General features: G+C 43.1%; 48 protein-coding genes, 2 tRNA genes, 1 pseudogene and 2 riboswitches. Of the genes and pseudogenes, 16 read left to right on the top strand and 35 right to left on the bottom strand.

Features of this window, described 5'->3' with window-relative positions:
• Window positions 1–20 precede the first annotated feature (20 nt).
• The 3 genes from G400_RS0107225 to G400_RS0107215 form a co-directional block, all read right to left on the bottom strand.
• The gene (locus G400_RS0107225) at window positions 21–869 is read right to left on the bottom strand and encodes an SDR family oxidoreductase (protein WP_225351482.1); all 849 of its coding nucleotides are present in this window, start codon (window positions 867–869) and stop codon (window positions 21–23) included.
• Between the two features lie 41 nt (window positions 870–910).
• A complete protein-coding gene (locus G400_RS0107220; protein WP_017260886.1) occupies window positions 911–2,011 on the bottom strand; it encodes an NAD(P)-dependent alcohol dehydrogenase in 1,101 nt (366 codons plus the stop codon).
• A 297-nt stretch (window positions 2,012–2,308) separates the two neighbouring features.
• The gene (locus G400_RS0107215) at window positions 2,309–2,524 is read right to left on the bottom strand and encodes a hypothetical protein (RefSeq protein ID WP_017260885.1); all 216 of its coding nucleotides are present in this window, start codon (window positions 2,522–2,524) and stop codon (window positions 2,309–2,311) included.
• 190 nt (window positions 2,525–2,714) lie between these two features.
• Here G400_RS0107215 and G400_RS0107210 point away from each other — a divergent pair, with 190 nt between their 5' ends.
• Together G400_RS0107210 and G400_RS0107205 are read left to right on the top strand one after the other, a co-directional pair.
• Window positions 2,715–4,292, top strand: a complete 1,578-nt coding sequence (locus tag G400_RS0107210; RefSeq protein WP_017260884.1) for a helix-turn-helix domain-containing protein — start codon at window positions 2,715–2,717, stop codon at window positions 4,290–4,292.
• Window positions 4,293–4,452: 160 nt separating this feature from the next.
• Window positions 4,453–5,907 carry an Ig-like domain-containing protein gene (locus G400_RS0107205; RefSeq protein ID WP_017260883.1) on the top strand — a complete coding sequence of 485 codons (1,455 nt, stop codon included), beginning with the start codon at window positions 4,453–4,455 and terminating at the stop codon, window positions 5,905–5,907.
• A gap of 292 nt (window positions 5,908–6,199) precedes the next feature.
• Here G400_RS0107205 and G400_RS0107200 read toward each other — a convergent pair whose 3' ends face one another.
• Window positions 6,200–7,378, bottom strand: a complete 1,179-nt coding sequence (locus tag G400_RS0107200; protein ID WP_017260882.1) for a thiolase family protein — start codon at window positions 7,376–7,378, stop codon at window positions 6,200–6,202.
• Between the two features lie 319 nt (window positions 7,379–7,697).
• Here G400_RS0107200 and gndA point away from each other — a divergent pair, with 319 nt between their 5' ends.
• Window positions 7,698–9,140: an NADP-dependent phosphogluconate dehydrogenase gene (gene gndA / locus G400_RS0107195; protein ID WP_017260881.1), complete on the top strand. Its 1,443-nt coding sequence runs from the start codon at window positions 7,698–7,700 to the stop codon at window positions 9,138–9,140.
• 129 nt (window positions 9,141–9,269) lie between these two features.
• Here gndA and G400_RS0107190 read toward each other — a convergent pair whose 3' ends face one another.
• The gene (locus G400_RS0107190; RefSeq protein ID WP_017260880.1) at window positions 9,270–10,748 is read right to left on the bottom strand and encodes an FAD-dependent oxidoreductase; all 1,479 of its coding nucleotides are present in this window, start codon (window positions 10,746–10,748) and stop codon (window positions 9,270–9,272) included.
• Window positions 10,749–10,925: 177 nt separating this feature from the next.
• Here G400_RS0107190 and G400_RS0107185 point away from each other — a divergent pair, with 177 nt between their 5' ends.
• Window positions 10,926–11,819, top strand: a complete 894-nt coding sequence (locus G400_RS0107185) for a LysR family transcriptional regulator (RefSeq protein ID WP_017260879.1) — start codon at window positions 10,926–10,928, stop codon at window positions 11,817–11,819.
• Between the two features lie 211 nt (window positions 11,820–12,030).
• Here the strand turns inward: G400_RS0107185 and G400_RS16275 are convergent, their stop codons facing one another.
• The 8 genes from G400_RS16275 to G400_RS0107145 form a co-directional block, all read right to left on the bottom strand.
• Entirely contained in the window at window positions 12,031–12,129 is a 99-nt protein-coding gene (locus tag G400_RS16275; protein ID WP_017260878.1) for a type I toxin-antitoxin system Fst family toxin, read from the bottom strand.
• Window positions 12,130–12,268: 139 nt separating this feature from the next.
• Window positions 12,269–12,703 carry a GNAT family N-acetyltransferase gene (locus tag G400_RS0107175; protein ID WP_017260877.1) on the bottom strand — a complete coding sequence of 145 codons (435 nt, stop codon included), beginning with the start codon at window positions 12,701–12,703 and terminating at the stop codon, window positions 12,269–12,271.
• A gap of 108 nt (window positions 12,704–12,811) precedes the next feature.
• Window positions 12,812–14,065 (bottom strand): peptidoglycan bridge formation glycyltransferase FemA/FemB family protein, encoded by a 1,254-nt coding sequence (locus G400_RS16090; protein WP_035143729.1) that lies wholly within the window; start codon window positions 14,063–14,065, stop codon window positions 12,812–12,814.
• 57 nt (window positions 14,066–14,122) lie between these two features.
• Window positions 14,123–14,208, bottom strand: a tRNA-OTHER gene (locus tag G400_RS0107165).
• A 78-nt stretch (window positions 14,209–14,286) separates the two neighbouring features.
• Window positions 14,287–14,372 (bottom strand) — tRNA-OTHER (locus G400_RS0107160).
• A 264-nt stretch (window positions 14,373–14,636) separates the two neighbouring features.
• Complete coding sequence (locus G400_RS0107155) at window positions 14,637–15,317, bottom strand: CatB-related O-acetyltransferase (protein ID WP_017260875.1); 681 nt, start codon at window positions 15,315–15,317, stop codon at window positions 14,637–14,639.
• Between the two features lie 9 nt (window positions 15,318–15,326).
• Window positions 15,327–16,574, bottom strand: coding sequence for a peptidoglycan bridge formation glycyltransferase FemA/FemB family protein (locus tag G400_RS0107150; RefSeq protein ID WP_017260874.1), 1,248 nt, complete (start codon window positions 16,572–16,574; stop codon window positions 15,327–15,329).
• 26 nt (window positions 16,575–16,600) lie between these two features.
• Entirely contained in the window at window positions 16,601–16,795 is a 195-nt protein-coding gene (locus tag G400_RS0107145) for a helix-turn-helix domain-containing protein (RefSeq protein WP_017260873.1), read from the bottom strand.
• A gap of 157 nt (window positions 16,796–16,952) precedes the next feature.
• Between G400_RS0107145 and G400_RS0107140 the strand changes: the two genes are divergently transcribed.
• Window positions 16,953–17,207: a hypothetical protein gene (locus tag G400_RS0107140; RefSeq protein WP_152323472.1), complete on the top strand. Its 255-nt coding sequence runs from the start codon at window positions 16,953–16,955 to the stop codon at window positions 17,205–17,207.
• A 117-nt stretch (window positions 17,208–17,324) separates the two neighbouring features.
• Window positions 17,325–18,275, top strand: a complete 951-nt coding sequence (locus G400_RS0107135; RefSeq protein WP_017260871.1) for an FAD:protein FMN transferase — start codon at window positions 17,325–17,327, stop codon at window positions 18,273–18,275.
• Between the two features lie 70 nt (window positions 18,276–18,345).
• Here G400_RS0107135 and G400_RS0107130 read toward each other — a convergent pair whose 3' ends face one another.
• Window positions 18,346–18,825: an HIT family protein gene (locus G400_RS0107130; protein ID WP_017260870.1), complete on the bottom strand. Its 480-nt coding sequence runs from the start codon at window positions 18,823–18,825 to the stop codon at window positions 18,346–18,348.
• Between the two features lie 249 nt (window positions 18,826–19,074).
• Between G400_RS0107130 and G400_RS0107125 the strand changes: the two genes are divergently transcribed.
• Window positions 19,075–19,935 carry a DegV family protein gene (locus tag G400_RS0107125; protein ID WP_017260869.1) on the top strand — a complete coding sequence of 287 codons (861 nt, stop codon included), beginning with the start codon at window positions 19,075–19,077 and terminating at the stop codon, window positions 19,933–19,935.
• Window positions 19,936–19,959: 24 nt separating this feature from the next.
• On the top strand, window positions 19,960–20,481 hold the full coding sequence (locus tag G400_RS0107120; RefSeq protein WP_017260868.1) for a DUF1836 domain-containing protein: 522 nt from the start codon (window positions 19,960–19,962) through the stop codon (window positions 20,479–20,481).
• 67 nt (window positions 20,482–20,548) lie between these two features.
• Here G400_RS0107120 and addA read toward each other — a convergent pair whose 3' ends face one another.
• From addA to G400_RS15720, 4 genes are all read right to left on the bottom strand, one after another.
• Complete coding sequence (addA, locus tag G400_RS0107115) at window positions 20,549–24,394, bottom strand: helicase-exonuclease AddAB subunit AddA (RefSeq protein WP_017260867.1); 3,846 nt, start codon at window positions 24,392–24,394, stop codon at window positions 20,549–20,551.
• Complete coding sequence (locus G400_RS0107110; protein WP_017260866.1) at window positions 24,381–27,989, bottom strand: PD-(D/E)XK nuclease family protein; 3,609 nt, start codon at window positions 27,987–27,989, stop codon at window positions 24,381–24,383. The genes addA and G400_RS0107110 overlap by 14 nt, the downstream gene beginning before the upstream one ends.
• Before the next feature lie 638 nt (window positions 27,990–28,627).
• Window positions 28,628–28,834 carry a DUF3923 family protein gene (locus tag G400_RS0107100; RefSeq protein WP_081495795.1) on the bottom strand — a complete coding sequence of 69 codons (207 nt, stop codon included), beginning with the start codon at window positions 28,832–28,834 and terminating at the stop codon, window positions 28,628–28,630.
• Window positions 28,835–28,852: 18 nt separating this feature from the next.
• Entirely contained in the window at window positions 28,853–29,416 is a 564-nt protein-coding gene (locus tag G400_RS15720) for a helix-turn-helix domain-containing protein (RefSeq protein WP_081495794.1), read from the bottom strand.
• Window positions 29,417–29,755: 339 nt separating this feature from the next.
• Between G400_RS15720 and G400_RS0107090 the strand changes: the two genes are divergently transcribed.
• Together G400_RS0107090 and G400_RS0107085 are read left to right on the top strand one after the other, a co-directional pair.
• Window positions 29,756–30,112 carry a PadR family transcriptional regulator gene (locus G400_RS0107090; RefSeq protein WP_026017039.1) on the top strand — a complete coding sequence of 119 codons (357 nt, stop codon included), beginning with the start codon at window positions 29,756–29,758 and terminating at the stop codon, window positions 30,110–30,112.
• Window positions 30,099–31,586 carry a DUF4097 family beta strand repeat-containing protein gene (locus G400_RS0107085; protein ID WP_017260861.1) on the top strand — a complete coding sequence of 496 codons (1,488 nt, stop codon included), beginning with the start codon at window positions 30,099–30,101 and terminating at the stop codon, window positions 31,584–31,586. The genes G400_RS0107090 and G400_RS0107085 overlap by 14 nt, the downstream gene beginning before the upstream one ends.
• 98 nt (window positions 31,587–31,684) lie before the next feature.
• Here the strand turns inward: G400_RS0107085 and G400_RS0107080 are convergent, their stop codons facing one another.
• The 7 genes from G400_RS0107080 to lysA form a co-directional block, all read right to left on the bottom strand.
• Complete coding sequence (locus tag G400_RS0107080) at window positions 31,685–32,752, bottom strand: aspartate-semialdehyde dehydrogenase (RefSeq protein ID WP_017260860.1); 1,068 nt, start codon at window positions 32,750–32,752, stop codon at window positions 31,685–31,687.
• A gap of 42 nt (window positions 32,753–32,794) precedes the next feature.
• Window positions 32,795–33,994: an aminotransferase class I/II-fold pyridoxal phosphate-dependent enzyme gene (locus tag G400_RS0107075; protein ID WP_017260859.1), complete on the bottom strand. Its 1,200-nt coding sequence runs from the start codon at window positions 33,992–33,994 to the stop codon at window positions 32,795–32,797.
• Window positions 33,995–34,033: 39 nt separating this feature from the next.
• Window positions 34,034–34,822, bottom strand: coding sequence for a 4-hydroxy-tetrahydrodipicolinate reductase (gene dapB, locus G400_RS0107070; RefSeq protein WP_017260858.1), 789 nt, complete (start codon window positions 34,820–34,822; stop codon window positions 34,034–34,036).
• A 3-nt stretch (window positions 34,823–34,825) separates the two neighbouring features.
• Window positions 34,826–35,740: a 4-hydroxy-tetrahydrodipicolinate synthase gene (gene dapA / locus G400_RS0107065; RefSeq protein ID WP_017260857.1), complete on the bottom strand. Its 915-nt coding sequence runs from the start codon at window positions 35,738–35,740 to the stop codon at window positions 34,826–34,828.
• Between the two features lie 53 nt (window positions 35,741–35,793).
• Window positions 35,794–36,942, bottom strand: coding sequence for an N-acetyldiaminopimelate deacetylase (locus tag G400_RS0107060; protein ID WP_017260856.1), 1,149 nt, complete (start codon window positions 36,940–36,942; stop codon window positions 35,794–35,796).
• Window positions 36,943–36,972: 30 nt separating this feature from the next.
• Window positions 36,973–37,686: a 2,3,4,5-tetrahydropyridine-2,6-dicarboxylate N-acetyltransferase gene (dapD, locus tag G400_RS0107055; protein ID WP_017260855.1), complete on the bottom strand. Its 714-nt coding sequence runs from the start codon at window positions 37,684–37,686 to the stop codon at window positions 36,973–36,975.
• Between the two features lie 207 nt (window positions 37,687–37,893).
• On the bottom strand, window positions 37,894–39,210 hold the full coding sequence (gene lysA / locus G400_RS0107050) for a diaminopimelate decarboxylase (protein WP_017260854.1): 1,317 nt from the start codon (window positions 39,208–39,210) through the stop codon (window positions 37,894–37,896).
• A gap of 202 nt (window positions 39,211–39,412) precedes the next feature.
• A riboswitch (Lysine riboswitch) is annotated at window positions 39,413–39,590 on the bottom strand.
• A 147-nt stretch (window positions 39,591–39,737) separates the two neighbouring features.
• Window positions 39,738–39,921: riboswitch (Lysine riboswitch) on the top strand.
• Between the two features lie 191 nt (window positions 39,922–40,112).
• Between lysA and G400_RS0107040 the strand changes: the two genes are divergently transcribed.
• Window positions 40,113–41,522, top strand: a complete 1,410-nt coding sequence (locus G400_RS0107040; protein WP_017260852.1) for an aspartate kinase — start codon at window positions 40,113–40,115, stop codon at window positions 41,520–41,522.
• On the top strand, window positions 41,515–42,546 hold the full coding sequence (dapF, locus tag G400_RS0107035) for a diaminopimelate epimerase (protein WP_017260851.1): 1,032 nt from the start codon (window positions 41,515–41,517) through the stop codon (window positions 42,544–42,546). The genes G400_RS0107040 and dapF overlap by 8 nt, the downstream gene beginning before the upstream one ends.
• A gap of 63 nt (window positions 42,547–42,609) precedes the next feature.
• Here dapF and cls read toward each other — a convergent pair whose 3' ends face one another.
• The gene (gene cls / locus G400_RS0107030) at window positions 42,610–44,055 is read right to left on the bottom strand and encodes a cardiolipin synthase (RefSeq protein ID WP_017260850.1); all 1,446 of its coding nucleotides are present in this window, start codon (window positions 44,053–44,055) and stop codon (window positions 42,610–42,612) included.
• A 167-nt stretch (window positions 44,056–44,222) separates the two neighbouring features.
• On the opposite strand from cls, the gene G400_RS16270 reads away from it, so the two are divergent.
• The 3 genes from G400_RS16270 to G400_RS0107015 all read left to right on the top strand — a co-directional run bounded on the left by G400_RS16270 (window position 44,223) and on the right by G400_RS0107015 (window position 48,394).
• Window positions 44,223–44,372, top strand: coding sequence for a hypothetical protein (locus tag G400_RS16270; RefSeq protein ID WP_017260849.1), 150 nt, complete (start codon window positions 44,223–44,225; stop codon window positions 44,370–44,372).
• Window positions 44,373–44,906: 534 nt separating this feature from the next.
• Window positions 44,907–46,625 (top strand): ABC transporter ATP-binding protein, encoded by a 1,719-nt coding sequence (locus G400_RS0107020; protein ID WP_017260848.1) that lies wholly within the window; start codon window positions 44,907–44,909, stop codon window positions 46,623–46,625.
• A complete protein-coding gene (locus G400_RS0107015; protein WP_017260847.1) occupies window positions 46,625–48,394 on the top strand; it encodes an ABC transporter ATP-binding protein in 1,770 nt (589 codons plus the stop codon). The genes G400_RS0107020 and G400_RS0107015 overlap by 1 nt, the downstream gene beginning before the upstream one ends.
• Before the next feature lie 390 nt (window positions 48,395–48,784).
• Here G400_RS0107015 and G400_RS16640 read toward each other — a convergent pair.
• The 8 genes and pseudogenes from G400_RS16640 to G400_RS0106980 form a co-directional block, all read right to left on the bottom strand.
• Window positions 48,785–48,903, bottom strand: a pseudogene (locus G400_RS16640) (IS200/IS605 family transposase); the annotation flags it as partial.
• 506 nt (window positions 48,904–49,409) lie between these two features.
• Window positions 49,410–50,390, bottom strand: a complete 981-nt coding sequence (locus G400_RS0107010) for a hypothetical protein (RefSeq protein WP_017260846.1) — start codon at window positions 50,388–50,390, stop codon at window positions 49,410–49,412.
• Window positions 50,391–50,492: 102 nt separating this feature from the next.
• On the bottom strand, window positions 50,493–51,644 hold the full coding sequence (locus G400_RS0107005) for a hypothetical protein (RefSeq protein WP_017260845.1): 1,152 nt from the start codon (window positions 51,642–51,644) through the stop codon (window positions 50,493–50,495).
• Between the two features lie 140 nt (window positions 51,645–51,784).
• Window positions 51,785–52,768, bottom strand: coding sequence for a hypothetical protein (locus G400_RS0107000; RefSeq protein WP_026017038.1), 984 nt, complete (start codon window positions 52,766–52,768; stop codon window positions 51,785–51,787).
• A 76-nt stretch (window positions 52,769–52,844) separates the two neighbouring features.
• A complete protein-coding gene (locus tag G400_RS0106995) occupies window positions 52,845–54,149 on the bottom strand; it encodes a hypothetical protein (protein WP_017260843.1) in 1,305 nt (434 codons plus the stop codon).
• Window positions 54,150–54,155: 6 nt separating this feature from the next.
• The gene (locus G400_RS0106990; RefSeq protein WP_017260842.1) at window positions 54,156–55,355 is read right to left on the bottom strand and encodes a hypothetical protein; all 1,200 of its coding nucleotides are present in this window, start codon (window positions 55,353–55,355) and stop codon (window positions 54,156–54,158) included.
• Window positions 55,356–55,367: 12 nt separating this feature from the next.
• A complete protein-coding gene (locus G400_RS0106985; RefSeq protein ID WP_017260841.1) occupies window positions 55,368–56,672 on the bottom strand; it encodes a hypothetical protein in 1,305 nt (434 codons plus the stop codon).
• A 53-nt stretch (window positions 56,673–56,725) separates the two neighbouring features.
• The gene (locus G400_RS0106980) at window positions 56,726–56,917 is read right to left on the bottom strand and encodes a helix-turn-helix domain-containing protein (protein WP_017260840.1); all 192 of its coding nucleotides are present in this window, start codon (window positions 56,915–56,917) and stop codon (window positions 56,726–56,728) included.
• Between the two features lie 139 nt (window positions 56,918–57,056).
• Between G400_RS0106980 and G400_RS14725 the strand changes: the two genes are divergently transcribed.
• A complete protein-coding gene (locus G400_RS14725) occupies window positions 57,057–57,287 on the top strand; it encodes a helix-turn-helix domain-containing protein (protein WP_017260839.1) in 231 nt (76 codons plus the stop codon).
• A gap of 75 nt (window positions 57,288–57,362) precedes the next feature.
• Here G400_RS14725 and G400_RS0106970 read toward each other — a convergent pair.
• On the bottom strand, window positions 57,363–57,671 hold a 309-nt coding region (locus tag G400_RS0106970; protein WP_027827216.1), incomplete at its 5' end, for an integrase core domain-containing protein.

Genomic DNA, 57,671 nt, shown 5'->3' with positions numbered 1-57,671 from the left:
CGCGCTCTCTGTTTGCATATTTAAAATTTAATCTGCTGCTTCATATAATCTTCATAACTTGTTGGTTTGCGTCCAAGTAACAAGCGTAGGACATTCGAGTTGCCATCGAGTCCCCACTTACTATACGTATCTGCTAGGTGGCGAAAGGCATCTCGTGAATAAACATTTTGAATGCCTGCCTGATTAAGAAACTCTGTCATATCGACACGCTCGGCAACGGCATGCTCGCCTGTTAACCGATTATACAATGCTACTAGATCTACCGGTGAAGCGTAATCCGTACCTACCAGTTCATACGTGGCTTTATTATGCTTCTCGGGATTTTGAGCAACTGCTACGACCACATCGCCAACATCTTCCGGTGCCACATAGGAAAGTTTGGTATTGATATCATAAAAGATATTATAGGCACCAGTTTCGTGAACCACGTTTGGATTGAAATTATGCATATAGTGCATCGGTTGCAAAATCGTGTATTGATAATCCTTAACCATCCCGGTATAAATCATGTGCTCTTCCACATCACGTTTCATCAAATGCTGACGTAACGTAGATAGAATTGGATGAGTAACCGAAATAAAGATAAATTGCTTGTGGGCAGCCGCCAACTGGTCCGTCAAATATCGGCCAATATCCGCCTCTTCCGCGACAAACAAGGGGGGAATTTCCACGACACTGTCGACATCCGCAATCAACTTATCAATTTCATCTGCACGGGTTAAATCTGCAACGACCCCTTCACGAATACCCGGCAAATCTTTCACGGCTGGATTAATGTCCGTCGCTTTTACGTCGAATCCAGCGGCCACTAGTTTGTCCACAATCACGCGACCAGTGTGACCAGCTGCTGAGGTTACTAAAATCATCATGCTTACCTCCTAATGAACTTTATCGATGTCATTTTTCCTAATTAAGGCATCCGCAAAATGGCCTTCACTGTGGTTCCGTTTAATGAGTCTTCAAAGGCTTGGTTAACATCTTTTAGGTCGTAAAACTTAACTAGTTTATCAAACGGAAAGTCACCTTGTTGATACAACTGAATTAGTTGGGGAATAAACAACTTAGGCAATGAGAATCCTTGTAACACACCCGTGACTTGACGCGCCGGTACCAGAATGTCATTCATCATGCTCAAGTCCGCATGCGCTGCGCCGCCAATAATTGCAGTGTGCCCGAGAATACCTGTGCTACGGATGGCTTGTTCTGGTAGCCCATTAGCAGGAGCGGAAACAACAGCATAATCTACACCACCATCAGTCATTTCTTGAATCATCGCTGGCACATCATCAACTGTCTTGCTGTTGATGATATCTGTTGCCCCAAGCGCTTTGGCTTCTGCCAGCCGCGTATCAAAGATATCAACAGCGATGATTTTGGCAACGTGCATCGCCTTAGCCGCCATAATGGCTGCATCGCCGACCGTTCCAGTACCGAACACTGCCATTGAACTGCCAACTTCGGGTTTAAGAATATGCATAACGGTACCAGCCCCCGTTTGTAAGCCACATCCCAATGGTCCAAGCAGGCTAACATCAACGTCCTTGGTTACTTTAACAGCGTTTCGTTCCTGAACCTTCGCATAGGTACCAAACGATGATTGCTGGAAAAAAGACGTTACTGGCTGACCGTTCAAGGTAAAACGGCTACCACCGTAGTAATCAACGCCGCCAAAATTCAATTCATCTGAGCGTTCACACGCATACGGACGACCGGCCAGACACTGGCGACAGTGACCACAGCTAGCATACGAAATCGCCACATGATCACCAACTTCAAATTCACGTACATCTTCACCGACCTGCTCGACAATGCCGGCACCTTCATGTCCCAAAACAATCGGAAATTCACTGCGTCCCATACCGGTTTTGGCACGCATAATATCTGCGCCACAAACGCCGACCGCAACGATTTTAACTAATAATTGATCACCATGTAACGTGTCATCTAATTCAACGGGTTCAACAACTAAGGATTCACCTTTAGCTGGCGCAACAGCTGCTGTAATTTGCATGATTTGTACTCCTTATCTTTGCTGTGTACACAAATTGACCATCAAATGCTTTGTAAGTTATCTCACATGAGTATCGTAACAATTTTGAGGCAATCTTCGCTAGAATCCGTTTTCATTTTGATTATTTATTTGCTCGTGCAAACATTTTAGTTCGGCAAGCCAGCTTACTAACACTCAACAGGTTCGCAAATTGATCATTTCACCAACAATTCGTTGTTCCTATCGCGCAAAAAAACACCAGTAACAAAAGCAACTGATGCCATCAACAATCATTTATTCAATTACTAACAATCTTAACTACTCGATTTCAATAACTCGTTCTTGATCACCAAGCGTGGTTAGAAACGTGCCATCATTACGACGCGATTCGACAATTCTTCCCTGATAAATCAAACTATCAATGTCGAACTGAAAAAAGCCACTCCCCAATTCCAACGCTGTCATTTTATAATCGCCAAGTTGGTCATCATGATACTGTTTCTTGTTTGTTAATGAAGCCTTTAATTTCTCCACGACTGCTATTTGCCTCCTAAGCACAAAAATGTCTTAACAAAATCATTTCCGTTATTCTAAAGATACAAATTGAAGATTAAAACTGCCTTGCAATAATTCAAAAATTATCGAAAAATTTGAGAACCACACGTTTAGTTTAGTGGGTAAATTAATTAATGGCAACAGTTATTTACGACACTGAGGTGGAATAATGAACAAAGAAGATCTTTTAGAGCCGTTTGAACGGCGACAGATTAGGATTTTGCAGTATCTATACCGTAATAATGGTGAGGCCAAAATTTCTGAAATTGCGAGCGCGTTACCTTTTTCAAGCCGAAATTTATTAATGGACGACCTGCAAGCCATCCAAATGGTGCTGAGACCTTCACTAACTCAATATGATATTTCCTTTAAATGGAATGACGAAAAAGTTCACTTGCATATCAACGGTCAAATGAGTCTGAAAACGCTCATTTTTTCGTACTATCGCCAGACACCCAAAATTAGTATTATCGAAAATATCGTTCTCAATCCCAATCTAACAAGCATTCAGTTAGCTACGAAACTCAACTTCAGTGTGGCCACTCTTTATCGTAAGATTGCCGAACTCAATGATCTTTTAGCGCCCTTTCACGTCAAAATCAATCAACTGCAACTCACTGGCCCAGATCTCGCTATCCAACATTTAATGTATGAACTGCTGTGGAATGTCTGTCCAAAAGACCAGTACGTTTACCGTCGTTACTTGCAACGCAACAGTCCTTTAGCGGAAACAATGCATCGTTTATTAATCGATGGGTCTAATAAATATCTCGCAGCCGACGGGCCTCGCAAACTGTACACTTGGCTACTGATTATTCGGCTACGTAATCGCCATGCCAACACGACAATGACCTTATCGCCCCTCGCTCGCCAAGTCTATAAGACCATGGTGGGTGCGCCTCATTTTCAACAGTTGTGGCGGCAACTACAGGATTCGATGCCGACGTTTATGCAGCGAATCGAGAAGACAGAACTGGAGCAAAGTTTATTGATTTTTTGTGTTGCTCATGAAGTTTTCCCCATTGACGACGCCTTTTGGCAACCCGCTGTGGATATGGTGAATCCCACCGATTCCTTAGCTAGTACGGCGCAAACCATCCACCAAGAACATGTTCAGCCAATGCTTAATTTAGACACGCCAACCATTACGCGATACAGTGTCGCTACTCTCTATCGTACATTGGTCAACCTGACCGTTTGTGCTGGTCATATCAACGTTATGCGTCCAGATACAACAACGCGTTACTACAAACGCCTTCATAATGAATTAATCATTCGTCAGGCCCACGAACTCACTCGCGTTATCGTTTCATCCATGGCAGACAAATTTCAACTTTCTGTCGATCCAGGATATGTGCAACAGCTTATGGTGCTACTGCGTTTAACGTTGAGACAGCGATTTGCACCGACCTACCAAATTGGCGTCGACCCGGAAATTGGTGAGATGTGGCTTGAACCCTTTATTCAAATTTGCCAAAACTACTTTAATCAGACACTTAGAACAACAGTTGAGGTCTTTGACCCAAATAAACAATATGACCTCTATTTATCTGACCATTGTCCCGATCAGCCTGTCATTCAAGCTACACAAACGTACATTTTGACGGACTTAGGATCCGAAGATGATTTGAATAAAATAACTGAATTACTCCAAACCACCCCAAATAATCGAGGCCTAACTGGGCATCCCCGCGAGCTATCGGCAACAACTCCACCATGCCATCGAACACCCAAGAACGTACTTTAATCGGCACAGAATATCATAAATTCATCATTTTTCTAGGTATATCAATTTTTCGCCAATCGGATTTCTCGTAAAAATCGAACTGACCGTGAAGTTTGAGATATTATCCTCTCATTTCTCTCGTACGCTATTTTCAGGAGTAATTTGGGAGGAAGATAGAATTATGAAACGTTCTCGATTAATAAACTGGCTACTTATTGTGTTCACCGTGATGATCGGCTTCATTTTCAACACTCAGACCGCACAAGCCGCCACATACGGCAATGAATTCATCACTAGTGGAGCAATTACAAATGGGCCCAATTTTAGTTATGCCAGTAACGTCAATGTACGCTACGACTGGGCAGTGCCAAGCGATGTTCACATCGCTGCTAACGATCAAATGAAAATTCAATTACCTGACGCCCTTCGTGTCTCAAAAGAATCAACTTTCCCGCTACTTGCAGATGATGGCACGGAGCTGGGAACTGTCGACGTAAAGACCGATGGCACAATGGTGGTTACGTTTAATGAAACTGCAGCAACCCTGACTAACCTTCATGGCACCATTACCTTCTCGACCAAACTCAATGCGGCGACAGTCGGATTAGGTGAACAAAACGTGCCATTTGAGACTAACAATGGCACGTTAACAAGTCCAGTGATTGTCAGTCCATCCACAAATAACTTGTCTAAAAAAGGCAGCTTCACGACTGACAGTAACGGCAATCCAGCAATCAAATGGACTATTTTAGTTAACCGTAACGAATTACCGATGGAAAATGTAAAAGTTTCAGATATCATCACTGATGCCGGTCAACAATTGGTTCCTGACAGCATTACTGTGTCTAATGGACATTGGACAGACCCCACCACACAAGCAAGCTATAAGCGTGATGAAACCCTGACTGCTGGAACAGATTACACAGTATCAGTGACTGGCGACAGTTTTGAAACAACGTTTGCTAAACTCGACTCACAGATGGTTGTCATTGATTACCTAACAACGTTTAAGGATCCGGCAGTTGCCTCAGATGGCAGTTCTATCTTTAAAAACACGGCCACAATGACCTGGGGCGGCAGCAACGGTAACGGCGCCAATTCTGAAAAAGCTACCGCCAGCGTGAAACAAACTGCTGGTTCTGGAACAGGCAGTGGTTCAGAGAATAATAACTCTGGCGAAGAATCAAATAGTAGCTCAGATAGCAACAACTCCAATGAGAGTTCTACTAGCGAATCCAGTAATGCCTCTGAAAGTTCGAATAACAGTTCATCAGAAAATAGTGACAGCAGTTCTGTTGAAAGTAATGACCATTCGGACAGTCATCACGTAGATACTAATCACACCAACGAAAGTTCAACGGATAATTCTGTAGTTGCTTCTAACGATTCAAGCGCCAGTCAGCTAAATTCTAGCAATCAATCTTCGACATCTGACAATCGTGACCAAACAGTAATTGCGGACCCATCAAATTCGTCATCTAACGGTCAATCCGTTTCAACCAAAGGATCTGCAAAACAGAAGGATTCGCTAGCAGAGGGATTGCCACACACCGGTCAGCAAATCAGCATTTCACTAATTATTGTCGGTGTTATCTCGCTCACCGGTCTCATTATTTACCGGCTACGTCAAAACTAAATTGGTGAAAAAGAGTCGATAACAGTCACAATTAGCATAGAAATTAAAAGTCTGAGTCATTTTGCTCAACTTTTATTTCAGCAAAATGGCAGCAGGTAGTTTCGGTAAGCAATTTTTCTTCAATCGCAAAAGTTCATGCGGATGAAAAATTGCCGCAAACGCGGGACATAACACTGACTTTTGCTCATCTAACATAAATCCGGCGCTCATGGGAAAACACCCATAAACGCCGGATTTATGTTACCTGAGAAAGCCAAAGCGTGTTATGTCCCGCTCTCTCATACTAAAGGTTTTAATTAACTTCCACAGAAAGCGCAATGCCAAGTCCGCCGCCAATACATAAACCGGCAACGCCTGTATGTTGATCGGCATGCTTCAAGGCATAAATCAGTGTCGTTACGATCCGAACGCCAGTCGCCCCAAGGGGATGACCGATAGCAATCGAACCACCGTTTGGATTCAATTTAGCCGCGGGAATCTTCAGGTCACGGGCAACGGCCACACTTGGCGCCGCAAAGGCTTCATTCAGTTCAAACAAGTCGATATCCGACACCGTCTGATGCTGTTTGGTAAGCAACTCACTGACTGCTTTAACCGGTGAGTAGCCCATTGTTTGTGGGTTGACGCCGACTTCTTGATAACCTTTAATAGTCGCCAATGGTTTCAAGCCTAACTCGTCAGCCTTGCTTTTACGCATCAAAATCATGGCAGCAGCACCATCGTTCAGTGGCGCCGCATTGCCAGCTGTGACGGTACCTCCCAGTTCAAAGCTCGGTCTAAGTTTAGCCAACTTCTCGAAACTGGTATCTTCACGAATCGTTTCATCGCGGTCGATAACGGTTTCCCCATGCCGATTTTTAACGCTTAATGGCAGCATTTCATCGGCAAACGCACCATCGTCACTGGCTTTGGCTGCGCGCTGGTGTGAGGCCAAGGCAAAAGCATCCTGTTGTTCGCGACTAACGTGGTACTGCTCTGCAACATTCTCGGCAGTCACACCCATCGGCTGATTTGAAAAGGCATCCGTCAGGCCGTCATGCTCCATGCTATCAACCATTGTTGTATCACCAAACTTAGTCCCCAACCGCATACCATTCGTCAGGTAAGGTGCATTGGTCATGCTTTCCGTGCCAACTACTAAGACCGCATCGGCATCACCCATAACAATGGCTGATTGACCCAATCGAATCGCTTTTAAACCTGATCCACAAACTTCATTCACGGTCATCGCTGGGCTGCTTTCCGGAACGCCAGCGTTGATCCCGATTTGACGACCAACATTTTGCCCCGAGCCAGCCTGTAGGACGTTGCCGACAATCGTTTGGTCAATGATACTTGGATTAACGTTTGCCCGCTTAATTGCAGCCTTAGCCGCTAAGGTTCCTAATTCAACTGCACTAAAGCTGGCCAATGCGCCGCCCATTTTTCCTACAGGCGTGCGCACAGCACTGACGATAACAACGTCGTCCATGAGTCTCCCTCTTTCTACTCCGTTTGACTGCTTCTTTTTCACAAGTAAACTCAAGTCTAACCGATGTCGAATATTACGGCAATTATTTAAGAACAATGACAAACGATTGTAACCAAGTTTTATAAACTGTCAGCGTAAATTTATTTCACAACTAATTTCATTAAACGAACCCCTAGCGGTTGAAAAATGTAAGCGTATCAACTACCATAATAGCTGTAATAGTGTTGCTCTTCACAATTGTGGAACATCGTTGACATAATGGGATTGTGCCCATAATGATAATGATTTTCACAATAAAACATAACAAGGAAGGTTTATCATGGCAGATCAAAAAGCACAAATTGGTGTTGTTGGTTTAGCAGTTATGGGTAAGAACTTGGCCCTAAACATTGAAAGTCGCGGTTTCACTGTAGGTGTATACAACCGTTCACGTTCAAAGACCGATGACATGATGAAGGACCACGGCGACAAAAAGTTAGTTCCTAGTTATACGATTGAAGATTTCGTTAAGTCTCTTGAAACACCTCGTCGGATTTTGATGATGGTTAAAGCTGGTGCCCCAACGGACGCCGTTATCCAAGAATTATTACCATTGCTCGACAAGGGTGATGTTTTAATCGATGGTGGGAACACTAACTTCCACGACACCATGGCTCGTAACGCTGAACTGGACAAGTCCGGGATCAACTTTATCGGCATGGGTGTATCCGGTGGTGAATTAGGTGCCCTTCAGGGTCCTTCACTAATGCCTGGTGGCCAAAAAGCCGCTTATGACTTAGTTGCCCCAATTCTTGAACAGATTGCTGCCAAGGCACCTCAAGATGGCAAACCATGTGTAGCGTACATCGGCCCTAACGGTGCTGGTCACTACGTTAAGATGGTCCACAACGGTATCGAATATGGTGATGAAGAGCTGATCGACGAAAGCTACAACATCATGCGTAACGTTGCCGGCATTTCTGTTGATGAAATGGCTGACATCTTTAAAGAATGGAACAAGGGTGAATTGGACAGTTACTTAATCGAAATCACCGCTGACATCTTGACTCATAAAGATGACTTAGGCGACGACAAGACAAAGCCTATCCTTGACATGATCTTGGACCGTGGTAACAACAAGGGTACTGGTAAGTGGAGTTCAGAAGATGCTTTGAACATCCAAGTACCACAATCTGTTATTACTGAATCCGTTTACGCTCGTTACATCTCAATGATGAAGGACGAACGTGTTAAAGCTTCTAAAGTATTACCAGCAGCTAAGAACCAAGGCAAGGCTGAAATCGGTGACAAGAAAGAATTCATCGAAAAGATTCGTCAAGCTTTGTTCTTCAGTAAGTTGATGAGCTACGCACAAGGTTTCGAACAATTGCGTGTTGCTTCTGAAACTTATGACTGGGACTTACAATTTGGTCAATTAGCACAAATCTGGCGCGCAGGTTGTATCATCCGTGCCGGCTTCCTTCAAAACATCACTGATGCCTTTGACAAGGATCCTAAGCTGACTAACTTGTTGTTCGACGACTACTTCAAGGACATCGCTGCTAAGTACCAAGAATCAGTTCGTGACGTTGTGGCAATGGCCGTTAAGGCTGGGGTTCCAGTTCCTAGCTTCTCAGCTGCCATCACTTACTACGACAGTTTCCGTGCAGAAGTTTTGCCAGCTAACTTGTTGCAAGCACAGCGTGACTACTTCGGTGCTCACACTTACGAACGTACTGACCGTCCTGGTAACTTCCACTACACTTGGTACGAAGAACAATAGACTTCGGATTAAATGTTGTGAGTGATCTATTTGTTTGAATTCATTTAGATTAGACAAAAAATCCTGTTCATAGTTAAGACGTTAAAATCTTAGCTGTGAACAGGATTTTTATTTATTTAAAATTGACCATCAATTATCCTCGAGCTCGTCACTAACAGTCATAGCCGCATGTAAACCAGCATTTCTACCGGAGTAAAATGCATAGCCAACGCAAGTACCTGGCATGTTGGGACCATAAGTATCGCCAACCAGTCCTGTCGCATCATTACCAATTGCATATAGGCCTGCAATCGCTTGACCATTATTATTAAGCACTTCATTATTAGGGTTTACCTGTAAACCACCCATTGTACAGAATGCGCCAACGTTTAAAGAAAAGCCGTAGAAGGGTCCTTCATTGATCGGACGCATGTACTTCGGATCTTTTCCGAACAATGAATCTTGCCCTAACTCACAATCCTGATTGTATTTCGTCATCGTCTGCATTAGTTGTTCAGAGGGAACACCCATCTTTTGTGCCAATTCTTCAATGGTATCTGCTTTGAAAATAAATGGCCTTTCTTCGGCTACAGCCTCATCAATTTCATCCTTCAGTTTTGTCATTTTTTGGCCACGTTTAACATAAACGCCTAAACCCATGAAGTTTCCGGATTTGGCCATTTCGTCAATAACTGCTGTATCAAGGATACTAAACACTTTGTTTTGCGTGTAAAGCGCATTCCCGGCAAATGAAAAGTTATAGACTACGGCCTCATCTACAAAGCGTTCACCATTTTCATTCACCCAAAGCAGTGGTTGTTGCCCTGCGGCTGTGTTCATTTCGGAGCTCATAAACTTAAAGGCAGGGACGCTGGGGTCTTTTAGGTATCCACCAAACAACATAGCAGTTCCTGTTCCGTACTTACGTGCACCAAGGTTCCAAGCCATTTGAAGCCCATCCCCAGTACCTTTGCCAGAACTGACTGTAACTAATCGTGATGTATCATAGTGAGTCATTTTTGACATCATTTCAGCATTATTCAGATAACCACCCGTTGCCAAAATAACGGATGATGTCTTAACAGACTCACTGAGATTATTGGCTAAATTTTTAATGGTCACTCTAGAAATTTTGCCATTTTCCTGATCGATATTAGTCGCGGCAGTAGAAGTCAGAACTTCAACACCAAGCTTCTTTGCCTGAGGAATTAAGGCGTCGTTAATAACGGCATTTCCCATTCCTTTGTATATATGCCATGTGGCCTCGCCATCACCCATTGCTTGGACACCTTCATACTCAACGCCTTGTTCGTTCAACCATTTTACAGTATCGGCACTATCATCTACGTAATTGCGCCAAATTCTGGAATCTGCTCGATACTTTGAATAGGCAACTTCCTCTTTTAAAACATCAGTTCCCGAAACAGTGATTCCTTGCTGCTTTTGTAAGTACGAATCAACGGCAAACAGCCCTTCTGTATAATTACTGCTGCCGCCCGTGTGACGCCCCTTTTCGAGCAGTAAAACACTGGCACCATTTTGTGCAGCGGTCAATGCAGCACTAGTCCCTGCAGCTCCTGTTCCAACAACGACAACATCATAAGCATCTTTTCTTGTAATATTTGGCATGATCAGCCTCCATGGTTGTTTGTTCATTCTTGAGCAATTAGTGCTAAATGATTTATAATGACTTTTTAGCACGCTTGCATTACAACCAAATATTAACTAGTTTTCCCGTAGCATTAAACTGAGGTAATTGTTCGCCAGGTCAACTTTTGGTTCTACTTTAAATTCGGAGGTTTGTTCATGGAAATAGAACGGTTAAAAACTTTTTTAAGCGTTGCACAATATGGCAGTTTTCAAAAGGCTGCGCAGCGGGCGTTTTTATCTCAACGTGCCGTTTCCAAACGAATCACCGCAATAGAACAGGAACTTGGTGTCACTTTATTTGACCGTGGTCGTAACCGAATAACACTAACCTCTGAAGGTCGTTTATTCTTGTCTTCTGCGCAGGATATTGTTAATAGCTATACAAATACGGTCGCCGAAATTCAACAGGTTAAGCAGTCTAGTCCTGAAGTATTGCGAGTGGGTTATTTTTCCGCCTTTGAACAACAGTTATTGCAAAATGCAATCTTTAAGATGCTTCAAGACAATCCACGAATGCAGGTGATTATCAAAGAAGGTAGTAATGAACACCTGACCCGCATGGTTAAAAATGGTGATCTTGACCTTGCTCTCTCCATTAATTATGGGCAACCGTCAGTGAAATCTACTGCTCAATTACAGACTAAAGCTATCTTTTCTGAAACTATGGTTATGGGTGTTAGTACTCTCAATCCCCTCAGTAAACAGACTGTTCTCGCTTCTGCGGATATAAAGGACGTCCCGATTCTGTATTATAGTTCTGAGAGCTCTACTTTTTTGTTGGAAAGTTTCTTGGCCAGCTTTCCGTTTATCCAAGATTATGAACAAATTCGTCGTGTCGCCAGTGTTGAACAGATGAACATCTTAGTAGCTTTAAACAAAGCGTTCGCTTTTTATCCTGAAGGACTTATCCCTTCAACCTTAAAGAACGACCACATTCGTTTTCTACCTTTTGCTGATAAATCAACGCAATCTTACACGATCGACGCCGTGTATAAGAATGTTCGCCTGTCTCATACACTAAAGCGGCTACTAACCGAACTATGCAACTGATTTATGGTCAGTTATGTGCTTGTGTTTGACACAGAGATGTTCAAATGGACATTTACCCTACTACTTCGCATTTGCTCAAAAACATGGTAAACTATCATTACACTGATAGTTAAATGTAACATGTTCGTCAAAACCCCGAAGAGCTGGCACTCTTCGGGGTTTTTTTTTCGAATAATATGTACTTAAACGGACGGGTTAGATTAGTAGTCGATTACCACTTATCATTTCGATCCAACCACTGCTTAAATAAGATAAGCAGCACGCCGACAACAAGCGGGCCCACTATAATAGTCAAAAACATTTGTAACATATTCGTCCTCCTCTCACCGTTTTTATGCGATGAGCCGGAATCGACTACAATAGAGATTTTACAGGAATGTTTGACTTAATTGGATTAGAAATACAGGTGAGTTTTGAGCAGAATGATTTTATTTTTCTCGATGACATACTTAGGTTAACTTTAAGTGCAAGATTGGAAATGGACGTCCCTGATTATCCTCAGCATCACGGTTCGCAATGTGAAACCCATTATGTTGATAAAAGGCTAATGCATCAGGATTTTGTTCGTTAACATCCACTGTTTGAATGTGGTTCTCATTGATCAGACGTTCCAAAATTTGACTTCCGTAGCCCTGATGCAGACAACGAACGTCCAGGAACAGCATTTCAAGTTTATAATTCTTAGTGCCAGAAAAACCGATTAGTTCTTCGCCATGAAACCATGTCAATAAATTGACTGCATCAAAGTACACTGGCAACATTCGTTGAATCTGGTCAATATCTGTTGCCTTCAAAAATTTATGCGTTGTTACAACCGTTTCACGCCATAGTATGGTTAGTGCATCATAGTCTTCTGACCTGGCATGATGGGAAATAATAGACATTTTGTTTCTCCATTCGATTCTATTTAACGTTACTAAAATAACCGTTTGGAAATTACTGTGCAACTTGTAATTTCCAAACGGTCATTTTCTTTATCCTTCAAGTCCACTTTAGAAACGTTTGCTACGCCCCAACACTGTCTTAATGGCATTCAACAACTTATAACGCCATGGAATCAACACTTTGGAGAATTCGCCGATCATTTCGTCGGTGTAGCCATTAAAGCCTTGTTTGAATTCAAACACACCGTCACTACCATCGAAAAGTCCGGCAACACCCAAGAAGTTGTACGTCGGAATCTTTTGGTCAACAGCGGCCTTCATCATGGCATCTTGCAACATGAATGGGCCTTTAAAAGTTTTGAATTCTTCGTTCGTGTAACTAAATACGTAATCGATTTCTTGTGGCTGAATCACAAACATCGCACCGGCAACGTTAAACTTAGCAGGATACCGTTTTTGAAGGTCTTTTGCGACATCGATTTTCTTTTGATGGTTAGCCTTTTGGCGTTCAAGATCATCGATTTTGTTCTGTTCATAGCCCTTGTTTTTCGCCTTAAGTGCCGCGATTTTATCATCAGTTGACTTAATCTTTTGTTGATAAGAATCAATGTATTCATTCGAGTCGATTTCAGCTACAACAAAGCGAATTTTATCACCAAACTCACGGTACACGTTTTGGTAGTAATCAAGTGACTTATCTGGGAAATGTAGCCGTTCGGCAGTCATTGCTGTATCCTTCTTGAATTCTGGCAATTCATCGAAGGAAATGTCCCTTAATTTAACACCAAATTCTTTGGCTTTTTTGATGTTATAACGTGCTTTCTTATCGAAACTCTTTTCAAGCGTTTGTTCCGTCATGTCACGGACATCTTTTTTGTATTCATAGTGCGTAACATGCGTTGCTTCGTCATAACCCGCAGCGTGATAGTCTTGGTAGTCGTAACCAAGCTCTTTAAACAATGCTGGCAAAGTTTCAAAGTGACTCGCAGTAAGTTCACCCGCGTCGTTGTACGTTTTAACTGGTAAGTTGGGAATTAGACGCAAGAACATCCCGTTTTGTTTACGAACGTATTCTTCGACTGCTTCAACAAACGCAGACAAGTTAGCTTTTGTTTCAGAACCTGGCATAAACAACGGTCCACCATAGATATCAAACCGATAACCAAAGTGAATCTTCATGCCGACCAATAATCCGGCCACAATGATCTTATCGCCGTCGACAAGACCCATGTAAGTCGCTTTGTGCCCTTCTTTCAACATCAGGTTACCCTGTTCTACAGATTGATAAAACGAGCCGTAAGGGCACTTTTCTTCAAACGCACCAAATTCTTCAGCTGATAATTCCCGAACTTTTTGCACCATTTTCACACCATTCCATTTTTTTGACACTAAAAAGGCATCGACCATCGATGCCTGTGAAGGAGAGTAAAGGATTTGAACCTCTGCGTCATTGCTGACCTCACAACCGAAATCGTGTCCCTTCAACCAGACTTGGGTAACTCTCCATTTTTAAAACTGTTAAATTATGCAACTATATGAGTCCACGTCAACAACACAGGCTTGTCATCAACCGGAACTCACAAAGGAGAGTAAAGGATTTGAACCTCTGCGTCATTACTGACCTCACAACCGAAATTGTGTCCCTTCAACCAGACTTGGGTAACTCTCCATAAAAAAAGCATTTTCACAAATTGCTAACATTGTGATTATAAATCCTTTAGCAATTGCTACATGAACCGCCAGTAAAAAATATAACCCTGTTCTAGAAGAGATTCAAGGTTATTTATGCAAACGTTGGTCATATGGCACAGCCTTTGCAAAAACGCAATTATTATATACTTAACTTAAGGTATATTAACCACTAAGTTGTTTACGCTGCTAGGTTTTATAAGCAATGTTTACCTTAAGTTGAACGACTTTTATCATTTCAAAACTACAACCATGATGGTGCTTCTTTAAGGTATTTCTCAACATTTTTCATACTTTCCAGATGCTGCGCTAAAACGTCTGGTTTTTCGTTGAACCAGGGGTGCTTAATAAGAAAGTCACGCTCCTTCTGTGAAAAACGAAATCTAATTTGCTTAGCTGGCACTCCCCCAACTATTTCATATGGCTTAACATCCTCAGTAACCACGGCGCCTGCAGCAAGGATTGCGCCGTCGCCAACCGTCACGCCGTTAAGTATATTCACGCTGTTGCCAATCCAAACGTCATTACCAATTTTTACACTAATAAACTCCTTTTCATCAACATATTTAATATCGTCAAAGAGCTGTTTTCTGGCGTAGGTAAAACCCGCCTGAGCCTTCATTGAATAAAAAGCCGGATGCGTAGAAACAAATGTTCTGGCAGGATGACTGCCTAAAACTACTGTAACGTGATCTCCAATTGAGCTATAGCGACCAATTGACACGTCGATAAACCTTGTATGACTGCCAATAAATGTGCCATAACCAATTGTTGAATTTGCAATCACATTGTTGTCATCAATACTGTTTTTCCCTTCAAACACTGTATTTCGAGAAACAACATTGTGTTTACCACTGATTAAAAGTCCCTTACGTTGAAGCTCCCATAAATTCACACGTCTTGCGAACCACTTTACAAACTTCATGTAACCCCCCTAATGACCAATTATTCGTTTTAGTAATCGTACAAACCGATAAGTGATTGGTTTAACCACTCGGGTATAAGTCCCCAGCACTTCATAAGTATTGCCAATAAAGGATTGTTTAAATCTTAGAACACCATCCTGACCGCTGAAATCCCCAGCTACACCATAAAAATTATACTGTGGGATATGCCGTTCCACAGCCAGCTTCATCATGTAATCCTGAATTAAGTATGGTCCAAAGAAATCCCGAAATTCATCATTCATGAAACTAAATAGGTAAGTAATTTCCTGTGGTTGAACACTAAACATCGATCCAGCCAATACCGGTTTTTGACCGAAGCGCGTAATTAACTTATTAGCGCGGACAATTCTTTTTTTATGATGTTGAATCTGATCTTCCAGTTCTCGTGCCTGTGCAGCACGATGTTTGCTCAAGTGCTGTTCACTTTTTTCGACAAGTTGTTGTCTTCGGTCAGCTAATGTTTTGACCTCATTTTCTTGCAGAATTACATATTGTTTTAAATCTAGCTCGGCAAAAAGAAATTTGTCGTCATCTTTAAATGCTTTAAAAGACTTCTGATAATAATCTAACGGTTTATCTTTAAATCCACGGCGTTCAGCTGTTGCCGTTGTATATTTATGGAATTCTTCTAACTCTGCATATGGAATTTTCCGAATTGTTACACCAAATTCCTTAGCTTTTTTGACTGAATATTGAGCATCTTTTGAGTAAGATTTCTCCAGTGTCGCAGCATTTAATCCATTAAGCCTTTTTATGAACTCGTAGCTCAACGCAACTTTTGAATAATGACCATTCTCAACCTTCTGCGGTTCATTATATTGGAACTCAGCCAATTCAAGATTATTTTTTGCTGCTTGGTTCATCGTTTCCAGTACATTACCATGATCATCAAACTTTGCCTGATGTAAATTGGGAATCCAGCGCAAGATCAGACCACCATGTTGACGACAAAACTTTGCCATCTCATCTGCAAAAGTCTTTACAACCGCTTGATCGTTATAATTCATAACTGGTCCACCAGTCACTTCGTACAAACGACCAATGTGCAACTTTCTGCTACCCAAAACAGCCGCCGCAATAATTTGATTATTGTCGTTACGAAGAGCGACTAGTTTTGCATCCCAATTGCGTTCATTTAAAACGTGGTACTGATTTACTGTTTGTAAAAAAATTCCTAACGGATGATTTTTCTCGAATTCGTTATATTCACTTTCAGAAATCTCCCCAAATTTCATAAACTCTCCCTGAATTGATACATTTTTTAATCTTCGTCAATAAACAATGTCACTGGAACTCCGTATGCTTTATGTAATTTGGAGATTTCAGATGACGTCCAATCAGACTTACCATTTAACTTTCTATTTACGCTGCTAACGTCTTTATGCAAAACTTCAGCCATTTGACGTTGTGATATTTTTCTAGCTGCTAGCCAGCCACGTAAAGGATAAATTGGCATAAGAGGGCCGTCCTTTTTTATTATACGTAATATAATTATTAACAATAAGAAATATACTGCTGTTCCACTAAAGATTCAAGAATGTTTTTCAAAACAAATGACCTTTACGCGCAATTATTGCTAAAATTGCAATTAGCATAGTGTTGGAGGGTCATTTATGAGAATAGAAATAAATTCCATGCAAGATTTCTTAAAATATCATCGTCAACAGCACAGATTAACTCTGTCACAAGTAACTGATCTATTACATGCCCAATATGGTGTTAAAATTAGCATCGCTTCATTAGCTCGATTCGAAGACTCTTCAAAAGAACTTACGATTCCGGCCAAAACGTTCATCGCATTATGTGACATTTATCAATTAGATTTAGACAGTGTCGCAACTTCTTGGTTGGCAACTTTCAAAAATTAGCAATTACCCAGACTTTATCAGTTGTGCGATGCATACCTCACAATCGTCAAAGTAGGCTTATAATTTAGTAAATAAAAACGCTACTAGTTTTATGAAAGCAGGCTAACCATACAAACTATGATTAATAATCTCGCATCACAGAAACTAACAAAAACAACGCATGCGCTTGGAACTCGTATTGTGTTAACGGTCATGGGGGAGACAAATGAAAAGGTGCTGGATGACAGTATTGCGCTCATTCAATTGTACGAACAACAGTTAACCGTTAACGCCCCTGTTTCCGAAGTTATGGCAGTCAACAACGCGTCCGGCAAACAAGCTGTGCAAGTGTCTCCAAGTACGTTTGCGCTCATCAAAGCCGCCGTTGAGCAGAGCCACCAACATTTTGGCTTCAACGCTTTAATTGGACCACTCGTTAAACTTTGGAAGATTGGCTTTGCTGGGGCAAATGTTCCCAATGAATCGGATATTTCCAAACGGCTGGCAATGTCTAATGCAGCGAACGTCATTCTAAATGACGCCGATCAGAGTGTTTACCTCACCGAGCCAGGGATGGAACTGGATCTAGGCGGAATTGCCAAAGGCTACATTGCTGATCGAATTCGCGATTTATGGCGTGCCAATGGCGTGCAAGCAGGCATCATCAATCTAGGCGGAAACATTGAATTTGTCGGTACTTCGCCTAAACGCGATAATGGTCAATGGCTAGTTGGTGTTCAGGCTCCAACAAAAGCTCGTGGTGAAGATCTTCTGACTGTGCTGATGCCAGCTGGTTCCGCCGTCACGTCAGGCACCTATGAACGTGTCTTAGTTAAGGACGGTCATCGTTATCACCACTTGTTGAGTCCTGAAACCGGTCATCCCCTGCAAACACACGTCAGCGGTGTCACCATTTTTGCCCGTGACTCAATCACATGTGAAATAGAAACAAAGCGGCTTTTCTTCGCCGGTAAACCAATTCCAGGTTGGGGAGAAGACCGCGACGATATTTACGGAGCAGCTTTCGTTTACGATGATGACACTGTTGATCTTGTAATCGTTCATCATCGTTTAAAGTTAATTGAGTAACAAAAGATAATAATAGCGGCAACATTCACATGATTACTTCACGTGAATGTTGCCGCTATTTGAGTTCTATTTAATTTGCCGCTTCAGCATCCGCCGCCAGCACTTTAGTTAGTGTTGCTTTCAGCGTTTTCTTCATCTCGTCAAGTTCTTCAGGCGATGGCCGGTTGTCGTCACTGAACATAACGTTACGATCTAGCCACCAAACTGGCCCCGGTGTTGTCGTATCGCCTTCTCGACGAGGGAATAGGTGCCAGTGAACATGGGTATCGCCATTTCCTAATAACTCATAGTTCATTTTTTCAGCATGGAAAGCATCGTAAACAGCCTCCGCTACCAAACTCATCTCGTGCAGAAATTGTTCTTTAAAATCGCGTGGCAAAAAGTGTAATTCTGTCTCATGTTGTTTGCACAGAAACAAGGTGTATCCCTTAAAGTGCTGATTGTCGCCAATTACCACATACCCCGTTGACAATTCAGCAACAAAATAGGGATTAGTCCCATCCTTAATCATTTGAATTCGTCTGCAAATTTCACAGTTATCGTGCATCATTTCATCCACCCTCTATATAATGTCGATTCTCTCCCCATGAGACTCGCAGTTATGCCATCAATTACTTTCTCAATCAGTAAATTATCACATTTTCAAATACTAGGCGAGCTCAAACTAATTTCTTATTCAATTATTAAAATTAAATGAATTAAGCTAAAATTGGACAAATTCTGATCATTAATATAGTATTCAATACTATATTAATTAATTCGATATTGTTTCAAATACGACTAAGAAGGTAAATTCTTGATGACAGAAGAAAAAATTGCTTTGCTCGTAGATTCGGCCTCGGATGTGCCTGAGCATATTTTTACACAGTATGAAAACATCGTCGCTGTACCAATGCAGTTAATGATCGATGGCAAAACATATTCCGACCGTGAAACAATTGAGCCTGATGACTTTTATCGTCTACAATCCGCGGCTAAAGAACTTCCTAAAACTGCCAGTCCCGTGATGGGAGATGTCATTAATCGCCTTGCAGAACTAAAAAAACGCGGTTTTACCCATGTCATCGGAATTACCATATCTGGTGCACTGTCGGTAACCAACAGTCTCTTCAAACAGGTCGCGGAAACACAGGACAGTGTAAGAATGGTGGTTATTGATACTAAAAACATTGGTGTTGGTAGTGGTCTGTTTGCCAACTACGCAGAATCACTGATTGACCAACAATTGCCATTTGACACGATCATCGACAAGCTCAATGCTTCTGTGCCAAAAAGCTCTGTCTACATTTACATTCCAACATTAAAATATCTAAGGGCTGGTGGTCGAATCGGCCGTGTTGCCGGATTCTTTGGTGCGGCACTTAACATTAAACCAATTATTACTTGTGATTCAGATGGCGTTTATACAGCTATTGCCAAAGCACGCACAGAAAAGAAGGCTGTCCAGAAAATGGTCGAACTGGCTACTCAAAAAATTGCAACCAACAAAAACGCCCGTGTTGCCGTAGCTCAAGGTCTCAATGAACCGCTATTAAAACAGGTAACAGGGGATTTACAAAACCGCTTTCCATCACTTAATATTGAAACAGGAAACATTTCCCCTGCCCTTGGCGTTCATACTGGTCCCGGACTTGTCGGTATTGCGGTACAGGTGGGTTAATGTCAGAAAGGACACCCCATTAATATGTCAAAGCCACTGAATCAATCATTCGAAAATAATAATTTGATGATTCTGCCACATTGGTCAGACCTGCCTGGATTCGACCTTCATCTTGACCAGCTGATTGAACTCACAAATGGGTATTTAAGGCCCATTACTGGTGATATAGTGACTAAAACAATGATGCATAATTACTTTAAGGCCGACGTTTTAGTCGCACCCGACAAAAAAAGCTATCATAAGATTCATTTGGCAGGTGCTATCATTGTTGGTCTCTTAAAAAACATTTTTTCGCTCGAAGAGCTTAGAGTTGCCCTTCAATACATCATCGACAATGAGTCACCGCAAAAAAGTTACGATCACTTCATAACACTGTTTAATCAAGAAGCTGCTAACGACTCTTTCAAACATTTTCGTCTGGCCGAACAGCAACAGCAAGAAATGTCTGCGGCAGAGGTTATTCGTTATGACGCACTGGAAGCCTTTCTATTTTGGCTTTCCGCTAAAAAGGCTCTGCATCGTGTAATTGATGCTAATCAACAATAAAAAAACTGATTTTCTTCTGTGCTCACGCGAGTTAACGTGTAAGTCATCAAGAAAATCATTTTTTTATTTATATTTCAATCGGTCGACTGGCATCTAACGCGTAAAGAATTTTGTGCGTTACAGGTAATCCAGTCATGTTTGTCAGCGCAGCGGCGTAAAGGTTCAGTTGACCTCGGTAACGCTCAACTAACTTTTTGAGCCCCTCATCCTGATGCGCAGGGTCAATATAATCAGTCTTGTAATCAAATAACGTGACCTCGTCATCCTTGATATAATAACCATCGATAATTCCGTGAATGAGCACTTGCTCTGCCTTCGTCTCATCTTCTGGCTGATGAATGCCCTGATATAACTGATAAGCAGGTATTAGCAAAGAAAAGGCCGCTTCACGATGAACCTCATTCGCATGTTCAATCACTTGCTTGCCTAAATCACTGTGAAAGAAGCTTTCAATCTGCGACAAGTTGATTTTCAAAGCCACCGCATCAGTCAACACATGATCTTTAACCAGTTGATTAACAAGATTCTGCAAGTCTTCGGGGCTTGGTTGACCAGCGCTTATGTCTACTTCCTGCAGAACTAGATGGGTCGCCGTTCCAATCTCAGTAGGTTTCGGCGCCGCGACCGTTTGCATAAACTGTGGTGTTCTCAATTCGTTGTTAGTGACACGTGACCGTGCCTTGTCTTGATCGTCTATTTCCAAAGTACCGAACTGATTCTGATCGGGTTCCTCGAACAATCGCTTCAATTCTGAGACAGATTGGTAAGCAGTCGTTTTCGTTGCGGCTTCGTTTGCATAACTAAAAGACAATACCTGCTCTAACGCATCAACGTTAAGGTCGCCAAACTTGGTTTGTTTGGCCGTTTCACGTAATTCATCTAAGTAGGTTTGTTGTTCGGCATCCGCGACTTGTAAAATGCCGGCGGCCTCTAAATCAGCCTTCGTTTTTAAGACAAGTTCGAAGCTGTCCGCTCGCGTTTCGTTCACAACCTCAGACGACAACGGAATCACAAAATCATCCACTCCTAATTGTTTGGCCACTGACGGCAAACGTAAAAGGGCCATCCCAATCCAATCCATGAAGTTCTTAGTTTCCGATCTTAATGTCGTGTTTAATGTTAAGGCCGCATTGTTAGCGGATTTTTGCCAATGCTTTAATAGGTCATCCTGATCTTTATATGTGCCAACCACGAACAAACGTTGTTGTGCTCGTGTTAGAGCAACGTATAGCACCCGCATTTCCTCAGATAAAGTCTTTTTGAGTGACTCGCTGGCAACCAATTTTTTCTGCAGTGTATCTATCTTCAAATGACGACTTTGATCGTACCACGTGATTCCAATGCCAAGATGGTCGTCCAACACCACCGCACTCCGCTGGTCCGATAGATTGAAGCCGTGGGACGCGTCCATGACAAATACCACTGGAAACTCTAACCCCTTGCTACCATGGATTGTCATTACTGAAACTGCGTTGTCATTGCTTGCCGTATTAACCTCAGCCAAATCCTTATCGCGTTTTTGCATTTCCGTAATGAAGTGAACAAACTGGAAAACACCCTTAAAGCTGCTGTTTTCGTAATCAGCTGCCCGTGCGTATAGCGCGTGTAAGTTACTTGCCCGTTGTTGTCCACCTGGCATTCCAGCCACATAGTCAAGGAAGCCAGTATCTTGATAGATGGTCCAGATTAATGTTACCAACTGGTTCTGACGAGCAATATCTCTAAAGTGATCTAACTGCTTTAAAAAGCGGTGCAAACGTTCGTGGACACGCTGACCGAAATCACCAATCTTATCAGGTTCTGATTGGACACGTTGTTCAAAATCCAGCAGAGCTTGGTAGTAATCACTTGTTTTATTTTGAATGCGTAGGTAGGCTAATTCATTTTCATTTAAACCGACAATCGGAGAACGCAAAACAGCTGCTAACGGAATGTCCTGGTAAGGGTTATCAATAATTCGTAAAAGTGCCATCATAATTTGAATTTCAGTTGTTTGAAAATAATTCGCTGTATCGCGGACTTCTATGGGAACCCCCAGCTTGGCAAATTGCTCTTGAAGTAACAGGTTGTTGTTACGAGTTGGGACCAGTAATGCGACATCACCATACGTCATGTCCCGATTGGTGCCTTGCTGGCGATCAAAAATTTGTGTCTTTTCGGCTACCATATCACGAATTTTAGCCGCTACCATCACGATTTGACCTTCTGCGCGATCATTAATGGCCAAAGCATCAGTGACATCCTCTTCGTCATCAGCGCTGTCCGTAGAATCATCGTCAGTGCCGCTCTCGTAAATCATAACCTGCGTTTTTGGAACATCCTTCTCCGGATAATCCTTTGGTCCATATTGCAATTCAGCATCCCCGGCATAATTCATTTCGCCAAGGGATTCATCCATTAACTGTGAAAAAATCAAATTTGTAAAAGCATCAACGTTCTTCATCGAACGAAAATTATCAGCCAGAATAATCCGTTCACCATCGCTATTCGGCTTTTGGGCCAATTGATCATGAGTATCAAATGTATTATATTTTTTCAAAAATAACGTTGGATCAGCCAAACGAAAGCGATAAATTGACTGCTTCATATCGCCCACCATGAACATGTTTCCATGACCAGCCGTCTGGTTAGCCACTGATTGCAAAATCGATTCTTGCAGCTCATTGATATCTTGGTATTCATCAACAAGTACTTCATGATACTTTTTCGTAATTTCTTGATGGACACTGTCATCTTGCAAAATTTGATACGCAAAATGTTCTAGGTCACCAAAGTCAACTAAGTGTCGTTGACGTTTTGCAGCTGCAAAGGCTGACATAAACTGCTTTACCACGTCAGCAAGTTGCGCAACTAATTCACTCGCATGCTGGTTAACCTCTTTAATGTCAGCTTCGCTTAAAACAAAGTAACGATCAATTAGCTGTTCTAGGCGCTTTTTTAAACCACCTCGTAACGTTTTTAACTGATCATGAACGCGTTGATCATCGGCTTCTAATTTTCTCAATCCAGGTGCCCGACCAGTGTCAACACTAGCCAATTCATCTCGCAATGAATCCCAGTTTGTCGCCGTTAATTCATCTTGCAACTTTGTAAACCGATCGGTTAAGGGTGCTAGGACTTTCTGCCACTTGGCAATATAGTCATCACTTGAGAAACCAGCAACAATGTTATTAGCCGTTTGAATATCTGCCAAACACTGTTGAATTGCGCTGGCCACACTCGGCTGAATGTATTGCTGTGCTAAATCACTTTCCCAAAGACTACCATCTGATAATTTGTACTGATTGACTAAACTCTTCAGCCACGCATCTGGCTTAGCTTTAGCAGTGGCAAACGTGGCGAGTCTAAAGACTAGGTCCTGTAATCCCTCATCATCACGATCGTTAGAAAAATTACGAGTTAGCTCAGCAAATCGGCCATTATTATCGTTGGCGTATAAGGTTTCACGCAAATCCCCCCAAACATCTTCTTTCAGTAACTGGGCTTCCGTTTCATCGGCCAGCTGACGGAAAACTGGATCAAGTTTAATGACATAATAGTATTTCTGAACCAGTCGCAAACAAAATGCGTCTAGGGTGCTAATATCGGCGCTGCCAAGAAGATTTAACTGATGCAACAACTGACGGCGACGTTTGTTACTGTCGGCATCCTCGCCGTCAGTTTTATTTATTTCACGCCTTAATGTGGTTTGAATACGGTCACGCATTTCTTTAGCTGCTGCATTAGTAAACGTCACCACTAGTAAATTGGTAATATCTGTATCATTACTCTCATCCAACAATTTGGTAATCACACGTTCGACCAATACCCGCGTTTTCCCAGAACCAGCCGAAGCTGAAACTAAAACATTGTGGCCGGCATGATGGATGGCGGCGTCCTGAGCCGGTGTGAAATTTAACTTAGTTGTTGCCATCTCTATCAGCCTCCTGTTGCTTTGGATCAATCCGATGAAGGACATCTGCTGGTGTTAACTTATCCAACACGTGATAGCGGTTTTCGGGTAGCATTGCGTCAAATCGCATAACCGCGGTGTATGGTGAATACTGCAACCCCGTCTGTTTGCGCGCGTTTTGGAATGGATTGAGCTTATCCGATCCGGCGAAAATCTGATTGCCTGCGTTAACAATGAGTTGTTCCTCGTATGACAATAAATCATTCAGTTGTTCAGCAGTAATGACCGTCTTAGCCGTCGCGGACAATGTTTTATCTTTTTTTAGAGCCAGTGGATAAACCTTTGAGTGACCACCATCTGCAATGTCCTGATCTAAATTCGTCAGAATTACAGGATCAGCAACTAGCACACCCTGGTATTTGTGAGCTGACAGCAAGGCATCACTGATAGATGCCAAGTCATTTAGGTCCAAACGCTTACCCTTACCCAGTTTATTTAGCGAAATACCTGCACTTTGAATGTGTAAGTATAAAGCTCCTGCTAACGAGTTTAACTGACTGGGGCTCACTGAATCGGCATCTTGGCGAAGGGCGTCAAGGTACGTCAACATCTGCATTGATAACCCATAATAGGCTTGTTCAAAATCAAATGTACGTCGTCCGGATTTATAATCCACAACACTCAAGTATTCTTTACTGCCAACATTCATCCCATCAACCCGGTCTATTTTCCCACGTACGTTAATGTGGCGATTCCCATGCAGTTTGAATGACAGAGCCGGCATTCCAGAATCCGCCCCAACATGGCCGAACAATACTTCCGTAGCTAATGTTCGCATCGGCGTAATTTGCTGTTGTTGCCCGATAATCGTCGCCATCCGTTTGATGGTTTCAATTAACTGATTGCGAATATATCCCATTCGGTGAGAACTGTTTAAAATGGCAAACTGCGGTTGGTCATTGACCATTGGCATCACTTCACTTACAAGATCATTGATGGCAGATTCACTCAGCTGACTTAAATCTAGTTGCCGACTGACCACTAATTTCATCAGCTGATCCAGCGCCATATGAAAGTACTCTCCAGTGCTAGCGGCAGATAATTCGAATTCATCTCGTTCATTTAAACGTAGCCCAAACTTAAGAAAGTACTCATACTGATTTCTATAGAATGTCTCAAGCTGTGAAATGGAAGTATTTAACTGATCACCATAAAGTCCTTGTACAATATCGGGCCGTAGTGGTTGTGGCGTATTTCGGTAGTCTATTCCCGCTAATAATTGATCCGTTAACGTCTTAACGGAGGACAATCTCAACCAGCGGTACACGAACACCCATGGCTTTGGCAACGGCAATTGGGTCTCTTTGGCTTGATAACTAACCTTAATCAAATTAGTCAGTGCGAATCGTGGCGACCCAATAAACGGTTGCAGTGCACTAGCTTGTTGCGTTGCCACATTTGGAGTGGCGGTGTAAGTAACAACAGGCAACTGAAAGTGGTTCACAATGCTCGTGACGTAGCGTGATGGTTGAAGACCGTTCTCGTCAGTCCCCCCTTGCGGATAAGATAAGATCAGCTGCTGGCAGCCTGTCAGAAATCCCATGTAGTTAATATATGAATCAAACGTCATTCGTGTACCCGCGCTTAACGTTAAAAATTGATTATCTGCGAGTTTAGGGGCTAATCGATCTCGATCACCATCGGTTAAAATACTGCTTTCAGCAACCTGATCTGGCATAACATCATCAGTGGCCCCGATTAAGAAAACAACCTGATAATCATTTAGCTGGACAATTCCCGTTTCTGAAATCGTCACCTGGTCTAAGGTTGCCGGAATTTGCGTATAATTGGTGCCTTCGAATCCATTCAACAGCAACGCAGCAAATTCATCGATATCAAAATCAGCAGTCTCTCCTAACAGACTTACATACTCGTCCAAAATGCCGGTAAATGTATTCCATGCCTGCTCATTGCGGCTTGCGCGATCTAAATCTCCGTTGTCAGTAGCCGTTACCCGCCAGGAATTCAGGCAGTCGATCACCCCATTATCAGCTAAAAACTGATACAAAATTTTGGCTGCCTCGGTGCCATTATTGGCCTTATCTAATTGTTTGAAAAATGGCGGCAAGACGGTCCCAATGAAATGGTGAATAACGTTTATTTGACGTTGAACCTCAACGTCTGCTTCCGTTAGGGTCTCATCATCGACATGTTGTAAACGCCAATACGTCCAATCTTCTTTTTCAACCCAACGAGAGCCCTCAATACCGGTTTTCAATACCCAATTTTCCGTTAGCGACAACGCTTGTCGAAAATCTTTGACTGACATTGCCTGCCCCGATGTACGGGGAATTAACAGCTCCGTTTTTAACAACCGCATCACATCTTGATAACGGTAATAATGGGCACGTACGTCAAATAGAGCACTGATTAATTCAATCAGTGGATGCTTGTCCATCGGTTTGTCTGAATCATCGAAATAAGGAATTTCCATCTGATCAAACACTGGACCAACAAAGTTTTCATACGGTGCTAAATGTCGGCTCAACACTAAAAAGTCACGATAATGATACCGTTCAGGCTGTTGGGCAACCATCGTTCGAATTTGGCGGGCAACTTGGTTGAGTTCGTCCAAACGTGTTTCAGCAGTGAACACACGTAAATTCGTTTGTGCTGAGAGTTGATCAACCGGCAGGCGCTTAGCGGGAACACTGGCGACCCAAAAGTCGTCTAACTTAGCTAATTCAGTGCTTACCCGCAATTTCTTAGCAGTCGTATCTAGCTGAATCTGAACCTGATTTTCACGAGCTAACTGAACTAGTTTCAAATACGTTAATGACGGTTCATAAAATAGGTCACCCAATTCAGGCGTTTGTTTCGGGGCGTGCTGCATAACCAGCGAAACGGTGACCGAAGCAGCCTGTTTCATCATTACGGTGACTAATTGTTGTTCTTGTGCAGAAAAAGTGGCGTATCCGTCTAAATAAATATGGGCGTGTTTAAGTTCATTGCCTTGCACCAAAAAATCAGTTAACTGGTTCACTAGGTCAGCATTATCGACATAATTACCGCTTAAGGTCTCTGTATATGCCTCGTATACAATCGCCAAGTCATGTAGTTTGCCGCCTAAATCTGCCTGTTCACTAGTTTCCAAAGAACCAGCAATATGTTGCAAATCCGCCGCGCTAACCTGACCGACCTTTAACTCAGAAAATTGGCGAACCAACTGATTAATAAAACCGGTTTGGTTAAGTTCACCGGCAAAAACGGTTAATTCAGTCTGGTGTTGCGCAATAATGTGATAAATTAGCATACTTAACCCAGCGTTTGATAAGCGTGGTAGTTGATAAGTCGGCGCGTTTTTCATAAAATACCAAGCTAATCGAGTGAACGAAAATACTTGAATTTGGCCATTCGCATAAAGTGACTGGCTTGTCTTATCCGTGGCTTCTTTCAGCGCATTTAAAACGCCAACCTCAGCATTGAACTTAATGTGGTTAGGCACCAAAACGAAGTATTGATCTTTTGGATGTTCAGCCATGGAGACACGCATTTGCTCAATCATTTCCTGACGATGATCAAATTTGGCCTGACCCAAAATAAAGTTTAATGACACGTTTTTTGCCCCTTTCTTCTGCGGAACTAACTTGTTGTGTCCATTTTACCCGAATCTGATTCTCGGTGAAATAGATAGACAAACATTTGTTCGATTTAAATTTTAATATCAAAAATAGTAAATAATGGTAGCGCTTTCATTAAACATTTGCTATACTTCTAAGTGAGGAAGGAAGTTGGCCTTTAATGAGTTTAGAACACAGTTTGGACTACGCGTCCGAATGGTTGGTGTTAGACATCATGAAGTCACTTCACCGTGAAATGGTATTGTTCTGATAAACATCGTCCAGGGAGCGAACATCCCATTACAATTAGATGCTTAGACGAATGGCCAGTGAGTGAATCATGACCACGAAAAAAGCGTTGGCCTTAGAAAGATTCCTTCCTAAGAACCACAGGGTCAGTTGGATGAAGTTGTTCATCAGCTGATAACAGGCAGGCGGCAACCTAGAATCCGCCACCAATATACGTGACTCCCGCGGGGTCGCACAATTAAACAGCCGGTGTGTGACCGGCAGTAATCCGTGAGCAAGGGTCAACTTGGCAACAGCGTCATGAGATGTTTGCGATGACCGGATGACAGAGAAACCGTCCATCTTAACTGATGGGCGGCTTTTTGTGCTGGTTTAAATTAAGGGCTCAATGCCGGCGCATAATTAGCCACCAAATCAATTGACAGGCACAAACGAAAATAACAACTATCCCTAAGATTACCAGTGAGAAAATTCGCAACGCAGGCGTTTGTGTCACACCTGCCCCATCCACCGTACGTGTCATGACGACTGCCACTGCGCATCCAAACAGAAAGCTCCAGATAATAGTCACCAACCACCACAATCGTTTCATCGCTAACCACCCCGAACATCAATGTTGAAAATGATGGTTCTCGGTGATCCTCCTAGTCAAACTAATAATAGCTTGTAACAGCAGCAAAATGCCTGCTGCAAAACAAGCAAATCGCATGCCAAAATTTAAGTCGATCTGCGACTTCCGCGCGGCAATAAGGTTTAGCACACCTATCAGTATCGTTGCAGAAACAAGTCGCGTTCTTCTAATCTTGAATATAAATAGCAACATTGCCACAATCACAATCAACCCATCCATCATTCTTAGACCAGCAATTGTGGATAACTGTGTCATTCGACTAGTTACCAAGATAGTTTCTGCGATTACGATCAAGACTTTTGAGAACTTAGCCGATATCGTTGTCACTGCGGAAGCATTCATCAATGCGTCAACAGACGTTTGATAGACGTCTGCCACTTGTTGCAGCAATAAAACATCTGGCAGATTGCGCCCTGTCTCCCAGTTAGAAATAGCCTGACGTGAAACATTTAGTTGTTTAGCAGCCTCAGACTGTGTGAGCCGTAATTGATTACGTGCCCTCTTTAAATTGGCCGAGAGAATTTCACCTTTTGTTTGCATCATCTTCACTCCTAAAAAGTACCAGTAGCTTGCTTCAATGACGAGCAAGGAATGCTTGCATCCGCATTAACACAGCGTTTGTAGACCAACATAAAATCGTAATTGCTAAGTTATACATTAGCATTGATGTGAATAGACTTGTACCAATTTTTTAATCTACGAGTATCTGGTATTTCAAAGAAATTGTCCACTATCTCAGCGACGGGGCCGTCAACAGTAAGCACAGTAACTAGGCGGCTGCATTTGAAACTTGAACAGAAAGCTTTGAACAATACTTTGACACACACAGTAATTGGTGATAAATTATACTCAATCAAACGAACAACTACTGGAGGTGCATTCATGAAACCCGAAATTTCTAAAGACATTATTCGGGGGCACACGACGACCATCATTCTTAATATTCTTAGCCAGGGCGACAGTTACGGTTATGAAATTGCTAAGGCCGTCCGTGAACTGAGCCACGATGCATATGAATTAAACGAGGCCACTTTATACACTGCATTTCGCCGCATGGAACGCAATGGTGATATCGAAAGCTACTGGGGCGACGAGACTCAGGGTGGCCGCCGAAAATATTACAAATTAACTGAACAAGGCACCCGTCTACTCACCAAAAATGTCGCAGACTGGGCGTTTGCCAAAAAGATTATTGATGACCTGATTACCGGGAGGATTGATGACAATGGACACAATTGATACGATGGTTAACCGGCGTTTGGATGAAACGTTTAAGGCTTATCCTGACACGGAAGAAATGCATGAATTACGTGAGGAGTTGGCCGCTGATCTGAGTGAGGCCGCTCATGACAATGAAAGAAAAGGCGCCACCATCACGGACGCTGTCAACAGAGCTTTTGAAGGATTAGGCAATCTCGACGACTTAGTGGATGAAATTAACGCCGAAAAAAATGCCACTGATCAAGATACTCATTCCGACGATGCTAAACAAACGTCACATGAGCATGCCTATAGTCATGGTCATCACATCGATATTGCCGATGGCAAGGTGATCATTGATGGTGGTAAAGTGCTCAGCATCGATGATAACGGTATTAAAGTTAACGGTGGTAAAGCGGTAAATATTGATAGCGATGGCATCAACATCAATAACGGTACGTTTACTGTCACAAACGACGGTATTCGGATGGGTAATCTTGTAATCGACAATCGTGGCATTCACACGGACGGCGGCAAAACATTTGCCGGTTCGTTTACGGAAAAAAAGCAGCAATCACATAACGACAAGTTCGATCCCCATGCCAATGACGACACATTTTCAAACTTCGACCAGCAATTTAATGAACAAGAACCGGTCGATACCGAAATCTACGTGGACAGTTTAGCACTTGCCAACGAACAACAATTTTCTGCTGATCAAGTTCAGCGAATCGACTTTAAGTATGCTGACAGTAGCGTCCGAATTTTAAGCAATCCCGATGATGAGCACATCATCTTCCGGGAATACATGAACCGTGCTAATGACAGCTATCTCGCACAAACTAAGTTGGAGAATGGTACCCTGTCAATTCATAATGGATCACGGCCTCACCTGTTACCACTGCGGGTTCGTGTTCAACTACTCATTCCAGCATCCTTTGCAGGTGATTTACTGGTTAACAGTGCCTCAGGCAGCGTTAATTTCAGCCACACCGGCGCTCTAAACCAGGTTCGTTTAGAAGCAAACAGCGGTTCAATTCGCATTAATGGTGCTCACTTTAAGGATTTGGATGTCAACGCATCCTCTGGTTCCGTTCGCATCAAGCAAACCACTGTTGCGGGACTATTACGTGCTCGTGCTCATAGCGGTTCAATTCGTTTGGCTGACACTACGGTTGCTAAGTTCAATGTGGACTCACACTCAGGTTCTGTCCGCGGCACTGACTTGATTGGTGCCGGTGCTTTCAACGCCAATTCAGGTTCAATTAACCTAAGTTTCAGCGATCTCACTGGCAATCTTGATACCACGGCACACTCCAGTTCAATCAAACTAGAATTCGCTAAGGATATCGAGTATAACTTTGACTTGGACGCCAAAAGTGGTTCTATCACAGGTCCCGATAATGCTATCTACGATCACAATACGACTAACTTCAAAGATGGTGCAGTTGGTGACGACCCACATTTCTATGTCACCGCAGCAACAAAGTCCAGTTCGATCCACGTTTCTTAGTATTATTAACTGGTTAATTGGTTCGATATCATACAATCAAAGTAACCTAAAACATCACGCTGATATTTTTTCGTATCAGCGTGATATTTTAGGTTACTTTATTTAGTTACTTCAGGAACACGCACTAAATCACGTTTGATCAGTTCCTGTGCGATTTGAACCGCATTCAATGCTGCCCCTTTAAGTAGGTTATCAGCAACGACCCACATGTGATAAGCTCCTGGATTTTCCCGGTCTGCTCGCATCCGGCCGACAAACGTTTCGCCATGACCAGCTGCGTTAATCGGTTGCGGATAAACTTGGTGTGCTGGATCATCCTGCAATACGACACCCTTTGAATGAGCCAATAGAGCCTGCATGTCTGGTACGGCTGGTGTTTGGTTCGTTTCAAAATAAACACTTTCACCATGGCCAATTGGTACGGGTACGCGGACACAGGTTGCAGATACCTTGAGTTCCGTGTCGTTCATGTCGCCACGTAAAATCTTTTTAGTTTCGTGAATCATCTTCCATTCTTCGTGCGTGAAGCCATCGTCCTCAAAGACATCAATCTGTGGCAACAAGTTAAACGCCAATGGATAGTGATGTTCAGCACCCTTGACGGGTAAGATGGCAGCCGTCTCCTCTTCGCCTTCATGACGTTGTTGGGCCTCATCGAATAACTCGTTCATTGCCCGTTGACCAGCACCAGACGCCGCTTGATAAGTCGAAACTAGAACTTGATGTAACTTATACTGACGATCAATCGGTGCCAACGCAACAACCATTTGAATAGTACTGCAGTTTGGATTGGCAACAATACCATGATGCTGACTCAACATTCCTGGATTCACTTCAGGCACGACCAATGGTACATCTGGCTCCATCCGAAAGGCACTGGTGTTATCGACACAAACGGCCCCTGCTTTCACCGCTGCTGGTAGCAATGCTTTGGAAACTGAACCGCCAGCTGACGACAAGACGATATCGATACCTTTAAACAAGTCTGTTGTGGCTTCTTCAATCGTATAAGATTGGCCACGAAAGATGCGTGTTTGACCAGCTGAACGTGCTGACGCCAACAGCACCAATCGATCGACCACGATATCAGACTTTTCCAATTGTTGTAACATCCGTGTGCCAACTGCACCAGTAACACCAAGAATTGCGACATTAAATGATTGCATTAAATTGCTTCCTTTCAAGTTTCACTCCACTCGATCATTTAGTTAAGCCGAAACATCAACCGATAATTTGTTGGCACGATAAGCTGCCAGTCGTTTTACGGCTTCCTGAAGTTTGTCCATATCGGCGGCGTATGACAAACGAACGTGGCCTTCACCGCCAGGGCCGAAACAACTACCTGGGACAACAGCAACTTTTGCCTGTTGGGCAACCTTGAGTGCAAAAGTGCGGTCATCTTGTTCCTCATCTGCCGGTATTTTAGCGAACACATAAAAAGCACCATTTGGTTGGGCCGTTGTAAATCCAAGTTGATTGAGCGCTTGTACCAGAAAATCACGACGTTCGTGATACTGTGCCTTCATGTCCGCCGTGTCTGCCGACCCATGCAGCAAAGCATCAGTGGCCGCCGCCATCATTGGTGTCGGTGCAGCGGTTACCAAAGCGCCATGTAGTTTGGCAATCTGCTGAGTAAGGGCCGCCGGGGCCGCTAGGTAGCCAACCCGGTAACCTGTCATGGCAAACGTCTTGGAAACGCCATTAATCACGATTGTCCGCTCTGGTAATAATGTGGAAATAGATACATGAGGCTGGTCGTAGGCTAATTCACAATAGATTTCATCAGCCAACACGAGCAACTTATGTTTACGAATCACTGCGGCCAATGCTTGCAACTGCGAGTCTGTGTAAGTGACACCAGTTGGATTGGTTGGATAATTCAAAACCAACATCTTTGCACGCGGATGAGCAGCCAATGTAGCCGTTAGCCGAGCCGGTGTTAATACATAGTCATCCACTGAGGTATCAACTAACACTGGTGTAGCGCCATCAATCTGGGCCGTGGTAATGTACAACGGAAAAATTGGTGTTGGGATAATCACCTCGTCGCCTGCTCCCAAAACGGTGCCCATCGCCGCCGCAATCGCTTCTGTGGCGCCAACTGTTACCAGTATTTCCGTTTGCGGATCATAAGTGACCTGATTCAGTTTGGTTAAGTATGTACTGATCGTTTCTCGTAGCTCTGGTAATCCAGCAGCTGGCGCGTAATGAGAGCGATTCTGATTGATTGCATCGATGGTCGCCTGCTTGACGTGATCTGGTGCGTTAAAATCTGGTTCACCAAGCGTTAATTTCAATATGCCAGGAATATCCTTTATTTGATTATCAAATTGACGAATCGCTGATGGCACAATTTGGTCAAACACGGGCCGTGTCATCCCCGTTAACTGAGCTTCTAATTCTGGCATATGCATTCTCCTTTGACCGCATCGATTCGCGGTATGACGCTAATCTAAAACCTGTTCCAAACCAACCTTTAATTCTGTTAATGTTGTTACTTTACTCAATGCTAACTTGACGCCGACCATAAATGACTCACGATCATATGTGTCCTGCCGAATCGTCAGCGCCTCACCCGTCCCGCCAAACAACACTTGTTCATGCGCTAAATATCCGGGCAAACGAACCGCGTGAATCGGAACGTTGTCGACAATTCCACCGCGCACACCATCCACGCTGCTTTCAGTATGATCGAGATCTGGCTGCTGTTGCCGACCGGCAGCGATTGCATGAGCTGTGGCAACCGCCGTACCGGATGGTGCATCCCGTTTATCAGCATGGTGCATTTCAATAATCTCCGCGTTTGGAAAGTATCTAGCCGCCTGTTTAGCAAACTGAGTTAGTAACACCGCCGACAATCCAAAGTTTGGAACGATCAACCCACCTAGATGAGCCGAGGCAGCTAACGCCTGCAATGCTTTTATTTGTGCTGTCGTTAAGCCGCTCGTGCCAACCAACGGGAACAACCCCTGCCGCAAAGCTACTTCGACGTTGTGTTCAACCACAGTCGGGGTTGTAAAGTCTAACCAAACATCTGCCTCAGGCAACTCGTCTTCCGTAGTGGCAACGACAACTTGGCTTGGCAAATGTGTGTCATTTCCGTCCGTCAGTGCAGCATGAGGATCAAACACACCAGTTAATTCAAACCGCTCATCGTTTAAAATTGTCTGGCAGCTAGCAGTCCCCATACTGCCGCGAAAGCCAGCGACAATAACACGAATCTTTGACTCACTCATTTTCTATACCGCCTCCGTGTTTTCTGCCAACGGAATGTCGCTTAGTTGGTGAACGCCTAGTCGTTGTGCCAAAATACTTTTCTCAGTGTCATTCAGAGGAACGATTGGCAAACGTGGGTTACCAACAGGTAGCCCCTGCGCATCTAAAACAGCCTTTACCGGTGATGGTGATGGATACATGAATAACGCCGCCATCTTTGGCATCAAGTCGCGTTGAATCTGGCCAGCACGTTCAACATTACCTTGTGCTAGAGCGTCATATTCCTGTCGCATCGCTGGACCATATACGTGACTGGCAACGGAAATGACGCCAGTCCCGCCCAGTGCCTTTACCAATAAAGCTTGGGAATCTTCCCCACTGTAAACAGCAAAACCTGTCGGCGCATCATTAATTAACGCCGCCAAATCTGCATCACTACCACACTGTTTTACACCGCTGATGTTCGGCACTTGTGCCAGTTGGAGAATCGTTTCGTTAGTCATGTTGACACCAGTTCGGCCAGGAATGTTGTAAATAACGATCGGCTTAGTAGCGGCTTGAGCAACCGCCGTAAAGTGGGCAACCATTCCCCGTTGATTAGGTTTGTTGTAATAAGGGACAACGACCAACGTTCCATCAATCCCGTCAATCGCATCTACTTCCCGATTAAAGGCAATCGTCGCAGCTGTATTATTACTGCCTGTCCCAGCGATAACGACACCTCGACCAGCCACAATCTGTGCAAAACGGGTATAAAGTTCAATCTTTTCTTCGTGCGTTAGCGTTGGTGTCTCACCTGTCGTCCCACCAATGACAAAACCGCGTGAACCAGTTTCAATGAGCATATTTGTTAATCGCGTTAATGCATCGAAATCAATATGATCATCTTCGGTAAACGGTGTGATAATTGCTGTTAATAAATCATTTTGTTCAAACATTTTAAATTCCTCCTTGTCAATGAGAGCCATCCGGATTCAACCGAATCCGAGCATCACTTTCTTGTCATCCGATCCTCCAAAAATTCAGTAATGGCGGTGACACCCTTGCTAATAGCGGACTCGTCCGGCGTCATTTTGGCAGAGTGCAACGGCGCGTGACCATCTACGCCTAACCAAAACATCGTGCCAGGAAATTGATGCAACATATATCCGAAGTCCTCGCCAGTCATGGCCGGCGCCGTTTCAACAAAGTCCACGTCTGGCGCATTTTTCATAAATTGAATAAATGGTACTGTCAGCCTTGGGTCGTTTTCTACCGGCAAGTAACCGCCCTGATTCAGTTCAACATTGACTTTGCACTCGAAACTCGTAGCGATGCCATTGGCGATTGCCTGTAGCCGCTGGTCAATGTGTTCAATCATCGCTTGCGTTAGTCCGCGAATGGTCCCTTCCAGCCTGGCACGGCCAGCAATGACGTTGCGAATACTACCAGCATTCAGTTTGCCAAACGTCACCACGCCGCCTTCAATTGGGTCAACGCTTCTAGAGACGACGGTCTGCGCTTGCATGATAAAACTGGCGCAAGCCACTACCATGTCGTTAGCCAAGTGCGGATAAGCCGCGTGCCCGCCTTTGCCAACAAAATCCACGTTAATTTCAGTCGTGCCGGCAAATAGTGTGCCATTGCGGCATCCAATCACGCCTGCAGACAGCTCCGGATTGACATGCAAGCCATAAAACTCATCAGGTCGCCATTCGCCAGTAAAGGCGCCAGCTTCAACGGCCAACTTGCCACCGTTGTCGTTTTCCTCAGCCGGTTGAAAGAAAAATAATAAGTCATCTTTGGGCTGATGATTAGCAAAGTAATTGAGCACCCCTAGGGCCACCGTCATGTGAATATCATGGCCACAAGCATGCATCTTGCCGGGATTTGTCGAGGCATATGGCAATCCTGTCGCCTCTGTAACTGGCAAGGCATCAATATCAGTGCGGTACCCAATACACCGTTGCGGCTGGCTTCCTTGAACTTTAACCATCAAGGCCGTTGGCAAACTTGGTATGTGATGGATGGTCAACCATTGCTGAGGCATCGTTTCGATAACTTGCCGTAGATATGCAGCTGTTTGGGTTTCATGCAGTGCCAACTCTGGAATTTGGTGCAAGTGACGGCGAATATGAATTAAATCTAACGTTTCAGACATGCAGTACCAACTTTCTTTCAGTCAAACGTGCTAGAGCTTTCGTAACGAATCTTGAAGTTTCGTTTTAGCCTGCGTTTTCGCATCGTTAACTTTAATTACCTTAGCTGGAACACCAGCAACAACGGTATTAGCTGGCACATCCTCAGTTACCACAGCGCCAGCACCAACTACCGCGTGTTCCCCGACATGAACGCCCTCAATAACCACTGCATTAGCCCCAATCAACACATCATCATCGATGCGCACGGGTTCTGCAGAAGCTGGTTCGATTACCCCGGCTAACACCGCGCCAGCACCGATATGACAATGCTTGCCAACAATCGCACGGCCACCAAGCACGGCACCCATATCAATCATGGAATCAGCGCCAATCTCTGCGCCGATGTTGATCAACGCACCCATCATGATGACAGCGTGATCACCAATCACCACCTGATCACGAATGATGGCACCTGGTTCAATGCGGGCGTTAATTTCACGTGCATCTAATAACGGAACCGCTGAATTAGTGGCATTAGTTTCCACATGCGTTTGCGCAATCACATCTTGGTGTACTTCAAGAAATGGTTTTACTACCGGCCAGCTGCCAAACAACGTACCAGTATGATCTTCCATAAACGCTTCAATGCCATCTGGAATCGTCAGTTGACGTAAGTGCTCGCCACTAACAGTGACCTTGACCGGCGTTTGTTTCTTAGCGGTCGCTATCGTATGAATGATTTGTGTCGCATCTAATTCTGCCATGTGAATCCTCCTCAATGATTGACTTACCTTACAGGGCTTCGGTGGCACTCTTCTTAAATGTGCACCTGTCGCTTGAGCTTTACCGAGCTTCGGCGGCACTCTTTTAAACGTGCACCTGTCGCTCAAGGCCCTGTGCACAACCCAAAGCTGTCACCCCACAAGCAAAGTGCGCTTGCACGCTGTCACCTTTACGTTGTTGCTCGAGCCTTACCGAGCTTCGGCGGCACTCTTCTTAAAATCCTCATCTAATGCGAGTATGTCGCGGTTAGTTTCGCGTCGGACAACGACGCTGGCATGTTTGTGATCGATAAAAATGACGGCTGGACGTGGATTACGATTGTAGTTGCTGGCCATCGAATAACCGTAGGCGCCGGTGGCTAAGAGGGCAATCACATCGCCCGTTTTTGTGACCGGCAACGTTGCTTCATTTACTAGAATGTCGCCGGACTCACAATATTTACCGACAATATGGATGGTTTCTTTAGAAGAATCTTCAACATGATTAGCCAATACCGGTTCGTATGCCGCCTGATACAACGCTGGTCGAATGTTATCCCCCATGCCACCATCAACGGCCACGTATGGTAACAAACCGGGGACACGTTTGTTTGCGCCAACCCGATATAAATTGATTCCTGCCGGACCAACTAACGACCGGCCAGGTTCAATCCAAATCTCCGGCATTTCTAGATGATGATTGCCTAACCTAGCCTCAATCGTCGTCAACACAGTATCAAGCTGGTCCTCCGGTGATTGTGGATCGTCACCTTCCACATATTTAATGCCGAACCCGCCGCCTATATTTAGCACCTGGGCGGAATAGCCAAACGCTTCATGCCAATGGGTCAGCAATTCAATCAGTTTCTCGGCTGCCATTACAAAGCCGGTACTCTCAAAGATTTGCGATCCAATATGTGCATGAACGCCACGAACCTCTAGATGGTCATCCGCTAAGGCTTCTGTCAGCGCTTGATCCGCTTGACCAGAACCAATGTCGAAACCAAACTTGCTATCGACCTGACCCGTTTGAATGTACTGATGTGTATGGGCACTAACGCCGGGGGTCACTCGAATTTGAATCGCAATGGTTTCGTCCCGTTCTTGTAGCAAACGTTGTAATAAATGAAGCTCAACAAAATTATCAACAATAATCGTGCCAAGATGATGATCCAGTGCCATTGTCAGTTCATCCACAGACTTATTATTCCCGTGAAAACTCAGGCGAGATGCTGGAAAGCCGGCCGCAAACGCCGTTGCCATTTCGCCTGCTGACACAACGTCTGCATGTACACCGAGTGGCGCCAACAGCTGATAGATTCCCTTCACGCAGAAGGCTTTCGACGCGTAACTCACGATGCCATCAATTCGATGGTTAGCAAACGTCTGTTGAAAGGCCTTCACCTGGCGAACGATATCCTGCGTATCGTAAGCAATCAGTGGTGTGCCAAACTGCTCTGCCAGTTTGACGGTATCCATACCGCCGATCATTAAATGATTTTTCGTTGACTCAACTGTTGTTGTCATTTTTTTGCTCCTTTTAGTTTTAGAAGTTATGTGTCTATTCGAACGGTTATGCGCTTTGCCTATACGGCGATCATCTTTGCAAGGTAGACTGAAGGGCGTCAACATTGACAACCGAAAGCACAGACACATAGCACGAAAAAGGGGCTCATTTGCATAGGTGCGTACGCAAAAGAGTCCCGAAAATAAATTCATTTCGTTTCTGAATGTCGTAAGCGCCCCGCGATGAATTTTTCATCACGACAGTTTGCTGATTGTTCATCAACATCCCAGCCAAAGCGATGGTCAATCGTCCAGCTTCGGCAACCGCCCCTTTCATCAGTTTCTATGTCGTGACCCGACTCCGCTGATTACTCTTGTTGGTTGCAACCTCTTTTCACATTTAATTTTAATGAGCATATCGCTCTTTTCATAACCCGTCAAGTCTTCATTTGAATTTTATATTTCCAAGTAAAACAGTGTACCAACGCGTTTACATTTATTTTCATTTAGCTATTGTAATTGAAAACTAATTCGCTATAATTGCCAGTAATCATAGAAGAGGTTGCGAAGATTAAAAGTAACTAAGAGGAAATCGACGAGGTTAACGACGCTTAGTGAAAGGATGATTCGCCGAAACTTTGACTGACTCGTCTCAGTTAGGGTTGGGACTTGGGTTAACAGCCCAAGGACTGTCGCAACTAACAAAAAAGTTGCGGGGCGCTATCTACGACCATACATAACCGGTACTATATCGATTACGTTCGATTAGACTAAGCGCACCCAATGACCTCGTTAAACAAAGTCATTGGGTGCGCTTTTTAAATGTAATCGTGGGTGTGAATGATTTCAGTGTCGATTCCCCTTCTAACATCAAAACAATGGTCAGTTTGGAAAAACGACCGTGGTAAGCGAGGTTAGGATCGATGAAAGTAATTAAGTTTGGTGGCAGTTCCTTGGCAGATGCGACGCATTTTAACGACGTCATACAGATTTTACAAATGGATAGGCAACGCCGCGTGGTGGTCGTTTCAGCACCCGGCAAACGAAATGAGAACGATGAAAAAGTTACCGATTTACTGATTGATTACGCACGTGCGCATGGTAAAACACAGCGGTCAATCGGCCAGCAAATCATCGACCGATATCAAGAAATCGCAACAGCGTTTGATATTTCGGCAGCTCAATTTAAGCCACTGGCAGATCAAATTTTGGCCCTACCAACGACATCATTTCGTGGCCCAGCCTTTAGAATGGCTGCGTTTAAAGCCCATGGGGAAAAGTTAAACGCACAGTTACTAGCGCTGGTGTTAAATACACAGGGATTAGCAGCTCGCTACGTTGACCCACACGAACTTGGCTTAATTGCCACGCAGGAGCCAAACAACGCGACCATTTTGGCCCAGACATACACACACCTGGCCGTGGCCCGTCAGGAGCTGCTAGCGGAAGATAAACTATGGGTCGTCCCTGGTTTCTTTGCCTATACAACCAGCGGTCACCTTGTAACCTTTTCTCGTGGTGGCTCAGACATCACAGGTGCTATTCTTGCCCGCGGTTTGCATGCAACTGAATACGAAAACTTTACGGATGTCGACTCCATATACGCCGCGAACCCCAACGTGGTCGCTAACCCAGCCCCAATCACTAAGATGAGCTACGTTGAGATGCGTGAGCTTTCATATGCCGGTTTCTCAGTGTTTCACGATGAAGCAATTATCCCTGCCATTGAAGGTCAGGTACCCATTTGCGTAAAGAATACCAATCATCCCAGTGTGCCAGGAACACTGATTGTACCAACGAATCAGTCACAGCCTAAACGATTAATCACGGGTGTCGCCAGTTCCAAACGGTTCGCAGCGCTCTACCTGCACCGTTATCTGTTGAACCGGGAAGTTGGCTTCACACTAAAGTTACTCAAGATCCTCTTCCGCTACCACATTAGCTACGAACACATGCCTTCAGGAATCGACGATTTAACGATCATCTTTGACCGCAACCAAATTCCGGCAGATGTTCTTCCTCATTTGCTCGCAGATATCAAAGAAACGTTGCAACCAGACCGCCTGCAGTGGATCGATGATTACGCGATCTTGATGGTGGTTGGTGAAGGTATGCGCAATCAGGTCGGTGTCATTGACCGGATTTTGCACCCGCTAGCCACTCACCACATCGGTGTTCAAATGATCAACCAAGGGGCGTCACGAATTTCCATCATGATTGGTGTTCGCGAAGCGCAGGCTGATGACGCCGTTCGCCTCATCTATAATGACTTTTTTAATCAACCAGTTAGTTTGCCACTCCGTCAACCAGCACAGGAGGTTACCCATGGTTAATTTAATTCGGGTTCATGGTTCTGAAAATAGTTTTTACCTGCTTGATCAACGACAACTTAAACATGCCCTCACCTCAGCTGAACTCAGTCATTTGGCGCAACAAGTCAACGACACAGCACCAGCAGGGCTGGGCAAAGTAGACGGCGTCCTGGTCGTCAGTGACAGTCGTCATCCCAACGCAATTGGCCGAATGCAGGTATTCAATCGCGACGGCAGCCAAGCAAGCATGTGTGGCAACGGCTTACGAACCGTCAGCCGCTATCTTGCAGAACAAACGCATCAAACGGACTTCCAAGTTGAAACAGATGCGGCTGATTTACCAGTTCATCAAGTGACGCCGTTTGCGCCAGATGTGCCCGCGTTTAGTGTCAGCATTCAACCCATCAGTTTCGATGCTGCTTCGATTGGTTTACATCAAATCCCGACAACACCACTTCTAAACGAGAACAACTTGCCGTTTTCAACAAATTCATCGGCAACCTTTTCCGCTGTGGCCGTGCCAAACCCGCATTTGATTAGTCTCACAGACCATAATCATCCCAATGCGTTAACAACCGCCTTTTTGGGCACACTCGGGCAACAATTAAACGGTCAAAACCCGTGGTTTCCTGATGGCGTCAATGTCAGCTTTGGTTGGGAAATCAATGACACTACCCTCTTTGTGCGGACGTTTGAGCGCGGCGTTGGTTTTACAAACGCCTGTGGTACCGGCATGTCGGCCACATCGCTAATTTGGGTACTGACTCATCCAGCCGCTCAGCTTGACCAACTCCTGACCATCTATAATCCAGGTGGCATGGTTCAAACGCGCGCCCATCACCAAAACGCCGCGTACACTATCGACCTAATCGGCAACGCGACCTTCACTGACTATTTGCGTTTGAGCGAAGCTGACTTACACGCCGGCAACCTTGCCAGTGCAGAGGTTGCCGCAACTCAAGAAGAGACCGCCTACCACCAATTCGTGTCCCAGTTACCACATTGGTCATTTGGTGATGTCCGTCCAACTGCAGATGAACATTAAGCTTGCAAAAAAGGGGACCGGTTCCGCAATCTAGCTGCGAAACCGATCCCTTATATTTATTCTCTACAGAATTGGTGACAATAGGCGTGAAAATGTTTGTTTGAACTTACGCCAATACGATTGTTGAGCAAACGTCTCATATGTCGTCAGTTCACTGACGCGCATATCGGCTTCAAATAGCTTAGCCAACTCCGCGGTCACTTTAGGATCATACAGAAAGGCATTGACCTCAAAGTTTAGTTTGAAACTACGGAAATCTAAGTTCGCCGATCCAACAGAGGCAACCCCGTCATCAACGACCATCGTTTTAGAATGGATAAAACCGTTGCGATACTTGAAAATTTTGACGCCGTTTCGAGACAACTGCTTTGCGTAATACTCGGTTGCCCGGTATACAAAGGCATGATCTGGCTTGCTTGGAATCATAATGCGAACATCTACACCACTGCCGGCCGCGACTCGAAGCGCATCTAGAACGGAGTCATCCGGAATTAAGTATGGCGACTGAATCCACAGCCGTTTGCGAGCTGAGTTAATCAATCTTAAGTAGCCCATCTTAATCTGCTCTTTATCAGAATCGGGACCAGATGAAACAATCTGCATGTTGGTTTCCCCCTTCACCTTGGTAATATGGAAGAAATCGTTGGTAACGTTTAACGGTTTGGTGCGACTGGTGGCGTTCCAATCACGGATAAAGCGTGACTGAAGCCCGTAAACGCCAGCCCCAACGATGCGAAGATGCGTATCACGCCAGTAACCAAACTTCTCTTTACGGCCAAGATACTGATCGCCGACGTTAAAGCCACCGGTATAGCCAATGGCTCCATCAATCACAACAATCTTACGGTGATCACGGAAGTTCAAACGAAAATCCACTAACGCACTACGCGTTTGCAGGAAGGGATATGCCTCCCCACCCGCGGCTCGCAACGGATCATAGAATTTAGGCCGCACACCCATTGAACCCCATGAATCGTATAGCACCCGCACAGCCACGCCAGCTTCCGCCTTACGAATCAACAAACGCAACAGCTCGTTACCAATGTCGTCATTATAGATCGTATAAAACTCGATATGGATACTCTGTTTAGCCCGTTCGATGTCTTCAAACATCTGGTGGAACAGCACTTTCCCATCAGAAATAATGTGCACTCGATTATTACGAGTTAAAAAGGCTTGATCTGACTCGATAAAAAGATTGACCGTACCTAACGCGGTGGCAGTTACATCATCCGCGTCATTTCGCTCTGATGACAACTCCGCTCGCTGGAGCGCTAGCTGCTCATCAAGCTGTAACTGCTCTTGTTCCTGAATTTGAAATAGTCGATTCTTCGGCAATCGCCGACCGACAAAGGCGTAAGCAATGAAACCGATGATCGGTAAGAACACCAGCACCAGCAGCCAGGCCCAGGTCGCTGAAATATCACGCGGTTCACGAAACACGGTAATGAACGCCAACACCGCGTTTACATAGATAATTGTTTCAAAAATAAAATGTGCCCAGTTCATCTGGATTGGTCCTCCAATACGCGTAAATGCTAATTTCATCTTACTCATCTTTAGGAAGCAACGCGACCCCTTTTTGTGGAAATTTGCTCACAAACAACTTATTGCTTTCTCATAATTTTTGTAATGCGTATAATAAGTCAAACAAAGTAATTTAGGAGGCAACACACATGTGGTCCATTTCAGGCGTCTTTTTGCCTCACGGGATTGGTTATTTCCGTTTGCTTCGACAGGCTTTGGGGCACGATTCGCGGAGCACAATCATTCTGCTCCTCATCATCGTTATCATTGTCGCCATTTATCTTCATCGGCGACATTAAGCTTCTATTCAGTTTTCCAAGGCTGCCCCGTTACGGCAAACAGGGACGCCGTTTCATGGGACCGACCCAAGCCCACAAGACGGTCTTGGGTCTCGATTCTGAGCTCATAACCCGATCTCAGAAGTCGCCCTGCAATACTAAGTGGTCCAAGTACGCCCACTAAGTATTGCTACCACGAAACTCTGTCCCTGTTTGCCTCCACTCACATTTCAATAAAAGCTCCGAATAGTAATTTATCTCACACGCAATTCTACACAGTGATAACGTTAATTTGATGCAGAATGTGAGCGAAAGGGCGTCAACATTGAAACGAAGCAGTGAAAGTGGTGTTAATTCGAATGGGCTTCTCGAATTTACAGCACGGACGGTCGCCAAGACTCGCGGTTCTCAGAGGCTTGGCGGCGAGGTGAAAGACGGTGCACTCCCGGCTTGAACCGGTCCCGCAGCGAAGTTTCAATGTTGACAACCGGTAGCATAAGCCCATCACCGAAAAATCAAATTAACAATAGTTCATAGAAAGAAGGTTAATTAACCTTGAAAATTATCCGCGCCAACATAAAACCCTTTGCCTGGGGGATCTTCTGGGCTGTCTTTTCAGCGGCCGTAATGGCTGCCGCCAGTTTGTGGCAACCTAAATTGCTGCAAAACGTGATCAATGCCATCATCGCCAACAATAATCATAAAATACTAACGATTGGGATCACATTAATTGTCATCGCGCTCGTTGGTTTGATTGCCGGTGTGTTGAACACCATCTTCTCCGCTAAAGTAGCCATGGGAATGGCCGCATCGATTCGGGAAATGGCCTATCGCAAAATTCAGGCATTTTCTTTTAGTAACATCGAACGTTTTTCAGCCGGCAGTTTAGTTGTCCGGTTAACTAACGATATCAATCAGGTACAAAACCTAATTATGACCGTCCTCCAAGCGCTGATTCGAGTTCCCATCATGTTTGTCGGTGCGCTGATTCTCGCGTTGAACACGCTGCCACAGCTTTGGTGGATCATCGTGATTCAGATTGTCCTTGTTATGCTTGTCGTTCTTAGTACGTTTGGTCGAATGGGACGCCGCTTTGGTTTAATGCAGACTTTAATCGACCGTGTCAACGAACTGGCTAAGGAAAACTTAACTGGAGTCCGCGTGGTTAAGTCATTCAATCAAGAAAACAATGAACAAAAACGATTCAATACTGTCTCTGACAAACTGAATGACCAAAATATTGGCGTCGGTATTCTCTTTTCGTTAATGATTCCCGCCTTTATGTTGATTGGGAACATGGCAGTGGTTGCCGCCATCTACTTCACTGGCGACATTGCCCAAACACATCCAGGTGCCGTTGCTGCCATTGCGTCATTTATTAATTATCTGATGCAAATCATGTTTGCCATTATTAATGGTGGTATGATGCTCACCTTTTCCGCTCGTGCAATGGTGTCCTTAAACCGGTTAAACGAAATCATGAACACTGAGCCGGACATCGTTTACAAGAAGGATGTGCCGGAGCAAGACTTAACCGGATCTGTTAAATTTGACCACGTTTCCTTCACTTATGATGGTGATGATCAACCAACCCTGTCAGATATTTCATTCGACGTTAAACCCGGCGAAATGATCGGCATCGTTGGTGCTACTGGGGCTGGTAAGTCCACCCTAGCCCAGCTCATCCCCCGTTTGTTTGACCCGCAAAGCGGGACGGTTAGTGTTGGCGGCGTTAACTTGAAAGACGTCAATGAACGTTCACTACGTAAAACAGTCGCCTTTGTACTACAACGGGCCATCCTATTTTCCGGTACCGTTGCGCACAACCTTCAGCAAGGTCTTAAAAATGCCTCAATTGCTGATATGGATCGGGCCAGCAAGATTTCGCAAGCTGCTGAGTTCATTGACCGTTTGCCCAATCGCTACGATGCTAATATCGAGGAACGTTCCAGCAACTTTTCTGGTGGGCAAAAGCAACGATTATCCATTACGCGAGGCGTGATTGGCCGGCCAAAGATTTTGATTCTGGACGACTCCACATCTGCGCTAGATGCCGAGTCAGAAAAGCTGGTTCAGGAAGCTTTGAACCATGAACTAAAAGGCACAACTACGTTTGTCATTGCAGAAAAAATTTCATCAGTAATCAACGCCAATCGCATTTTAGTCCTCGATAACGGGAAACTTGTAGGTGAAGGCACCCATCAAGAATTAGTTGCTAATAACCACTTCTATCAAGAAATTTATGAGACTCAAAAGGGAAAGGGGGAAGCCTAATGTCAGACGTTGGTCGCTCAATGCGTTTCTTCTATCATTATCTGAAACGTTATAAGATTAGTTTTACGATCGTTATTATTGCTATCATCGTTTCTACCTACTTTCAGGTTAAGGCCCCTATTTACCTGGGAAAGGCCGTCACCTCGCTGGCTAAATATGTATTTGGCCTAATGCATGGCGTCAGCAATAAAGGTGATTTTGTTCATTTTGTTTGGCTGCTTGGCCTATTCTATTTCATCGGTGTCCTAGGAACATTTGTCATGAACATCGCAATCACCTACATTACGGGCTACTCAACGAACCGCATGCGCCGTGGTTTGTTTGGCAAACTACAACGGATGACGATCCGATTCTTCGATTCCCATCAAGACGGTGACATTCTCAGCCGTTTCACCAGTGATTTGGATAATATTTCCAATGCCCTTAATGAGGCTCTAGGTGAAATCATGGCCAACATCGCGTTGATGATTGGTATTTTGATTATTATGTTCCAGCAGAACGCGCAAATGGCATGGGTCACCATCGCCTCAGCCCCTGTTGCTATCATCCTGGCTACCTTTCTCATTAACCGTACCCGCAAGTATACCGATATTCAGCAAGATGAAGTCGGCAAATTGAACGGGTATATCAATGAACAAATTGCCGGTCAAAAGGTCAACATTACTAACGGTTTGCAACAGGATTCCATCGACGGTTTTCTGCCTCACAACGAAAACGTTCGTAAGGCCACAACACGGGCGCAAACGTACTCAGGCATGCTCTTCCCACTGATGCAAGGCATGTCATTAGTCAACACGGCGATTGTTATCTTCGCCGGTAGTTGGATAGCAATGAACTCAGGCATGAGCCGCGCCGCTGCCCTTGGTTTGGTCGTTGTCTTCGTCCAATATTCGCAGCAGTTCTATCAACCAATCACCCAAATTTCAACACTCTACAGCATGTTCCAATTAGCGGTTACTGGTGCCCGACGTTTGAACCAGATGTTTGATGAACCGGAAGAAATCAGACCAGAAAAAGGCGCCATTATTCCTGCTGGCTCAACCAGCGCCGCACTAAATGATGTCCATTTCAGTTACGATAAAGGTCGTGAGATTCTGCATGGCGTTTCCATTGACGTTGAACCAGGTAAAATGGTCGCTCTTGTCGGTCCTACCGGTTCTGGGAAAACAACGGTTATGAACCTCCTGAATCGCTTTTACGATGTCGATTCAGGGACTGTTTCTATTGATAATAAGGATGTGCGTCAGGTTGACATGACAAACCTGCGTGACCACGTCGGAATCGTCTTACAGGATAGCGTCCTCTTCTCTGGCACCATTGCCTTTAATATCAAGTATGGAAAACCTGATGCCACTGATGAAGAGATGATTGCAGCGGCTAAGCAAGCCAACATTCACGACTTCATCATGTCGCTAGACGATGGGTACGATACCAAGGTCACGGACGAAAATTCCGTCTTCTCGACGGGACAAAAACAACTGCTTAGTATCGCTCGGACCATCCTCACTAACCCATCATTATTGATTCTTGATGAGGCGACTTCAAACGTTGATACCGTCACCGAAGCGCGCATTCAAAAAGCGATGGATGCCGTGGTTCAAGGTCGCACAAGCTTTGTTATCGCTCACCGTTTGAAAACCATTCTTAACGCTGATAAGATTGTGGTGTTGAAAGATGGCAATGTGATTGAGCAAGGAACTCATCAGCAATTGCTCGATAAACATGGATTCTATTCGGAACTGTATCATAATCAGTTTGTGTTTGAATAAAGATTTTCCTGAATTCTTAAAAAGCACCCGAAAATACCTTAAAAATAGTTTTAAATTCTACTACTATTTCTGATAACCCATGTAAGCACAATTTAAGTCTATGAACGACTTAAATTTCGTGATTGTATTTTCATCTACCCGTGTTAGAATTTTATATATATAAATGCAACGAATAGTACATCAAGACCCGATGCTCTCCACAAGCATCGGGTCTTTTTTACACTTAATTTAATTGAGCGGATGCTGGTCAAACAAATCCGTGCCCTAATGCTTGTTTCGATCTAACCAGTAGCCGAGTAATCGAAGATAAATGCCAACGATTATTCCGACAAGCACGGAAATAAGAAAATGTAGCACCGTATTAACGTAGCAATTTGCTGGTCAAGAATGACGATTATCAAATTTGTCCTTTAAATTGTGATTGAACCTCATTAAGGCAGTTTCCACTTTTAAATACCCATAAAACTGGAGACACTTAACTTGGGTAGAATGCTTACTAACAAATGAACATAGTCTGGCATCATATACCCCCTCAATAATACCGACACGCTTGTATCGACACAATGATTGAATATCTTGTTAAAGATCCTTTCGATATTGATTGTAAATCAATCTTTCTCCTCTACTTAGGTGTAAATACTGTATGGTGTTTGCATAATCGCTTAGCGGGAGCTTGGCTATTAATCTTATTCACCATATTGATAATTCCCTTTCGATTTATAATGTTTGGCTTCGACACCTTCACTCTAAATCCGAAGGAGGATTTGGATTGGAACGAATGAACGCCCACCCGCATAGCACGTGGTTTATTGTTTTGCGCGTTTGCGTGCTCAACTTGGTCTAAAAACACTAAATCAAAAAGTTCGTTATCACAGCGATAGCGGACTTACTTTGCTTAATGTGCATTATGAACTGCATCAAAAAAGCATAGATCGTATTTACCTTTGACGTTTACCCCGAAAGTTGTTCCAACTTTTAGGGTAAACGTCACTTGGATAACTACAAAAAGCCTTTTTTAGTTAACATCATCGTAATCGGACTCAATCTGCGTTTCAGTTACTTTCCCTGAATATAGAGAATTCTTTACAATCTTCTCGCAATCTCCTTTATCGAAACCACTCTCTACACTCAATGGTACTGCCGGCGATTCAGCCTTAGTCAGCTGGCCCGGACTTGGCTGAAAATATCCTCCGTTTTCGATTTTGTAATAATTAGCTACAACGTTACCAAATTTATAAACAGCCCACCATTTGTTCTCAATAGCAGCCCCCGCAGAAAATTTAACAAATCCATCTCGTTCCCACTGAGCAACATAATGTCCACCTTCATCAGGAGCATAATTATTATTCGCAAAGTCAAAAAGCAGTTGTCCACCATTCAACGCAAACACTTCACGAGACTTCTGGATTTGCTTCTGATGATTAGAGATCACCTTCATATATGCGTTTAATGCGCTCACTTCTGGTCCTTTAAAATCTACAGTTTTATCGTTATCCGTATTTTTATACACTTGGACTTTAAATAAATATCCTGCATCAAACTCAAGATTAACCAATTTCTGCTGGTCTGCTAATTCCATTTTCATTTCATTAATATTATTTAACACACCCTTATACTGCTGTACTAACTGTCCATCAATGAAACACAATATTATTGATACTATTAAAATAAACGAATTTAATACGATTAATGCTTTGCTTGTCTTAGCTTTACAAAAATAAGTAATGCTAAATCCAAAAATCAAAAAAATGCCCGTTCCCAAAAACACTATCAACCTACGAGCAGATAAAGCACTATTTCCCAAAATAATGTATAAACCATATAAAAAAATAGCGCCACTCAAAACCCCAACAAATAAATAGCACCACAAAAATATTCTACTAGAACTAGTATATGGAACTAAAGTGTCCCTTTTAAGAATACTTTCTAACTCGCTTTCAGACGGTTTTCGCCCGTTTATAGCCTGAAAATACTTAATTGCTTTTGATTTTTTCATGTAATGCTCCCTCATTAAAAGATACATCAAAACAACCTTAAACAATTCTGCCTAATTTGGTTAAATACCCTTGACATGATAAAATTCCTACCACACATCTGCTTAGTTATCAGTGTCATCTTCATTGTTAGAATCTACTTGATTCTCGTCGTCGGAATCACTTGAATCGCTGCTAACAGCACTATCATCGTTATTACCATCTGAGTTGTTTTGACTACTGTCATTAGAATCACTATCTGGTGCAGACATCTCTCGGCGTTCTTCACTGGCTTGCTTATCAAATCCTCCAAAATATTCCGTCAAGCTGCCTTGAATGCCCAGATCTTGTCTAGATAAAACTTTGTAGGTGCCTTCTTGTACGATAGCCTTAATATATGGATTTAGATCAATCCCATTACACATTAACACGGTAATTGTGCCGTCATGGTTATTAGTGAGAACGACACCGGTCATCGCTCCCGCACCACTTCTATTATTTCCGGCAACGAATATGCTATCCGGTGGAGTAACCGCACCACTATTTTCAAGAACAGGAATACCTTCACCTGGTTCTGAGGTATAGATAACGTATGTTTCCCCAACAATGTCGGCACCTTGAGTAGAACTATCATTAAGCTTTTGCAGAAAAGCAACGGCATTTGTGTTGTTTAACGATTGTTCATCCTTTGCAGTTTGGCTTTGATCAGTATCACCGTTAGTTTTCGAATTAATCGTTACTTTGTCAGCAACTGTCGTTGTTTCAGCACTCGTTAGCGTCTTATTTAAATAATTAACTACTTTCGCTAATGACACCTTTAATAGAATTTTATCTCGTGCATCAAAATAAGACACTTGGTCATGATCACTACCTACCAGGCTGTAGTAATTAAACTGAGACATTTTATCAGAATTTGTGCTGTACTTTGCCGTTGTCGAATTTACGATTCGAACGAACAGACTAAACCCTTTTTCAAAGTTTGTTCTATCCGTCGACGATAATTCTTTACTATGACTACTTGGGATATGTGTATCACCATACAATGTGATAGCTGTCGCTGACATTTTCGGGTGCTGTTTCAAATCATTAACAGTAAAGTTGCTCTTGTTTTTAACAGGCATTCCGACAATTTTTTCTGTTTTTTTCGACTCTTTGACATTATCTTTTTTACTACCAGAAGAACTAACAGACTTACAGCCAGACAAAGTCAACGTTAGTGCAACGCCAATCAAAGCAATACCGACCTTTTTCAATGAAGATTTTCGACTATAAGCCATTCATTATTCCCCCCAAACAAGTGCTTTTTAAAATTAATTTCATTATCCTCAACCTAGTCGCAACAATTACATGCAAAAAACGTCGTCATAAATTTTGACTGGCATCTATGTTAGAAAAACAAAATAGAACCACCGTTGTCTTAGTTATTGGCGTTATTTGAACCACCAAAATAATCAGTAAGGCTATCAACACCAGAAATACTATCTTGTCTTAAAATTTTGTAATCAGAGCCACTGACATCCACTGTTAAGTACGGAGCATCGTTAGGCTCATTACATAAAATCATCGTTACAGTATTGTCGCTATATTTGATAAGAACAATACTTCTACGTCCTGAACCAGAACCGTTACCTGATACTCCACCAATAATTACACTGTTCGGTGGCGCCGTAGCACCACTATCCGTATCAATGGGAAGTGTACTAGTACCCCCAGCATAATCAATTTGGGCCATATTAATAATTGACGCTCCCTGTGATGAAGCATCGTTCACACTCTTTAAGAATTTCAATGCCGCCTGTACGTTCCAAGACTGGTTGTTTATATTGTTATCAGTTGTTTCCTTCGTCTTCATTGAAATATTTATACTATCAGCAATACTCGTCATTTCAGCATTCGTTAAAGTCTTGTTCAAATAACTTATCACGTCTGATAGTGAAGTCTTTAAGAGCGTTTTATCTTGCGTATTATAATACGTTACCTGATCATGATTGCTTCCTACTAGGCTGTAATAGCTAAATTGCGATATTTTGTCAGAATTCGTGTAGTATTTTGCCGTTGTTGAATTTACGCTTTCTACTGCCAGACCAAAACCTCTTTCAAAATCAGCTTCATCCTTCGATGACACCTTTCCTTTTTGGTCTTTTTGAATATGTGTATCTCCATACAAAGTAATAGCAGTCGCAGACATCTTTGGATGCTGTTTCAAGTCATCAACAGTGAAATCGCTCTTGTTCTTAACCGGCGTGTTTGAAACCTTTTCTGTTCTTTTTGATTCTTTAACGTCATTTTTTTTATTACTTGAAGAATTGGAAGACGCACACCCACTAAGAGTCAACACAAACACCATCATAGCCGCTAAAATACAAATCCTATTAAATTTAACTGATCGATACAGGCTCAAATATTTCACCTTCCAGACACTTTCTAAATTTTTTTCTAACCGCTTAAAAGTCGAAATAATAAATACTCATTCTTTTTTAGTTATCCGTATCGTCATCATTATCGTCGTTCGTATCTACACTATTTTGATCAGAATCACTCGAGTCACTGTCATCGTCGTTATTCTCATCTGAGTCAGTGCTATCATCTGAATTTGAATCATTATTGTCATTACTGTCACTATTTGAACTCGAATCATCACTAGATTGCATCTCCGGAGGGACTTGTTGATTGGCAGGATCTTTATCATGTGAGACAGTCGCCATTTGATAATCCACATTTGCCAAAGTTTTACGACCACCGGCATTATTAACAAAGTCTATGATGTCGTCATATGACGCAAAGTATGGATCATGGCCAGCATCTGAGTACTCAATGCCATCTTTACTCGTTGAAGAATCATGTGTAACAACAAACTCTGGCCACCGAACATAAACACCACCTGCTTGACTATTTGAAAGGAAAAAGTGTGGCGAATCATAACCTTCAATTTGACTCAAAGTATTTGGAACTTCATTGGTGCCCACTACATACTGTTTCCACTGACGGGTAGCGTCAGAGTTTTGAGTCCCATAATAAATAATGGCTTTTAAAGCGTCTGAATTTGTAGAAACGTTCGAATCGAAATCACTGTTTGTTAAAAAATTTGAATCAACGTTTGTCTTTTTGGGGGTATCGCTTTTCCCACCTACGATTTTTTTAGGTGAGTTCTTATACCCTTCTTTACCATTGACGTGAACATTCTTTGATAGGGATTTAACTTTTCGTGCTAAATCATGACTGTTCAGATAATGCACAATTTCACTTAATTGAGTTCCAGAGAATTCTGACCCTTTTTTACCTCTGAAAATGACTCTACCTTGATTTGAACCTGTCAAAACAAATCCAACACTCTCGTTGGTATCGCCGTCATCAAATTCATAGATACCTTCATCGAAATCGGTTTTCTTCCAGTTTGACACGCTAGAAAATTGATTTTCAGCTTCGCCCCACTCCGATACTTTGAGTGCCCGCACAGCATATTCAGTGACCGCTGCCACCATCAGACTATTGCTCTTCTTTAATTTTCCAACGGTCAAGGTTCTACGATTCTCTCGGGCACGTTTAACGTCCTCTTGATGTTTCACAAAAAGAAAGGCTGAACCTAAGACAGCAATCAAAATGACTAAAACTAATAGGAATTTATAAAACGGACGTTTTCTAGACTTTTTAGATTGATTGGAACCATCTCTCGAATCTTCAAAACGAAAATCATTACTCTGTGCTTCTGTGTATTCATCAAATGTTGGTTGGCGATGGTTGCTCTCTTCAAACCATTTCTTCCACTGCTCGGATTTTGACATTTTGTCCTACTTTCTAAGTGACTTAGTGATTAATCCTATACTGGTTAGCACCATGACAACGACAGCTACAATTAATATCCAGAAGCCGGGTCCAAAATAATTTGAAGCCTGTTCTGTGATTTTCTGCGCCACGTCACTTTCTGAAATCGCATTCGTAATTTTAACTGCAATTGTTCCTAAAAAGGCCGCCTCCACAAAGGCTGATAATGCAGCAATCACCTTAGCTACTCGACTTGGCAAAATAGCAAACAGAATGAAAACGATCGGACAAATTGTGAGTATTGCAATGGATACCGTAAAATCACTCGTATCTATGTAACTACCTAAGCCAAACTTATTGACGAAATCTCCAGGCGCATTTAAGACGTCAGATAGTGTCGTCGCGTAGTTTCCCAAAATCGGAATATTAACTTGAATAAAGTTGAACGCATAAACACTGGCCAATGCCAGGGCACCAGCAATAATCGCAAACATTTCCGCCGCACCAAAACCGACTTTTTGTCGAGGTTGTGGTGTCGTTTCTTTAGTTTTTGAATTTTCCAAGGAATCCTGCACCGGAGCTTCTTGATAGTGAGCTACTTTTTGTCTTTCTGGTGCCTGTGTCTCCTCTCTACGTGGTATATCTGGCTGTCGAGGCATACGCTCCGCCATTTCGTTGGCTACATTCTTAAACATTGATCGAACGCGGGCTCCATCGAGTTGCATTTCAGTGAGCCGTTTTTCAAGTTTGGCATCCCACTCGAAGCGTTCACGCCTACTCAACAATGGATAAAGATACGTAAAACCCAAAATGATTAATAATGCCCAAAAGCGAAACATTGGCAGTGCTTCTAACAACGATGTTGGTAAAATAATGAAAAATAGTGCAAGGACTGCGAACGTAATGCCGCTATTCTTAATAAACTTCAAAATCAATATCCAATGTTCGCGCGTCGGCGTTAAGCGATTCAGTAGGTCGACATGTTCAGTGTCTTTTTCATACCTATCAAGTTTTTTCTGTAAACGATCAATTTCAGCTTGATTTTCCTGATTATCGGATTCTTCAACATCAGATTTACCTTCTGAATTCTCTACTGACGCATCAGAATTCTCTTTTTGATTCATTGCAGCAGATTTCTTCAAAAACTCAAGTTCATCATCGTCTGGCTTCCGACCATTAATCAATTCAAAATAATCACTTAGCTCCTGAGTATTATCTTTGTTCATAGTGCCCTCCCACTAATTCAAAAAACCGTCTGTCTCTAGTTCATTTGTTGTTATTTGCCCCGTGTAGTTCTTGCTGTTGATTATTTTTAAAGCAGTGTTTAGATCAAAGAAATTACTTAATGGTTGCTCGTCATTTGTAGTTTGAAACTTTTCCAACTTCTTAGAAAAAAGCTCGATTTCAAACTCGTAGTTACTCAAATCGGCTCTTCTTTTATTTAACTTAATCAAATAATCACGCCTGACAACTCTATCTAAGTCGTCTTCTTTTAATTGAGTTGTCTGGCTGGTAACACCTAAATTATCTATTTGAGATCCAAAAGTCTTTTCAATACGATTTCGTTGCTGTTCAGCGATTCTGTTGCCAATCGTACGGGCTCTATCACTTGGACCACTGTCTTTATCTACAATCAATTTGTATTGACCATCAAAATATAAACTCTCGGTTTTTTTATCTTCTACGATTTCTGTATTGATTTCATGAATTTTATTAAGTGCATCATTGTATGTATTTTGCAAAACAATTCCATAAATACTGACACCAGAAAAGACCAAAAAGAAAACCAAGTCTAATACAATGTAGTTCATTGGGTGATAACGATTGACTTTAATCAATGCAACAATTAAAAGCGCAACAATGATAACCAGCCCGGAGATGATAAAAAATTTTATAAGCAAATCTAACGACAAATATTCACTTTTAGACAAATGAATTAACCGAACAACATTGATAATACAGAGGAATATGAATAGTAGAAAAAATATAATCGAAAATCCTTTTATTTTTCTAGCGTATTTTACTGAAATTGCATATTTCTTTGGATGTTGTAGGAAGGTGAGTACAGTACCTATACATAACATTGGAAGTACAAACATATAGACACCGATAAGACTGGCATACAAATAAATACTTGCGTTCCCTAAGATTCCAATACTTACGACCAAAACTATTAACAAATCCGAAACCATGCTCCACGCTTGTCCAACTCTGCTCAGTTCAAGGATTTTCAACTTATGAGAAAAGTAAATTGTAAATACAAAAGATAAAATTCCTAAAGTACCGTCTATTATCATCCATGGATAATAGTACGTAGGTTTTAAAATCCATAAGGGTATTGAAAGAACGGTTAAAACAAGAAGCGTTATTTGAAAAACACCGCTCACTTTTGTGATTCTCATTTTCTTAATACGCTCTGAGTGATTAGATTCTACGGAACTATTCGTCTCATTTTCTTTATTCAACAAGTTTTTTAGTTCTGACTCTGTCGGTTTTCTACCCCTAATTAGTTCAAAATATTCGCTTGCTTTCTTTCTGTTCATCAAAATAACCCCTCATATTTTGGTTTATTTTATTTTAACCCGAAATCGGGTTACTAACGTAAAAATATATGAATCGGAATCCCCAACTTGTCATGAGCCAGCTGTGCTTCATCAACATGTAGCGGTGTTCGACCATGGATTTTGTTAGCAGCTGAACTGACTGAAACACCAATGGCATCAGCAAACTGCTCTCTCGTTATTTTGTGTGCATATAAGTAAGTTCTCAAATCCATTTTTTCGCTCACATTTTTACTCCTTAACATTTGACGTTTGACCCGCATTCGAATCATAACTCGATATCGGAACAAGTGCAACAATAAATTGACGGAAAGCGCAAAAAAAGCCCTCTTTTTGCTTTAAAATTAAGAGCAAAAAGGAGCTTTTATGTTAAACGATATCCTGCATAACGCGCGTACTTCACAGCGTTTATCAATTGCTGAGTTAACTGACGCGCTGAATAAACGCTATACGATTACATTTTCTAAAAGCGCCATTCAAAGATACGAAAAGGGCGCCGACATTCCACCGAGTCGACTCTTCGTTTTAGCGGACTATTTTGGTTGGTCTCTTGACTCGCTGGCTAAAGGGTATGTCGATAGTAGCCGCCGAAAGTAAATAGTTTAAATATTAATGATGACAATCAACTTCCTGGACATGACCCAGTCAAGTAAACAGTCGAAATAATATAAATTAACTTGCTTTGCGAACGGTCTGATTCCGATATTCATTCGGAGTCAGGCCGTTTAGTGTTTCTTGCGGACGACCATTGTTATACCAGTCGATCCCAGCGTCGACTAAGGCGACAAGTTCTTTGAACGTGCCGGCCGGTCGTAGATCAAACCATTCATCTTTGATATGACTCCAAAAGGTTTCCATGGCGCCATTATCAATAGGTTTACCACCACGAGACATACTGTGTGTGATGTGATGTTGACGTAATTCTAAGTCATAGATTCGAGCTGTATACGCAGAACCACGGTCAGTATGTAACAGTGGTTC

It is taken from the genome of Furfurilactobacillus rossiae DSM 15814 (assembly GCF_000428925.1).
Lineage (GTDB): Bacteria > Bacillota > Bacilli > Lactobacillales > Lactobacillaceae > Furfurilactobacillus > Furfurilactobacillus rossiae.
This window is presented reverse-complemented; position numbering and strand designations above follow the sequence as displayed.

What these genes read in the sequence shown, in the direction of transcription:
- G400_RS0107225 (WP_225351482.1), bottom strand. Translation starts at nt 869, where the DNA reads ATGATGATTTTAGTAACCTCAGCAGCTGGTCACACTGGTCGCGTGATT.
- G400_RS0107220 (WP_017260886.1), bottom strand. Translation starts at nt 2,011, where the DNA reads ATGCAAATTACAGCAGCTGTTGCGCCAGCTAAAGGTGAATCCTTAGTT.
- G400_RS0107210 (WP_017260884.1), top strand. Translation starts at nt 2,715, where the DNA reads ATGAACAAAGAAGATCTTTTAGAGCCGTTTGAACGGCGACAGATTAGG.
- G400_RS0107205 (WP_017260883.1), top strand. Translation starts at nt 4,453, where the DNA reads ATGAAACGTTCTCGATTAATAAACTGGCTACTTATTGTGTTCACCGTG.
- G400_RS0107200 (WP_017260882.1), bottom strand. Translation starts at nt 7,378, where the DNA reads ATGGACGACGTTGTTATCGTCAGTGCTGTGCGCACGCCTGTAGGAAAA.
- gndA (WP_017260881.1), top strand. Translation starts at nt 7,698, where the DNA reads ATGGCAGATCAAAAAGCACAAATTGGTGTTGTTGGTTTAGCAGTTATG.
- G400_RS0107190 (WP_017260880.1), bottom strand. Translation starts at nt 10,748, where the DNA reads ATGCCAAATATTACAAGAAAAGATGCTTATGATGTTGTCGTTGTTGGA.
- G400_RS0107185 (WP_017260879.1), top strand. Translation starts at nt 10,926, where the DNA reads ATGGAAATAGAACGGTTAAAAACTTTTTTAAGCGTTGCACAATATGGC.
- G400_RS16275 (WP_017260878.1), bottom strand. Translation starts at nt 12,129, where the DNA reads ATGTTACAAATGTTTTTGACTATTATAGTGGGCCCGCTTGTTGTCGGC.
- G400_RS0107175 (WP_017260877.1), bottom strand. Translation starts at nt 12,703, where the DNA reads ATGTCTATTATTTCCCATCATGCCAGGTCAGAAGACTATGATGCACTA.
- G400_RS16090 (WP_035143729.1), bottom strand. Translation starts at nt 14,065, where the DNA reads ATGGTGCAAAAAGTTCGGGAATTATCAGCTGAAGAATTTGGTGCGTTT.
- G400_RS0107155 (WP_017260875.1), bottom strand. Translation starts at nt 15,317, where the DNA reads ATGAAGTTTGTAAAGTGGTTCGCAAGACGTGTGAATTTATGGGAGCTT.
- G400_RS0107150 (WP_017260874.1), bottom strand. Translation starts at nt 16,574, where the DNA reads ATGAAATTTGGGGAGATTTCTGAAAGTGAATATAACGAATTCGAGAAA.
- G400_RS0107145 (WP_017260873.1), bottom strand. Translation starts at nt 16,795, where the DNA reads ATGCCAATTTATCCTTTACGTGGCTGGCTAGCAGCTAGAAAAATATCA.
- G400_RS0107140 (WP_152323472.1), top strand. Translation starts at nt 16,953, where the DNA reads ATGAGAATAGAAATAAATTCCATGCAAGATTTCTTAAAATATCATCGT.
- G400_RS0107135 (WP_017260871.1), top strand. Translation starts at nt 17,325, where the DNA reads ATGATTAATAATCTCGCATCACAGAAACTAACAAAAACAACGCATGCG.
- G400_RS0107130 (WP_017260870.1), bottom strand. Translation starts at nt 18,825, where the DNA reads ATGATGCACGATAACTGTGAAATTTGCAGACGAATTCAAATGATTAAG.
- G400_RS0107125 (WP_017260869.1), top strand. Translation starts at nt 19,075, where the DNA reads ATGACAGAAGAAAAAATTGCTTTGCTCGTAGATTCGGCCTCGGATGTG.
- G400_RS0107120 (WP_017260868.1), top strand. Translation starts at nt 19,960, where the DNA reads ATGTCAAAGCCACTGAATCAATCATTCGAAAATAATAATTTGATGATT.
- addA (WP_017260867.1), bottom strand. Translation starts at nt 24,394, where the DNA reads ATGGCAACAACTAAGTTAAATTTCACACCGGCTCAGGACGCCGCCATC.
- G400_RS0107100 (WP_081495795.1), bottom strand. Translation starts at nt 28,834, where the DNA reads ATGAAACGATTGTGGTGGTTGGTGACTATTATCTGGAGCTTTCTGTTT.
- G400_RS15720 (WP_081495794.1), bottom strand. Translation starts at nt 29,416, where the DNA reads ATGATGCAAACAAAAGGTGAAATTCTCTCGGCCAATTTAAAGAGGGCA.
- G400_RS0107090 (WP_026017039.1), top strand. Translation starts at nt 29,756, where the DNA reads ATGAAACCCGAAATTTCTAAAGACATTATTCGGGGGCACACGACGACC.
- G400_RS0107085 (WP_017260861.1), top strand. Translation starts at nt 30,099, where the DNA reads ATGGACACAATTGATACGATGGTTAACCGGCGTTTGGATGAAACGTTT.
- G400_RS0107080 (WP_017260860.1), bottom strand. Translation starts at nt 32,752, where the DNA reads ATGCAATCATTTAATGTCGCAATTCTTGGTGTTACTGGTGCAGTTGGC.
- G400_RS0107075 (WP_017260859.1), bottom strand. Translation starts at nt 33,994, where the DNA reads ATGCCAGAATTAGAAGCTCAGTTAACGGGGATGACACGGCCCGTGTTT.
- dapB (WP_017260858.1), bottom strand. Translation starts at nt 34,822, where the DNA reads ATGAGTGAGTCAAAGATTCGTGTTATTGTCGCTGGCTTTCGCGGCAGT.
- dapA (WP_017260857.1), bottom strand. Translation starts at nt 35,740, where the DNA reads ATGTTTGAACAAAATGATTTATTAACAGCAATTATCACACCGTTTACC.
- G400_RS0107060 (WP_017260856.1), bottom strand. Translation starts at nt 36,942, where the DNA reads ATGTCTGAAACGTTAGATTTAATTCATATTCGCCGTCACTTGCACCAA.
- dapD (WP_017260855.1), bottom strand. Translation starts at nt 37,686, where the DNA reads ATGGCAGAATTAGATGCGACACAAATCATTCATACGATAGCGACCGCT.
- lysA (WP_017260854.1), bottom strand. Translation starts at nt 39,210, where the DNA reads ATGACAACAACAGTTGAGTCAACGAAAAATCATTTAATGATCGGCGGT.
- G400_RS0107040 (WP_017260852.1), top strand. Translation starts at nt 40,113, where the DNA reads ATGAAAGTAATTAAGTTTGGTGGCAGTTCCTTGGCAGATGCGACGCAT.
- dapF (WP_017260851.1), top strand. Translation starts at nt 41,515, where the DNA reads ATGGTTAATTTAATTCGGGTTCATGGTTCTGAAAATAGTTTTTACCTG.
- cls (WP_017260850.1), bottom strand. Translation starts at nt 44,055, where the DNA reads ATGAACTGGGCACATTTTATTTTTGAAACAATTATCTATGTAAACGCG.
- G400_RS16270 (WP_017260849.1), top strand. Translation starts at nt 44,223, where the DNA reads ATGTGGTCCATTTCAGGCGTCTTTTTGCCTCACGGGATTGGTTATTTC.
- G400_RS0107015 (WP_017260847.1), top strand. Translation starts at nt 46,625, where the DNA reads ATGTCAGACGTTGGTCGCTCAATGCGTTTCTTCTATCATTATCTGAAA.
- G400_RS0107010 (WP_017260846.1), bottom strand. Translation starts at nt 50,390, where the DNA reads ATGAAAAAATCAAAAGCAATTAAGTATTTTCAGGCTATAAACGGGCGA.
- G400_RS0107005 (WP_017260845.1), bottom strand. Translation starts at nt 51,644, where the DNA reads ATGGCTTATAGTCGAAAATCTTCATTGAAAAAGGTCGGTATTGCTTTG.
- G400_RS0106995 (WP_017260843.1), bottom strand. Translation starts at nt 54,149, where the DNA reads ATGTCAAAATCCGAGCAGTGGAAGAAATGGTTTGAAGAGAGCAACCAT.
- G400_RS0106990 (WP_017260842.1), bottom strand. Translation starts at nt 55,355, where the DNA reads ATGAACAAAGATAATACTCAGGAGCTAAGTGATTATTTTGAATTGATT.
- G400_RS0106985 (WP_017260841.1), bottom strand. Translation starts at nt 56,672, where the DNA reads ATGAACAGAAAGAAAGCAAGCGAATATTTTGAACTAATTAGGGGTAGA.
- G400_RS14725 (WP_017260839.1), top strand. Translation starts at nt 57,057, where the DNA reads ATGTTAAACGATATCCTGCATAACGCGCGTACTTCACAGCGTTTATCA.